This is a genomic window from Paenibacillus sp. E194 (assembly GCF_000935845.1).
Taxonomy (GTDB): domain Bacteria; phylum Bacillota; class Bacilli; order Paenibacillales; family Paenibacillaceae; genus Paenibacillus_B; species Paenibacillus_B alvei_B.
This window is the reverse complement of the sequence record NZ_JMDX01000012.1, coordinates 1-47,441: the sequence shown is the minus strand read 5'-3', so window position 1 is coordinate 47,441 and position 47,441 is coordinate 1. Positions and strand designations below refer to the sequence as shown.

The 47,441-nt window shown below is 46.4% G+C and carries 39 protein-coding genes and 4 pseudogenes; 3 read left to right on the top strand and 40 right to left on the bottom strand.

Annotated elements, in window-relative coordinates; translation table 11 throughout:
• The 8 genes and pseudogenes from AZ66_RS03245 to AZ66_RS03210 form a co-directional block, all read right to left on the bottom strand.
• On the bottom strand, positions 1-627 hold a 627-nt coding region (locus tag AZ66_RS03245), incomplete at its 3' end, for a DUF6518 family protein (protein WP_044353565.1).
• A 259-nt stretch (positions 628-886) separates the two neighbouring features.
• Entirely contained in the window at positions 887-1,408 is a 522-nt protein-coding gene (locus tag AZ66_RS03240) for an LptM family lipoprotein (RefSeq protein ID WP_021258293.1), read from the bottom strand.
• 502 nt (positions 1,409-1,910) lie between these two features.
• Positions 1,911-2,477: an SF0329 family protein gene (locus tag AZ66_RS03235; protein WP_044353564.1), complete on the bottom strand. Its 567-nt coding sequence runs from the start codon at positions 2,475-2,477 to the stop codon at positions 1,911-1,913.
• Between the two features lie 175 nt (positions 2,478-2,652).
• The gene (phnX, locus tag AZ66_RS03230) at positions 2,653-3,471 is read right to left on the bottom strand and encodes a phosphonoacetaldehyde hydrolase (protein ID WP_044353563.1); all 819 of its coding nucleotides are present in this window, start codon (positions 3,469-3,471) and stop codon (positions 2,653-2,655) included.
• Positions 3,464-4,564: a 2-aminoethylphosphonate--pyruvate transaminase gene (phnW, locus tag AZ66_RS03225; protein ID WP_044353576.1), complete on the bottom strand. Its 1,101-nt coding sequence runs from the start codon at positions 4,562-4,564 to the stop codon at positions 3,464-3,466. Before phnW ends, phnX begins: the two co-directional genes overlap by 8 nt.
• Positions 4,565-4,591: 27 nt before the next feature.
• Entirely contained in the window at positions 4,592-5,566 is a 975-nt protein-coding gene (locus tag AZ66_RS03220) for an extracellular solute-binding protein (protein ID WP_442950268.1), read from the bottom strand.
• 84 nt (positions 5,567-5,650) lie between these two features.
• A pseudogene (locus AZ66_RS03215) lies at positions 5,651-7,269 on the bottom strand (ABC transporter permease subunit).
• Positions 7,262-8,014 (bottom strand): ABC transporter ATP-binding protein, encoded by a 753-nt coding sequence (locus tag AZ66_RS03210; protein ID WP_044353562.1) that lies wholly within the window; start codon positions 8,012-8,014, stop codon positions 7,262-7,264. Before AZ66_RS03210 ends, AZ66_RS03215 begins: the two are co-directional and overlap by 8 nt.
• Positions 8,015-8,240: 226 nt before the next feature.
• Between AZ66_RS03210 and AZ66_RS03205 the strand changes: the two genes are divergently transcribed.
• Positions 8,241-9,002, top strand: a complete 762-nt coding sequence (locus AZ66_RS03205; RefSeq protein WP_044353561.1) for a DeoR/GlpR family DNA-binding transcription regulator — start codon at positions 8,241-8,243, stop codon at positions 9,000-9,002.
• A 125-nt stretch (positions 9,003-9,127) separates the two neighbouring features.
• Here the strand turns inward: AZ66_RS03205 and AZ66_RS03200 are convergent, their stop codons facing one another.
• From AZ66_RS03200 to AZ66_RS31770, 3 genes are read right to left on the bottom strand one after another with little or no spacing between them, the layout of a single operon-like run.
• Positions 9,128-9,763, bottom strand: a complete 636-nt coding sequence (locus tag AZ66_RS03200) for a GAP family protein (protein ID WP_044353574.1) — start codon at positions 9,761-9,763, stop codon at positions 9,128-9,130.
• 17 nt (positions 9,764-9,780) lie between these two features.
• Entirely contained in the window at positions 9,781-10,554 is a 774-nt protein-coding gene (locus AZ66_RS03195; RefSeq protein ID WP_044353560.1) for a MerR family transcriptional regulator, read from the bottom strand.
• Between the two features lie 30 nt (positions 10,555-10,584).
• A complete protein-coding gene (locus AZ66_RS31770) occupies positions 10,585-10,734 on the bottom strand; it encodes a hypothetical protein (protein ID WP_021254963.1) in 150 nt (49 codons plus the stop codon).
• 225 nt (positions 10,735-10,959) lie between these two features.
• Between AZ66_RS31770 and AZ66_RS03185 the strand changes: the two genes are divergently transcribed.
• Positions 10,960-11,610 carry a DUF4097 family beta strand repeat-containing protein gene (locus AZ66_RS03185; RefSeq protein ID WP_044353559.1) on the top strand — a complete coding sequence of 217 codons (651 nt, stop codon included), beginning with the start codon at positions 10,960-10,962 and terminating at the stop codon, positions 11,608-11,610.
• Positions 11,611-11,923: 313 nt separating this feature from the next.
• Here AZ66_RS03185 and AZ66_RS03180 read toward each other — a convergent pair whose 3' ends face one another.
• From AZ66_RS03180 to AZ66_RS03145, 9 genes and pseudogenes are all read right to left on the bottom strand, one after another.
• Positions 11,924-13,240 carry a DUF4261 domain-containing protein gene (locus AZ66_RS03180; protein WP_331436882.1) on the bottom strand — a complete coding sequence of 439 codons (1,317 nt, stop codon included), beginning with the start codon at positions 13,238-13,240 and terminating at the stop codon, positions 11,924-11,926.
• A gap of 250 nt (positions 13,241-13,490) precedes the next feature.
• A pseudogene (locus AZ66_RS32360) lies at positions 13,491-13,873 on the bottom strand (transposase); the annotation flags it as partial.
• 614 nt (positions 13,874-14,487) lie between these two features.
• A complete protein-coding gene (locus AZ66_RS03175; RefSeq protein ID WP_197081646.1) occupies positions 14,488-16,704 on the bottom strand; it encodes a DEAD/DEAH box helicase in 2,217 nt (738 codons plus the stop codon).
• Positions 16,701-18,536 carry a site-specific DNA-methyltransferase gene (locus AZ66_RS03170; RefSeq protein WP_044353558.1) on the bottom strand — a complete coding sequence of 612 codons (1,836 nt, stop codon included), beginning with the start codon at positions 18,534-18,536 and terminating at the stop codon, positions 16,701-16,703. Before AZ66_RS03170 ends, AZ66_RS03175 begins: the two co-directional genes overlap by 4 nt.
• 166 nt (positions 18,537-18,702) lie before the next feature.
• Positions 18,703-18,942 (bottom strand): hypothetical protein, encoded by a 240-nt coding sequence (locus tag AZ66_RS03165; RefSeq protein ID WP_044353557.1) that lies wholly within the window; start codon positions 18,940-18,942, stop codon positions 18,703-18,705.
• A 273-nt stretch (positions 18,943-19,215) separates the two neighbouring features.
• Positions 19,216-20,769, bottom strand: coding sequence for a 23S rRNA (uracil(1939)-C(5))-methyltransferase RlmD (rlmD, locus tag AZ66_RS03160; RefSeq protein ID WP_044353556.1), 1,554 nt, complete (start codon positions 20,767-20,769; stop codon positions 19,216-19,218).
• Between the two features lie 611 nt (positions 20,770-21,380).
• A complete protein-coding gene (locus tag AZ66_RS03155; RefSeq protein WP_044353571.1) occupies positions 21,381-22,283 on the bottom strand; it encodes a diacylglycerol kinase in 903 nt (300 codons plus the stop codon).
• Positions 22,284-22,645: 362 nt separating this feature from the next.
• Positions 22,646-23,749, bottom strand: a complete 1,104-nt coding sequence (locus tag AZ66_RS03150; protein WP_044353555.1) for a sirohydrochlorin chelatase — start codon at positions 23,747-23,749, stop codon at positions 22,646-22,648.
• 4 nt (positions 23,750-23,753) lie between these two features.
• Complete coding sequence (locus tag AZ66_RS03145) at positions 23,754-24,044, bottom strand: YerC/YecD family TrpR-related protein (RefSeq protein ID WP_021258326.1); 291 nt, start codon at positions 24,042-24,044, stop codon at positions 23,754-23,756.
• Between the two features lie 281 nt (positions 24,045-24,325).
• Here AZ66_RS03145 and AZ66_RS03140 point away from each other — a divergent pair, with 281 nt between their 5' ends.
• Positions 24,326-24,868 (top strand): hypothetical protein, encoded by a 543-nt coding sequence (locus AZ66_RS03140; RefSeq protein ID WP_052648361.1) that lies wholly within the window; start codon positions 24,326-24,328, stop codon positions 24,866-24,868.
• A 59-nt stretch (positions 24,869-24,927) separates the two neighbouring features.
• Here AZ66_RS03140 and AZ66_RS03135 read toward each other — a convergent pair whose 3' ends face one another.
• From AZ66_RS03135 to purK, 20 genes and pseudogenes are all read right to left on the bottom strand, one after another.
• Positions 24,928-25,926: an inorganic phosphate transporter gene (locus AZ66_RS03135; RefSeq protein WP_021258328.1), complete on the bottom strand. Its 999-nt coding sequence runs from the start codon at positions 25,924-25,926 to the stop codon at positions 24,928-24,930.
• Between the two features lie 104 nt (positions 25,927-26,030).
• Positions 26,031-26,642: a DUF47 domain-containing protein gene (locus AZ66_RS03130; protein ID WP_021254975.1), complete on the bottom strand. Its 612-nt coding sequence runs from the start codon at positions 26,640-26,642 to the stop codon at positions 26,031-26,033.
• Positions 26,643-27,100: 458 nt separating this feature from the next.
• Positions 27,101-27,931 (bottom strand): alpha/beta hydrolase family protein, encoded by an 831-nt coding sequence (locus AZ66_RS03125; RefSeq protein WP_044353554.1) that lies wholly within the window; start codon positions 27,929-27,931, stop codon positions 27,101-27,103.
• Between the two features lie 179 nt (positions 27,932-28,110).
• Positions 28,111-28,356 (bottom strand): hypothetical protein, encoded by a 246-nt coding sequence (locus tag AZ66_RS03120; RefSeq protein WP_021258331.1) that lies wholly within the window; start codon positions 28,354-28,356, stop codon positions 28,111-28,113.
• Positions 28,357-28,424: 68 nt separating this feature from the next.
• Positions 28,425-29,003 (bottom strand): TetR/AcrR family transcriptional regulator, encoded by a 579-nt coding sequence (locus AZ66_RS03115; protein WP_044353553.1) that lies wholly within the window; start codon positions 29,001-29,003, stop codon positions 28,425-28,427.
• 69 nt (positions 29,004-29,072) lie between these two features.
• On the bottom strand, positions 29,073-29,864 hold the full coding sequence (locus tag AZ66_RS03110) for an ABC transporter permease subunit (protein ID WP_044353551.1): 792 nt from the start codon (positions 29,862-29,864) through the stop codon (positions 29,073-29,075).
• Positions 29,864-31,102, bottom strand: coding sequence for an ABC transporter ATP-binding protein (locus AZ66_RS03105; RefSeq protein WP_082061431.1), 1,239 nt, complete (start codon positions 31,100-31,102; stop codon positions 29,864-29,866). Before AZ66_RS03105 ends, AZ66_RS03110 begins: the two co-directional genes overlap by 1 nt.
• A gap of 333 nt (positions 31,103-31,435) precedes the next feature.
• A pseudogene (locus tag AZ66_RS03100) lies at positions 31,436-32,293 on the bottom strand (IS3 family transposase); the annotation flags it as partial.
• 17 nt (positions 32,294-32,310) lie between these two features.
• A complete protein-coding gene (locus AZ66_RS03095; RefSeq protein WP_044353550.1) occupies positions 32,311-33,000 on the bottom strand; it encodes a helix-turn-helix domain-containing protein in 690 nt (229 codons plus the stop codon).
• Positions 33,001-33,083: 83 nt separating this feature from the next.
• Entirely contained in the window at positions 33,084-34,391 is a 1,308-nt protein-coding gene (gene purD, locus AZ66_RS03090) for a phosphoribosylamine--glycine ligase (RefSeq protein ID WP_082061429.1), read from the bottom strand.
• Positions 34,392-34,401: 10 nt separating this feature from the next.
• Positions 34,402-35,949 (bottom strand): bifunctional phosphoribosylaminoimidazolecarboxamide formyltransferase/IMP cyclohydrolase, encoded by a 1,548-nt coding sequence (purH, locus tag AZ66_RS03085; RefSeq protein ID WP_044353549.1) that lies wholly within the window; start codon positions 35,947-35,949, stop codon positions 34,402-34,404.
• A 474-nt stretch (positions 35,950-36,423) separates the two neighbouring features.
• Positions 36,424-37,002 carry a phosphoribosylglycinamide formyltransferase gene (purN, locus tag AZ66_RS03080; protein WP_044353566.1) on the bottom strand — a complete coding sequence of 193 codons (579 nt, stop codon included), beginning with the start codon at positions 37,000-37,002 and terminating at the stop codon, positions 36,424-36,426.
• A gap of 296 nt (positions 37,003-37,298) precedes the next feature.
• Entirely contained in the window at positions 37,299-38,339 is a 1,041-nt protein-coding gene (gene purM / locus AZ66_RS03075; RefSeq protein ID WP_044353548.1) for a phosphoribosylformylglycinamidine cyclo-ligase, read from the bottom strand.
• Positions 38,340-38,599: 260 nt separating this feature from the next.
• Positions 38,600-40,078 carry an amidophosphoribosyltransferase gene (gene purF, locus AZ66_RS03070; RefSeq protein ID WP_044353547.1) on the bottom strand — a complete coding sequence of 493 codons (1,479 nt, stop codon included), beginning with the start codon at positions 40,076-40,078 and terminating at the stop codon, positions 38,600-38,602.
• Positions 40,063-42,304: pseudogene (gene purL, locus AZ66_RS03065) on the bottom strand (phosphoribosylformylglycinamidine synthase subunit PurL). The gene purF and the pseudogene purL overlap by 16 nt, the downstream one beginning before the upstream one ends.
• A 76-nt stretch (positions 42,305-42,380) precedes the next feature.
• A complete protein-coding gene (gene purQ, locus AZ66_RS03060) occupies positions 42,381-43,067 on the bottom strand; it encodes a phosphoribosylformylglycinamidine synthase subunit PurQ (protein WP_044353546.1) in 687 nt (228 codons plus the stop codon).
• A gap of 3 nt (positions 43,068-43,070) precedes the next feature.
• Complete coding sequence (purS, locus tag AZ66_RS03055; RefSeq protein ID WP_044353545.1) at positions 43,071-43,313, bottom strand: phosphoribosylformylglycinamidine synthase subunit PurS; 243 nt, start codon at positions 43,311-43,313, stop codon at positions 43,071-43,073.
• A gap of 181 nt (positions 43,314-43,494) precedes the next feature.
• On the bottom strand, positions 43,495-44,625 hold the full coding sequence (locus AZ66_RS03050) for a phosphoribosylaminoimidazolesuccinocarboxamide synthase (RefSeq protein ID WP_044353544.1): 1,131 nt from the start codon (positions 44,623-44,625) through the stop codon (positions 43,495-43,497).
• Between the two features lie 434 nt (positions 44,626-45,059).
• Positions 45,060-46,358: an adenylosuccinate lyase gene (gene purB, locus AZ66_RS03045; RefSeq protein WP_044353543.1), complete on the bottom strand. Its 1,299-nt coding sequence runs from the start codon at positions 46,356-46,358 to the stop codon at positions 45,060-45,062.
• A partial coding sequence (purK, locus tag AZ66_RS03040) for a 5-(carboxyamino)imidazole ribonucleotide synthase (RefSeq protein WP_044353542.1) occupies positions 46,351-47,441 on the bottom strand: 1,091 nt, incomplete at its 5' end. The genes purK and purB, both read right to left, overlap by 8 nt.

The following is a 47,441-nucleotide window of genomic DNA, read 5'->3' as shown; positions in this document are numbered from 1 at the left end:
CATATGAAAAGAAGAGATAAGCCAATCGTTATTAATAGTGACAAAAACAATTGTTTGCCTTTTTTTTGCAATAGAAAGAAACAAAATGATTATCATGATTAAATAAATTCCCTGCATCCATGGAATCAAATAAAAATGTGTATGTACGGGCAAGTACGCATTACGTAAATTATACCCTTCTGTAAGCAACACCGCCGCTGGGAGGGATAACACCGTATTGGAGAATAATCCGTTCCCACCCGAGTACCACATCACATATGCACAAATAGGTGAGATCACCGCGCATATGCTCCAAAAAATAATGACTTTTTGCGGAAAAAAATGCAATATGAACACTGTATATACATAATAAACGGTAAGTAGCGCCACAAAAAATGTAAATACTTTTACAGCCGCTTGCTTAGGCGAATCGCTAAAGACCGATAAAAGAGTTGCTACAAATACCCACACGCCAAGGCGCGATCCAATGTGGTCAAGTATAGGGTTTGCGCCGGGATCATCCACAAGTTTCGCTACTAACCCCGAAACGGCTCCTAAAATAAATGCAAATATGATTGAGAAAGCGATTTTTTTCGTATGTGATTTTATGGGAGTTCTAATCCTAGTTAACTTGTTGGATATTTCCATAATATGATATTACACCTCCCAATTATATTCTTCTGTGAGGGAATCCGTATGCTTAGGATCTTTTCAGATACAGGCAAAAATGAGCTGATCACTGCTCCAAATAGCACACAATCTATTAATAGTAGCGGACATCCGCCTAACTACTTTCAATAACCCACAAAAAACAAAAAAGCAGATGGAGTTAAAATGTGCGTTTATCTCCATCTGCTTTATCATGTTAATAGGGTATTTCAGAACTTACAAGTCAATAGGTCAGGGATTAATTTGCTTCTTTAAAACTGTTGATCAAATTCGTATATTCGTCTTTATATCCATCCCAATTGCTCTTAAGCGTCCAAACCATCAATTGACCATAATGTGTAGGTGTTTCGATAACGGTAATTAAATAAGCAACATTTACATTGTCCGAAGTACCTTCAAGCGTATATTGTAGCGCCTTATAACCATTAATCGTAACTTCTTTTACATCTCCTTGTTTTGGATTGGTTAATGAAGAAACGAATGGTTCGGTAACTAAATCATAATACTTTTGTAGTGAAGAATCTTTAAAATCCTCTTTTGATTCGAGTAGCGCCATGAAATATTTTTCTTTTTGAGGAGTATAGATCTCAAGGTCACTATCTGGATTTAGCTCGCCGTTCGCATCTTTCCAACTACTAGAGGCACTTACTTGATATTTGTTGTCTTTACTCTTAAACACTGTTAAGTCGTCTTTCCCACCACATGCCGCAAGGATAGCAACCATAGAAATAGCTAATACAAATGTTAATATCTTTTTCATTGTTAATTGAGTCTCTCCCTTTTATGTATTATGAAAATTCCTCCAAAAGAAATAATCTCCTACTATGTTACGGCATTTACAACTAAATTACCAGCTTTTCGGATAAACACTTACAAAAGTCGCCAAAAATCCGCATGCGACAGGGGGGACGATTCTTGATTGTCGCGCAAAATATTACGCCTATATATGTTATCTTTTCTCAAACCGATACCTTTGTATTGCTCAGTCAATATAGATTCCAGCTCTAAAATACACAAAAAGCCCAAACGCTAAAGACGTTTGGGCTTCTACATAGCAGGTAAGTGCAGCTCTAAAAAATACTATTTCCTTTCAAGCGACACACAGCACTCCACATGTGTCGATTGTTCAGTGAGAACAACCTGACACGATGTACCCCCATCAAATGAAAAGCCAACCACCTGACACGAATAGGGTCTTCCGTTTCATAATTACAAGAAAACCAATTTGAGAAGAGTCAAGAAACTTCCTGACCTATTTATCGTCACAACGTACTACGTCGTAGTTCATAAAAATACTGCACAATTGGATGCTTTACCTTCATCTTCTCACTCATGTTTAAAATTCGCTTTTTACCAACTCGTCTGTCTACCAAAGCCAGAATATTCAATAAGATATCATCGCTCTCTATGCTTTCCTCTATAGAGGTAGATAAAAAATGATTCGCCACAACGTTAAAATTCGATTTACTTAATGATACCTGTGCCGACAAAAGCTCTTTTGCATATCCAGACATTTTTCTACTTCTAGCAATTACGATTAGACGATCCTCGGGAGCGCCCTTGGTATCCTTTCTGACCGCTTCAATTTCTTCATTGCTGATCGGAATTTGGATATCTGAATCATTCTTAATTTCCTGCTCCGTCTGATACCATTTGATTAAGCTCGTTTTATCACTCATATTGAATACATTCTTTTTATCTACCGAAATATAACAAATACCGGCTTTATCAGGTAAATAACGATAGCTCGTTGCTCGGTATTCAACCCTTCCATGTAACGCAGGACAGAGAAAGCTCTCCAGTTGTTGCTTCAATTTGCTCCAGGACATGTAATCCCCCTATTTTCTACTAGAATTCCTACCCCCATATTATCACATCTTTATTCGATTTTTAGACCGTGTATATTGCAAATGTTAGAACAGGCTGGACAACATAAAGCCGCCTCCCTTATTGGAGAGGCAGCTCGTTCTATTCCAACCCGTACTAATACCATTCATGATTCCTTTATTTCAAACACCCTGGTCTCTTTCCATCCGAGATCAACTGATTGATCGCCTCGATTAATTGCGGAAGCTCACGCATCGTATCAATCGCAAAATCTGCACCATATTGCATAAAGTTATGCTTCGTCTTTGAGATCATCTCGGCTTTGTCTGCCGTGGACAGACTTTCGAATTGCTCTTGGCTGAGTCCCATCTCGGAGCTGCCGACCGCAACACCAACCGACCACACGCCAGCATGGACTCCCTCTGTCACATCCGATGCCGTATCGCCCACTTTGACCACTTTCCAGCATGCGGAGAGCTTAAGCTCCTCCATATTGCGATGGATCATGTAAGGGTACGGTCTGCCATAAGAATCCGTTTCACTAGGTGTGACCAGATGATCGGGACTGTACCCCTTTTCCTTTGTGATAGGTACGATCACATCCATCATCGTGCGGGTATAGCCCGTTGTAGAGCCGAACTTCAATCCTTGCGCTCGCAAGGTTTCGACGGTTTCCACTACACCTGGAATCGGATCTGTGTATTCAGCTAGCGAAGACATTAACGCAGGCTCAAATGCCGCATAGAGCTGCTCCACATCCTGTTCTGTAAATGGCTTGCCATACTGATCTTCCCATAATGCCGAAACTCTGGGCATCGACAGCATCGCCCGGATATGATCGATTTTCAGCATCCCCATAGGTGCTCTAGCCTCATCCATTGTCACCTCGATACCTGCCTGCTTGAAGATATCGATGAATACATTCACAGGTGCAAAACATCCGAAATCGATGGCCGTCCCCGCCCAATCCAATATGATTCCTTCTACTTTATTCATGGTTGCAATGCTCCTTCATATATTGCTCAATAATATGGCATAGTTGATCAATGTCTTCCTCATAGATTTCCCCAATGTTCCCAATACGGAACGTATCCAAATTCGTCAACTTCCCTGGGTAAATAACATATCCTCTTGCTTTCACATATTGATAGAATTCGGCGAATTGAAATTGTTCGTTTGGAAACAAAAAGGTCGTAATAATTGGCGACTGATAGTCCGCTATAATGTAAGCATTCATGCCAACCTTCGCAAGTCTCTCCCTGAGCAGCAGGTTATTGTGCTGATAGCGAGCTTGTCTTCCTGCGACTCCGCCTTCTTCTTGCAGTTCATCCAACGCCTTGGAGAATGCAGCAACTACATGGGTTGGTGAGGTAAAACGCCATTTTCCGTCCTTATCCATACAATCCCACTGATCATACAAATCAAGAGCCAAGCTGCGCGCAATACCTTGACACCATTTCAATTGATCAAGCTTAGCAATAACAAAACCAAACCCAGGAACACCTTGAATGCATTTGTTCGCACTGCTGATTACATAATCAATATGAAGGCCAGCAACATCGATATCAATACCGCCAAAGCTGCTCATCGCATCCACAATGAACGTTTTCCCATAAGCTTTGGCCAGCTTCGAGACCCTATCAATCGGATTCAGTATCCCTGTCGTTGTCTCGCAGTGAACCATTGCGATATGGGTAATCTCTGGATCAGCTTCAAGCATGCCCTTGAGTTCAGCCATATCCGGATACTTATCATAGTCTACCTTATGCTCGACATACGACAGCCCTATCACTTGTGCCATCTGTATCATGCGTTCCCCATAAGCGCCGTTGGAGATAATCAGAACCTTATGTTCTGGAGCAATCACGGATGTCATCACCGATTCTACGGCAAAGGTTCCGCTGCCCTGCATCAATACAACTGTATACTGTTCCGAATCCACTCCTGCAATCGTCAATAACTGAGATCTTATTTTCTGCGTAATCGATTTATAGTCATCATCCCACGTGCAGCGATCTAGCAACATTTCATGCTTAACGGATCGGGTCGTTGTCAACGGCCCTGGGGTCAATAATTTGTAGTCATTCATCATGATCTCACTCCCCGTTGTTATGAATTATTTAGCTTCTTTAAAAAACTGCTGATGTTCCTTCAATAACTCCACGGTTAATGGCTGATCGAACTTCATCGGTTTCGCTGGCTTATTGACCGCATCTGTGGATTCCCCTTTGTACAAGGCAACAGGATAGTTCGTAATCAAATCTTTTCTCGCATCCTTACTAATCGTCTCCGCCATTTTCATTGCAAGATCCGTCACTTCGTTGTTCTTATTGATTACTGCAATGGACTCTGTCAACGAATAATTCCCTTCGATGGGATCAATATAATCAATCGGAGCTCCTTTTTCGTGTGCGCGTACCGCCTGATGACGAAGTCCAAATCCAGCAGCTACTTCTCCCGCTTCCACTTTCTTAATCGGTCCGGAACCGGATTTTTCTATATGCTGGCCTGCATTGGCAATAAGATCATGGAGTACAATCTTCCCTTCCTCTGGTCCATAAGCACTGATGATAGCCTGTATAAGCAGCCAAGCTGTAGAGGAATCTAATACATTTGGAATCGACACCAAATCCTTATATTCAGGCTTCGTCAAATCTTTGATCGATTGGGGAGCCTGCAGCCCTTTTTGCTTCAACACTTCTGTATTCACAAAGATAGAGCCTGTATTTGCTAAAATCGGCGTATAGTAGGACGGATACGAATCCATAGCTTCTGTCTCAAATGCTAAATCTTTATACATCTTGTATTGACTCTGTGAACTGTCTAGGAAATACGAGCTCATAGTTACAAGATCAGCCTCAATCTTATCCCCTTCAGCCATCAGCTTGCCGCCCAATTCTGACGTCCCCATCGATTGGAATTGATACTGCCCTTCATAGCCTGCGGCTTTCAGTGCAGCCTCCATCGCTGCTACTGCTTCTTCATCTGCGTTGGTGTTGATAATCACTTGCTTCGATTCCTTTGCACTGCCAGCACCACAGCCTGCCATTACCACCACCATGCTTATTGCCAGTAATGCTAAGAGAACCATCCTGAACCTTTTTGACATTCCAACCATCGTTATCCCTCACTTTTACTATTATTTAGGCCTATCATAGAAAAGCATTAAGCCTGTTTAACGATGAATCGCAAATCTCTTTTGTCCATAATCACATAGCAGTTTCACAATCAGATTGGTGAAGAAGATCAGCAACGACAATACGAAGATTTCATTGAATTTGGCAAAATGCTGAAGCTCCTTGATTTTACTAGCAACGACAGCGGTTTGGGTGGATACGAGAAATATGATGCCGCTGATCGTAACCATCGCATTGAGAAAATAATATCCCAGCATCTCGATCACCGTCGCAGCCGAATTAGGCAAGACTACCCGATAGACCGTCTTGAACCAGCTATCTCCGAGTAGTTCTCCCGTCGTTTCCCAGGAAGGATTCATCTTGGAGAGCGAATTCTTCGCCATCAAATACGGTGTTGTAAAGAAATGCACGATATTACAGAGCACGATGATCGTCACGGTCCCTTTCAAGCTGCTTCCATTAAACAAGAGCAAGTAAGAGATACCAAGTACCATACCTGGCACCGTATTCGTGATCATGGAAGCCGTATCGGTGAGTGATCTTGCCCTTAATGAAGTCCGTACATTGAGAAGTGCAGCACAATAAGCAACCAATGTACCCAATACAGAAGTTAATACAGCAATCCAAATCGAGTTCCGATATACCTTGGTTAAATCATTGGATTGAAGCACACTTAGGACATGATTAAAGGTAAACGTGAGATCATAAGGATATCGGTTCAACCACGGCGCGATAAACATGATGGCGAATATCGACAGCATCATAAAAACGATGACAGAGGACACGGTCACAAAGCTAATATCGCGCACCCGATGTGTCGGCAGCTCGATTTCTCCAAGTTGATCATAGTGAAAGTTAAGCTTCTCTAGAGACCGTAACAGCCATATTGCGAATATCGCTGGCACAAGCATGAGCACCGCGATGACAGCCCCCTGATTCAGATCAGGAATCGAGCCCAGCATGACTTGATACAACTGGCTAGCCACCACGGAATAGGTTCCTCCCACCGATGCCGGTATCCCAAAGTCCGTGAAGCTTAGGATAAAGGACAGCACAAATGCCCCACCCAATGCCCCTGCCAACGGTCGAAGAATCGTATTCGCAAAGCTTCTTAACGGTCTGTCGCCCATCAGATGAGACACAATAATAACTTTTTATCCATGTATTTAAATGCGTTATGAATCAATAAAAAGGCTGGCGGAAGTGTATAAATGATGTAACCGATCAGCAATCCATTAAAGCCATAGATATCAAACAAATTTCGTCCTACAAGCTTGGTCAGCAATCCCTGATTGCCAAGTGAATACATCATGGCAAATCCATACGTAATTGTCGGAAGCAGCATGGGAAGAATGATTGTCGTCTTCAGCATGCCTTTGAAGATCCGATGAGCACGTGTACAGTGAATCGTATACACCGGGATGAATGCCAATATCGTTGTTAGGATTGCGGTCACCGTTGATACCTTCATACTGTTCCAGGCAGCTATCATCATCTCATCATTCATCCAAATCGAGCTGTAGTTGGAAAATGAAAAGCCTTGCTCTGTTTCGAATGATCGAATAAATAGGACAAGCAGCGGCAAGAACAAAATAACGGTTAACAAAAGGAGTATGGCGATGAGCAGAATCCGCATTTCTGGCTTTACTCTATGCATATCGCTCACCAAACAGATTGAATATATTCTGCCGCTTAATCTGCAACTGCTTGATAATAAACTGTTTTACAAACTCATTGCTCGGCTGCCCGATAATCTCTCTCGGCGTACCATATTGCGAGATTGTGCCTTGATTGATAATCAAAATTTTATCGGAAAGGGTTAATGCTTCCTCAGGATCATGGGTAACAATGATCGTCGTGAGCTTGAACTCCCTGGCAATCGATTGGATCCGTTGTTTGATCGATTCTTTAATGACTCCATCCAACGCGCTGAGCGGTTCGTCTAACAGCAGGATCTTCGGCTTCGTAACCAAAGTTCTAGCTAAAGCCACTCTCTGCTTCTGCCCGCCTGATAATTCACTGATTCGCTTGTTCAGATGCGGCTTCAGTTCCAAAAAATCAATATAGTCTTGAACCTCCCGCTCACTTACGCTTCCTTTCTTATTGCGCAACCCATAGATGATATTCTCGTAAGCATTCAGATTCGGAAATAACGCATAATCCTGAAATACGATATTAAAGCCGCGCTTTTTCATGGATACATGTGTCATGTCCAGGCCGTTATACATAATGCTGCCATGATCCAGCTTCGTTAGGCCAAGAATAATATTAAGCAGTGTCGTTTTCCCGCTCCCGCTAGGGCCGAGAAGCGATACAATCTCGCCAGAACCTATCTCTAAGCTGATATCTTGGAGCACCATTTTGCCGTCAAATTGTTTGCTGATATGTTGCAGCTTAAGCAAACGGCTCACCTCCCTTAGTCACACCCCCATTATATAAATCAATGATCAACTCAAATGCACTTTTATGTAAATGTTGCGTAAATCATGCATATATACTTCATATATTTTGCATATATTGTGCGCCATATTTCATGTTCAGTTGAAATATATAGTCAAATTTAATTGAATGTGAACGGTGCAGTCGTTACACTATAGGTAACAATATCAATCGATAATAGGTGAACTTATGCTGCCACTTGAAAGACAACAGAAGATTATAGAATTGCTTACCATTAAAAAGGTGCTTAAACTACCAGAGCTAGCAACCGAATTAGCGATCTCCGTAGATACACTACGACGAGATCTGAATCTATTGACTAAGCAAGGGAAGATCGAAAAGATATATGGCGGTATTAAAATCGCGGAGTCGAAGTATGGAGAATCCTCCATGAATGAGCGGATGGTTAGCTTATTTGAGGCAAAAGAAAACATCGGTAAAGTATGCAGCGAGATGATCGACGATGGGGATTGCATCTATATTGACAGCGGCTCCACCACCTATCACATAGCCAAGTTTATTAAAGGCAAGAACAATCTCACGGTGGTCACCAACTCCATCCCCGTGATCAATGAGCTCATGAATACCGATGTTGAACTGATTATTATCGGAGGAAAAATCCGCAAAGAAGAACATTCCGTAGTAGCGTACGATTATATTTTTAATTTTCATGAATTAAATATTCGGAAAGCGTTTATCTGCTGCAGCGGCATTACGATGGAACGAGGGATCTCGGATTACAATTTGGAGGAAGCTGTTACACGCAAGAGGATGATCGAACTGTCCAAAGAGGTGTATATCGTGGCAGACAGCACCAAATTCGGAAAAGACGTTAAAATTTCCATTACACCACTAGATAACGTGAACGCCATTATTACCGATGCGAATATCGATCCCAGTTACCCGCCGCAGTTTACGTCAATACGAACGAAGCTAATCATTGCAGATTAAAGTGAACCAACTGGCTTATTTACCATCAGGAGAAGGATGGGTCATGGAAACTGCATGCGTATGTATTGAATCAGGTAATCATAAAAAAGAGGGGCCATCGCCCCTCATACGGTTTATAAAACTCCCTACAGATAATCCAAACTATAAAAAATCATAATCGCCCCCACGATGCACATGACCCATGAAACAGCCGATCCCGAATGCTTCGAAAGCTTGATTTGAAGCCTTTCTAATGGTCTCCTCATCATTCGCCCTAATAATAAATGCAACGTAAACAGGATTAATGGCGGTAAAACCATTATAAAATTATAACCTACCATAATTGGGAGCCACTGAAAAACTGCTAAATTTGAGGTATTCATAAGCCCAATCGCAGCAAAATACGGAAATGCTGCACCTACCTCAATCAAAGATGTCGTGAAACCGAGTGCAATCATAGATGTCTTACTTTTTGACTTCGGCCTTGGCATTTCTGACTTTTTACTCTTTGGGTAGTAGAAGCTGGCTATAAACAGAATTCCCCCAATGATCAGCATAGCCCAACTTACAATCCGATTTTGGAAGATGGAAGAGAAACTAGCCAGAAACACATCCAGACCGAACATGAAAGCAACGCCTACTGAAAAATAAATGACTGCGACCGTCAATAAATAAATCATTAAGCGTGAACCTAATCGCTCCTTTTCAGTCAACAGCAAATATACGGTTACTCCCAATGTTGCAGGGCTAAGCGTGTCTAATAAGGCTAATCCCCCTATCATAGAAAGGAGTTCAAGAGTCACGATTCTCCTCCTTGCTCCATGGCAGAGTTCTGTATGGAAGAAATGTGAATGTCATAGGCTCGCTCCATAAAATCAAGAACTTCCTTGTCTATAGGATATAGTCCGAGACTCTCAGATTGCTCTGGGGATTTCCTCAGGTCCCATAGTTTATTCACAAACTCGTCTTCTCCTTTGAATTCTTCCAGTTGTTTTTCTATCATACGCCGTATTATGTTTTGCACTCGTGATGAAGCAGGATCACCTTTCGTATATCGTTTTATCTGACCTAGCAAAGCAATCCACTCCAAAGAATCAGGATTTTCTCCACTCATTTTTGGGAGCTTTGTCCAAAGCTCTATTTCCTTATCGTTAAACATGTTCTCCTTGATGGTCGGCAATCTTTTTTTATGTTGATTCGATAACTGAATAAGTTTCTGTATCGCAAGCCGTTCATCCCCGTCTTCAACTGCAATCCCAGTTACCAATTCCCGCAGTGACAACTCTATACTCCTTAATCTTTCTTGCTCTTCAAGGATATAGGCTAACTGGTTTTTCAAACTGTTCGTCCAATTCCATTTAGAGTCGTATAACATGCTTTTAATCTCTTGCAACTTGTAACCAATCCCTTTTAGAAATTGGATGTATTGAAGCTTCTTCAGTTCCTCTTCTGAATACAGACGATGTCCCCCTTCTGTTTTGGACGGTGCCGTCAATAATCCAATCTGATCATAGTACCGAAGTGTTCTGACCGTGATATTCGTTTTTTTTGCAACTTCTTTAATATGTATCAATTACAGACACCTCCGACAATTCAGATAAGATCAATTTTCTTGATCTTTATATAAACCATGTTTGATTAAATATCCTAATCCTAGACCGACTAATACGCCTGGAAATGCTTGATCAATCATAAGTCCAATTCCTGCTCCTATAATTACACATGCATAAATAATGATGTCTCCTTGTTTCATATCTACTCTCCCCTTTTATAATAAATCTCCTCTTCCCCTTAGCGGACTTAACAGACATAAATGATGAAGAGCTTACCCATTGGCTTGATTATACAAAATGACGCAACGTCACTTTCAAGTGTTTAATTAGAAAGTTCTTTGATTACACAAGTTAACTTGATGTTGACGCAACGTAATCTTATATAATCAGTTCACAATAATGAAGAACATTGATGGGGTGAGTAAATGAAAAAATATTGCATTTGTTTACTTTTGGTGGGGATGCTTTTTCTCAGTGCATGTAGTTCTTACCAAGAAAATGGTGCACACGCTGTGTCATTAAAGGGGATAGAAAACATCCATATTGACCACGGCAGCACAACATTAATAGTAGAATCAGCAGATATCGAGTCACTTGAAGCAATTAGTAATGGACCTGAAATTGTTATAGATAAGGAAAAAGACAACATCAAAATTCGGCTTAAGAGTGATATTAGAAACATCGTAAATATCGGAAAAATGCCTCAGCTATCCGTTCGTATTCCAAACAATTATGAGAGAAAAGTAACGTTAGACGGTTCTTCCGGTAATGTAAAGATAATCAATCTGAGCACACAGAAACTCGATATCCAAGGAAGTAGTGGAAATGTATCGCTTGACTATGTAAAAATAAATAGTGACATCCATATTTCTGTCAAAAGCGGCAGCATCCTTTTAAATCTGGAAGACAAGGACTCCAACATAAACTGGCTTTTGCAATCTGGTAGTGGCAGACGATCTATGGGTATTCCTTTAAATAATTCTCAACAAAATAACAGAAAGACACAGGGACAGACGGGGGATGGCTCATTTCATGTGAATCTCCAAACAACTTCCGGAAATATAACGGTTAATTAAATTTCTTATTTCCATTATTAATTTGCATAAACCTTGATCATTACCAGCTTCACCCCACCAATAAAAAACGCCTCAGATGTGATCTCTGAAGCGTGATTATTTGCAAAACATATTTTGTCATCTAAAGCTGAATGAGCAAGCCCTCTAAACAAACTTACTCTCATCATTCCATGCATCATTAATAAGTGGAGTAAAATTAGTTCCTTATGAATGGTTCTGTGTATTATCGCAAGGATTTTCTAATAATTGAGCAATGGTGTATGAATTCTCTTTTAACTTTTCTATCTATGCATCGCGGATAGGTAACTGCTGTCTACGACTGCTCTGCGCCTTGACTGCCGGCATAATAAGGTTCTCCCGGATCTATATCGATAACAACCCGGTGCGGTGCGGCCAGCCCGTATTGGTGCTCGCAGCGCCAGCGCATCTCTTCGGTGAAACCAATTGTTTCCCCGTCGACAATAACGTCCCCGCGGTCGAATAAATAATAGGCGATATTAAGCAAATTTCCGGCTACTTCATCAGGCTCCAGATCGTAATAGTGACACTGAACATCCGGAATGCCAAGCGCGGCGAGTCCCAATGAATCCATCAGACCTTCAGGGCGGCCGCTACCTGTGCCTTCAACATTATAAAAACGAATGTTCAGCGCACCATATAACAGTTCTCCTTCTTCAATCGCCGCCAGATAAGCGCTAGGTTCAACGAGCTTGTCGCTTTCCCGGAAATAGATGGCGTCGCAAGGCGCCGTTTCCATCACTGCCCGCAGCGAGCCGGTGAAGAGCTGCAGCCGCGATTGGGGATCGAGTCCCGATGCCATCATGTCAATCAACAGCAGTGAGTGCTCGCAATCACTCACGACTTCAGCAGCTTCCCGCCAATGCCAGGACTGCTGTATGGCCGACTCGTAGTCCGTAACCGGGCGGCTTTCTGTATCCATCAGGCTGGTTTGCGCCGGCATTTCGCCTTGAGAATATTCAACCATATAATTCAGATGGAAAAAATGCAGCAAATTCTGATCTTCCTGACTGTTCGCTTCCCACACAGCAAGTCCCGCGGCATCCGGATGATGTTCTCCGCGATCAACCTTACCCGTATAAAGTTCCATCTTCTCGTAAAGCATGTTTCGGTCCAGCATCGGCGGCTGCTTGTATTTTAACTCCACAGCGTACACCTGGGTAAAACCAAAGTCCTTTTCCTGTTCAAGCATCTCATTCGCCTCAATATCATTCTTCACCGAAGCAATTGCGTTTGGCTCCATCTCTTGATGGTCTGTTAGGCCAACCTCATGACGGCTCCATGTCAATAACGTCGAAGTATCTTCATCTTCGGGATCAAGTTTATTCGCAATTTCGAATGCCGCTACTGCGTCCTCATATTGCGATAGGTAGTAGTAGGCATACCCTACACGAAAATGCCAAAGAAAGTCATTCTTGCCTTGCGTTTTGATCGTCGAAAGTTGCTGTAATGCTTCATCGTAACGTTTTAGATTGTTTAATGCTCTCGCCAAATAGCCAACTATATCATAGTCTCTGTCCTGTTCGGGAATTTCCGAAATCTTGCCTACTATTTTTTCAAATTCATCCTCTTCATGCCAGAGGTTTAGCTGTTCCAACAAGTCCTTTTCCATCACATTACCTCCTTAGTTTCTAAAAGCCTCTTAGATGTTTTTCTAGTTTTATTTCGGAAAACCTCCTTACTCGCTAATAGGAAACCAACAATAACCGACATTTAACTTTCAAGATAGTTTTTCGAAACATTTCCCCCTCTTTTGGTGAGTGAAGCGCATAGCTCAACGATAATGGGGAGATAAATTTAGGTTCTCTTCATTTCCGTGAACGTCAAAAATAAAAAGGAGCTGTCCCATAAGTAAGTTTTTACTACTTGTGAGGGATCGCTAGATTCGAAAAGGTCGAGTTAGGGGTTATATTTCTACCCGAACTCGACCTTTTTTTCTTCCTTGTTGTCCACTTCAGCAAATTATGGATAAGGGAAAGCCACCCAACCTCAAGGCTTACTTTCGACAGACCTCGAAGCAGGAAACGTCTAAATCCTCTGTTATTTTTCAGTTGCAAAATACACTCTCTGGCTCGATCATTCGTTGAACCGACAGCGCGTATCCTTCTTCGCTTCACAGCTTTCCCTGTACGCAGTGCTTGTAACGAAGATACTGCATGCTTACTCGAATTTCACGATTCCCGGTTGCCTTCGTACAGGATGCTTTGAGTGGGTAACTCACGCAGTCCTGACTCCGGTAGTTCTGCGCTCCTTTACCAACTACAACATAGAGGTCGTTCCTCTCAAAATAATTGATACCCAATAAATCGGAAGCACGACATAAATAGACAATTTTTAAGCACATTCTATCAAAAAATAGGTGCACTGAGAATCCACAAAAAATAACGAACGAATGCGACTGATACAACAAAAAGACGACCCGCCAATCCGAGTCGCCATCATACCAGCTGAATGCTAGTTTAAAAAGTTATAATATAAGCCGACAACTCCGCTAAAATATACCCCTTAATTAAAGCACAGCTCAAAGGAAAGGACATCGTATGGAATGTGCTAGCTCCATGAAAATGCGATAAACTGCCGCAAATACAACAAATTTTCTATTGCACAATGCCACCCGAGATAAAATACACGAACGTAGATAACGTAACTCAAGTTTTTGCAACAAAATTGCAAAGAGTCAGTACTGCTCAACATTTATAGCTGTGCTTTCACTAAGCGTAAATAGAGAAGCCAAGATTCAGCGATATCGAACACTAGTTCTCATTCCAATTAAATGTAGATATATGTAAGTTTCGTGTATGTTTCACTAGTGAGTCTCACTTGTATAAACATAGGCAAACTTACTATTACTTCACTGAACTATAAAACCTCTTTTAGAGCTCTCCAGTGTTCACTCTGCATACTTTCCGTATAGACAGTATTATTGATTCTAAGGATCTCATTTTTATCTCGAACAAACCCCCATTTAATCTTTTTAACCCTAGCGTATTCTTTGAAAGCCTCAAACTTGTTGGCGGCTTGGCGATCAATATTGTTACTCTGATTGCCCGTTTCGCCACCCTTGGTTTCTATAATCCAAACTTCTCCCGTTTTCTTTTTCACGATATAGTCCGGATAAAATAACCATTGTTTACCTACAGCGTCTAAGTACACAATGGAGAAATACTGTTGTCCTGTATCTCCATTTTTATAGACCCAATCTATATCGTCCTTCACTTCACAATACCGCTCAAACAACCTTTCTGATTTTGAACGAATACCATCTACGATCATAGCCGAAGAATACAATTTATAAGCATTTGTGGTGATTTCCTCAACATCTGTTTCTGTCGAGTCATATCGATATAGCTCTTGCTCTGGTATAGAGAAGGTTGCAGTCTTAACGGAAATGTTCATGGAGGTCTGTATGGCTAGCTGAGCAGTTGCCTCCCTAAACTCTTCCTTGAGTTTTTGCACATTGTTTATTACGAATGCATAATACTCTTTTGAGTCAAGTGACAACAACTTATTCTTGCTGCTGTTATTATTCCGAAATAACCGTTCCAGAACAACCTTCGTTTTTTGAGCAGCCATGCCAATTGCCGACTTAATTTCGTCTACCGAATGCAATAGTTCAATACCGTTCTTATGTGTGTTTACAATGCGGGAAGTTGTAGTGTAAGTTCCTACACTCTCATTGAGAATCGACTCATTCGTAACAAACTTGCCTTGTCTAACTCTCCTAATAATTGCATCGCCAAACTTATAACCTACGTTCTCAAGACGAAGTTGATTGTCTTTTTTATTGTTGGACAATCCGTATTTCTTCACAAGATACTTATGGATTTCTTGAAAAGTTTCCCTTTCACCTAGACCATCAAAGTCTTTATCACGATATTGCTTTTCCAATGTAAAGTCAAAACACTTCTCCTTGAGAAATACTCGTTTAGTCTCAAAGGCTTGATTCATGGCTTCCTTGATACTTTCTTTGTACTTCTCATCAAAGGTGTACAGGTAGCAAAAATCGAGAACATCAATTTCATAATGAGTTGCCTCAGGCATACGCCTCAATCTTCCAATGGTCTGTATTTCGAAATCCTCATTCATATTCTCACGAAGTTTAACAAGTATCTTAGCTCTTGGGCAGTCCCATCCGGTTGCAATCGCCTGTTTCATCAAGAGAAAAACAGGTGTTGCCGATCTTTCTTCAATTCCTTCAATGTTTATCTTTTCGTTATTACCGTTCATCCATTTCGCAACCATCTTATTATTGTAAGTGTAGCCCATTTCAGAGAGTTTTTTCTCAACTGCTTCCACAAGTGAAGAAGAGGAGTTTGGAAATTGGATGATTACTAGCGGTCGAATCCTTTTCGACAAATTATCATATGCTTCTGCGATTTCCTTGCGCTTTGCATCTGCAAGATCAATTAAGTAGCCGTGTTCATTATCAAACACACCGTTGTATTCGACATTCTCGTTGATGTAGAGAGCCTTTGTAATTAGCCCTGATCCAATCACATCTAGCTCGTCAATTTCATAGAACTCGATGAGTTTATTTTCCCTAGCTGTAGCTGAAACTCGAATAATGTTTCTAGCTGAGAAACTATCAATTATAGAGTTTGCCTTCTTTGTATCATTAGAATGTTCTTCGTCAATTAGTACAATAAACTCAATACCTTTTCGGTGGGCGTCAGCAATGCGGTCAAATAGGTTTTTCTTCTCACTATCGCTGATAGCCTTATTACCTTTTTTGGTTACTAGCTCCCAATTGATAAAGGTGGTCGATCCTGCTTCGAAACCAGTCAATAGTGCATCGAACATATTCTTCGTTGTTTTGCTCGGAAGAAATTTCATCATCTTCTTACGACTTTGTTCCTCTAGATCGCCTTTACCTGGGCAAAGCCAAACAAAAGCAGTATTCGAATTAACCGTATTTAGATATTTGTCAATGAAGTCAATAAGAATCACAGTTTTCCCTGCACCAGTGGGTGCTTTTACAGTAATAATCTGTTTGCTGTTATTACTGGATACTTTGTCTACAAGAAACAAAGAACACTGTTCTTGAAAATCAAATAGTCCATCTGGAAGCATAATCATCTTTCGCCCACCTCCAACAACTCTGATTCAAAGTAATAGTCGGGGATTGTATATGTGTTGATGCCACTATCAGTTAACTTCCGAGTCTGCTCACTGGTCAGGAGGACAGCAGAGGAAAGAAAAAGTCCTTTACATTTTTTAAGCTTATTATTATCTGAAATAAATGCATCAGCTTCATCATCCGACATGAGTAGAATGTAGTTCGAATCATCTAGGCTAACTGCATATTCAAGTTGAACCATCTCAGCGATGTGTTTCAGAAGCTCATCATTTACACTATAATCCAGATCATTGGAATACTTCTCAATGAAGCCAGTCTTATAGTATTTAAGATTGGCAGGGTTTGATTCAAATACCTTCCCTGAATCTGTGGTATATCCATAAATAACGTTCGATAATCTCTTATAAGTGACTTTCTCACAGATATATCCTTCGTTATTCGTGCAAAGAATAAATTTACGGGTACCATCGTCTTCGGCATTTTGAGAAATTACAGCATGACCTGTCGTGCCGGAACCAGCAAAAAAGTCTAATACAGTAATGTCTTTTGATGGGTACAAACTGATAACACGTTTCACAAGCTCTACTGGCTTTTTACCATTGTTAAACCCAATATTCCCCTCTTTAGTCAGATTCTTCATTTGACCAGTATAGTCCCAATATGTCCCTTGCAAATCTTTTTTGTATAAAACGCCATCAATCTCTTCGCTTGTATCCTTTAACCAAACAAATAGTCGGCATTTATCACCTTTGTAAAATTGCTCATACACTTTCCCTTTGTTCCTACCTGTTTTGGGAACATATTCTATAGACAATAGATCTTCAGATATACCTTGTTCCGAACGATAGCTCATAACTCTCGTTCTTATTGAAGATTGTGCGTTTGTAGTTTGAAAAATTTTGGTTCCATATTTTTTGTAAGCCTCTTGTTCAGAGATCCCCTCGTCTTTTGCTACTTGCTTAATTGATTTAATAATAGGATTTTTTCTAAGGTATACTTTAATATCATTACCATCTCCATCGACAGTAGAGCCTATATATTCCTTGTCTCCCTCGTAGAGTAGAACTGATGTATACTTCCAACTTACACCTTCTTCGATATAAGTTTTTATCAATTCCGACATTTCCGTATATACATATGCCCCATTAAAAATAGGGAGTGCAGGGTAGTTCTTTGCATATATAAGGATGTATTCGCAGTTCTTCTTAAAACGTTTATCCTCTCCGCCTCCAGATGCACCAGCGATATTCTTCATATTTACACTTATAATATTAAGGAAATTGTTCTCCCCAAAGACGTCATCACAAAGAAGCTTCAATTGTGCTAATTCAATATCGCTGATTTGAATGAACAATGCTCCTTCTTCTGTAAGCAGGTCACGAGCTAACCTTAGACGCTCGTCCATAAAACTTAACCATTTGGAATGCCTAAATCCGTCATCCTCATCAACGTAGTCGTCATCATACATAAAGTCCTCATTGCCAGTATTGTATGGAGGGTCAATATATATTAAGTCGATCTTCCCTTTATGAGTCTTTGCTAACAACTTCAAGCTATGCAAGTTGTCGCCTTCAAGTAAAAAGTTATATGGTAAATGTTTATCCGACAGTATCTCTCTGTCAACAACTTCGGAAAACACTGGTACCTTCGTTAGCATCTCAATGTCAACTCGTTCTTCATGCTCTTCCCAAACAAGACCGAACTTCTTATTAAAAAGCTCCGTCTCGATCTCGTTTATAGCAATTAGTGAAGCATCATCGTTGTGCTCTTCTCTGATTTTATTAAGAAATTCAAGCATGCGCTGTCTTTTAATTTGCGACAAATTCGGCATATAAATTACTCCCCTCAATCAACGTTGCACCAAACTTAATAATAACATATAATCACGTATCAAGTATGACCAAAGTACCATAACAAGAAACAGCTCAAGCTTCACATGAGCTTGAGCTTGTCAGTTTATTAAACAGAAAAAGTGGCATTAGTATGAATCAGAAGTATCACTCTAACAACTCACGTATCTTTTCTGTAAGCACTGCTTTTCTTGCCTCATAAAATATTTCAAAGTCTTCTATCTCAAGTGAAACACTCTGCGGAAACATTGCCTGATTACAAAATTCCGCCCTTTGCATATCGTTCAAATCATTGTAATAATCAACGAGGCGCATATCATTTTTGCTACCATTGCTTCTGCCTTCAAGTGGATGTAAATAGGTAATCGATTGCGCATTCCACGCCACCTTTTCCAATCCTCTACAGAAACGGATACTGGCTTACTTTCGCTAAACCTGCTATCAGGGTGAAGATGGTCTTGTTCATACTTAAAGCTCTTATTAGTCCAATCAAGATTCAATCATAATCGACCACAAAGAAAGCTAAAGAAGCTGCCGCCAGTAGAGTACCGACGACAGCTTGCTGTATAGGTGTTTTTTCTATGTCCACTAAATGGGGTCTTGACCAAACACCGTTTAGGCTCTAACAGTCTTAATATAATAGGTAAATGCGGCTCTTAACTAAAGCTTCCTTATGAGCGACACACAGCACTCCACATGTGTCGTCTGCGGGAACATGTCCACCGGCTGCACCTCAACGATGCGGTAGCCACCGCCCGCCAATACTTGTAAATCGCGAGCCAGCGTCGACGGATTGCAGGACACATACACGATGCGCTCTGGATGCATGGCCAGCATCGTGTCGAGCAGCGCAGGGTCACAGCCCTTGCGCGGAGGGTCGACGACGATGACGTCTGGCGTGACACCCTGCTCCTTCCAGCGAGGAATAACGTCTTCTGCTGCGCCAACGGCGAATTCTGCATTTGTCACGCCGTTCAGCTCGGCATTGCGACGTGCGTCTGCGATCGCTTCCTCGACGATCTCGACGCCGAGTACCCGCTTCGCGCGCTGTGCCAGGAACAACGAGATTGTCCCGATGCCACAATAAGCATCAATGACGGTCTCTTCCCCTGTCAGGCCAGCATATTCAACAGCCTTTTCATACAGCACTTCCGTCTGCACCGGATTCACTTGGTAGAAGGAACGTGCCGATATTTTAAATGCAATGTCGCCAATATAATCCGTAATATATTCTGAACCCCACAATACGCGGGTCTTATCTCCCATAATAACGTTCGTGCGCTTCGTATTAATGCTCTGGCAGACGCTCTTCAACTGTGGCAAAGCCTCAGCAAGCTCCGCTGCGATCTTCTCCTGATGCGGCAGCTTGTCCCCGTTCGTCACGAAAGTGATCATCAACTCATTCGCGCGGAAGCCGACACGCATCATCACATGGCGTAGTAAGCCTGTATGCTGCTCCTCATTATACGGTTCAATGCCGTATTTCCGTACAACTTGCTTCACCGCACGCATCGCGTCGTCGTTCATTTCATGTTGGATCAGGCTCATATCCGTATCGATAATCCGATGACTCGCCTTCGCGAAGTAACCGCCGATTAACTCGCCTGTCCGCTCATTTTTGCCGATCGGCATTTGGCTCTTGTTCCGATAGCGCCATGGCTGCTCCATTCCGATCGTTGACCATACCTTGATTGGTTGCTCCTGCGCAGCATTTTCAGTTGCAGTTGCTTCACCATCCGCTTGCTGCTCCACTCGGAACTTCCCGATGCGCTCAAGTACGTCAACGACATGCTGCCGCTTCCATACCAGCTGCTCACTGTACGCCATATGCTGCAGTTGGCAGCCGCCGTACGCATTCGCAGGATGCTCCAGCTCCACGCGATGGGGGCTGTCTACAAGGCGCTCCAGCACCTTCGCATATCCGTACTGTTTCTTCACCTTCAGCACAAGCGCACGCACTTGCTCACCCGGCAATGCCCCTTGTACGAACAGCGTGAAGCCGTCTGCACGACCGACTCCCTCTCCATCATGCGTCAAGCCGATAATATCCAGTACAACCTCATCATTCTTCTGAACCGGAGCATTATGCACGCGTGCATGTGCCGCGCGTCCACTTACTGCTTCCTGTGAACGCGTCGCAGATGCAGACTGTCCTCCATTTCGACGTCCCGGCCGATTGCTTTGCTTGTTCCTTTCACCCTGATGCCCTCCTATTATGTGATAACGAATCCATCTATTTTTGAATGCCTTCGCATTGCTTGTCTACCCTCATGTTCATGCTCTCTCTTCTGTCGGAAGTTCACAGATGCAAATACACAATATTTTCTCAATGATCGAAAGCTGCTCGATAATATACAAATAACTACGTTCGACTCTGCATTCATACGCAGCCTCGAAAACGCCATCCTTATTGTTTCCAGCTGTTCCGCATGTTGAGTATGGCATCATCATACCATAATCGCCCCGCCAACAAGAAGACCTGGCGTCTTCACTAACCCTAGCTACCTTTTCCTAACGAAGAAGAGACCCGTATCCGTTCAAGCCGCATCTCAGCACTCCGCACTCAGCATTCAGCTATTAGCATTTAGTTTTCTGTTTTCTGTTTTCTGTTTTCTGTTTTCTGTTTTCTGTTTTCTGTTTTCTGTTTTCTGTTTTCTACATCCATTTATCGCTATTCCCCTCACCACGGCAACAACAATAAAACGGCTTGACCCGTGCCCTCTACGGCAGCAAGTCAAGCCAAACGTCCACCATCTGATCGTGGAACGATATCATTCTATTCTCCATTGCCATAACAGTTCGGTACATATGCACATCTACCCAGCTTACAAAGCCTCTGGATCATCTGCGAAAATGCTCAAATGAGAAGGCAACACCTTGAACGTCGCTGGCAATAGACCACCAAACTCTCCGTCCAGATTGAGCTGTACCGCATCCGGTGATGTAACCGTGACGCGATTCGTCTGCTTGTGAATGACGAGCGGATCATTAATATGCTCACCCCGAAGAGCCATACTAGCTACCCGAACGAACTCCACAAGATTGCAGCGCTTCAGCATAATGACATCGAACAAGCCATCATCAATTCTCGCCTCTGGAGCCAGCTTTTCAAATCCGCCTACTGAGTTCGTATTCGTAATCAAGAACAGCATGAATTCCTCGTGATATACGCCGTGGCCTTCAAGCTCAATACGCAGCTCCGTCGGGCGCAGACGAGTCATCTTCTCCAGACCCTTCATATAATACGCGAGCTGTCCGATAATCGTCTTCAGCTTGCTTGGCACCTCATACGTCAATTCCGTCAATGAACCGCCGCCTGCAATATTAATGAAGTACTTCTCGTTCGACTGCCCAAGGTCAATCACCCGAGTTGTCTGACGCGTAATAATCGAGCAGGCATCCTCCCAATTGCGAGGAATACCCAACGCCCGTGCGAAGTCATTCGTCGTCCCAAGCGGAATAATGCCAAGCGGAGGCCGTTCCGGCTTGTCCGCCATCCCATTAATAACCTCGTTGAGCGTACCATCGCCACCAGCTGCGATAATCATATCATAGCCGTTATCAATTGCTTCTGCCGCACTAGACGTTGCATCTCCTTCGCCTTCCGTCGCATGCGTCGTCGTCTCGATGCCGGCAGCATCCAGCATATGCAATATATCCGCCAGCCGCTTCCTGCCTTCCTCCCGGCCAGATGTCGGATTATAAATAAGTCTAGCTCTCTTTACCATGAATGTTTCACCCATTTACAATCTATTCACGTTCAACCGATTTCACAACCTTCTTCGCGAAGGCTCAGCCGCCAGCAACATATCATCCGGTTCTAATCATTTTGCTGCGAACAGCACAGCAACGTCTTATGAACCATACTACCATAGTCAGCTTCTTCATATCCACACCATGCCGTTCAGCCTCAATCGATCAACGCAACAGCACTGCTAAAAGGAATAAGAAAACACATCATATATCCTTTTTCTAATCATCATAGCACAACCACACGTCATATGTTCAACCGAAACAACAAGCCATCATAAGAAAGCCAAAATTAGTTATCCTGAGAACAATCCCAATCCAATCCAACATCAACCATCAACTACTGAGACCCATCAGGATTCATCATAGCCAATAAACGAACCGCTTCCTGCTGCAGCCATCTATTCAAGGCGGAGTGCGGCAGCAGAGCTTCGCCATCATACATGGCAGACACATCACCAAGCCGCTGCGGAATCACATGAGAAGTGAAATAACCTCGACTGAGGAACACAGGAACGACGGCAACACGACGTTCAACAATCTGTTCTCCGCACGAGCGGCCTCCACCATCATGACCATCGAAGACGTCCATACCGCCGAACGAGTCTAGAGGAACAGTCAATTGTTCCGCCCTGCCGCTCCAGACGATTTCATCTTGACCGAGCGTCAATACGCTCTGTAAACGGCGCACCGCCTCCGTAATATCTTCACAACAGAGCAAGGCATGTGAGGCTCCTGCACACGCGCCATGCAGCACAAGCTTCCGCTCCAGTCGCCGCAAGCTGGCATGCCAGCGCGAAGCAAATGGCTCGTATCGACTTCCATGCGCAACGAGCAGCACTGCATCCGAGTCTGGTCGCACCCCGAGTCCACGCAGGCGCTCCTCCACCATTTGAAGGAGAACATCCTTCTGACTGTCCACATCCGCAATCGAATAGCTTCGATCAGACTGTGCCGACAATCCCAAGTAAGAGCTACTTTCACTCCCATCTCCACTTTGCTCAACATGAGCAGAAGAGGAAGATACGACAGCGCGCCCGTTCTCTTCAATTCCTTCTCCTAGCATAGATGACGCACATGCTTGCAATGGAACAACATTCCCTCCGTCTAGCGGACGGCCATAATAGACGCGAGCTTGCACTCGGAATGGCTCCAAGTCTGTCTCACACAGCGGAGCAGGCTTAGCGCCCAGCGCATATGCTATCTCATCGGCATGCGTACTACCCGCAGACACGAACAAGGGGATGACCCCAATATGGTTCACCCCTTGTGCTTCCAATGTATTAATGCCGTATTGTATATCTTGTTCCGGTACACATTCCAAGTAAGAGGAGACGACAGCAACCCCTTCAGGCCAATCCGTCTGTGCGATGGCTTCCTCTACCAGTGTAACCCAGGATTCATCTCTTGAACCGTGGCTGATGATAAGCAGTCCCGGCTTCATCTGATTATTTACCTAAGCGTTCTAATGCCATTTTGTAACCATCATTGCCATAGTTCAAACAACGCTTCACACGCGAAATCGTGGCTGTACTTGCTCCGGTCTCCGCTTCAATCTGATTGTACGTACAGCCCTTGCCCAACATACGAGCAACCTCCAACCGCTGGGATAAGGATTGAATCTCATTTACCGTGCACAGATCATCAAAGAAAATATAACACTCTTCCAGTGATTTCAGCGTCATAACCGCCTCAAACAGCTGGTCGACTGACTTATCGTTCAATTTTTTCAATTGCAACCTTATCCACCCCTACATCAATGCTTGTTACCCTCATTGTACTTCCTTTGACCTACCTTTTCAAGCATTACAGTTGTCATGCGTTAGTGAATTACTGTAAAAAATAGAGCGCTTCCATAGAAGATTGGGCGTCCGTCTACGGGCGATCGTCCAATCGAGTTGTTCGCCTATCACATACAGTATATTATCCCATACCAATACAGAAAGCACTAGAGAATGTTAATTGGAGTACGTTAAGACTATGCAAACCTGCCATACTTATACAAAAAGGTCGTGATGAGATGAACAACCCTCGCCAATATGAGAGGGCTCCTTTACCGTCGCAGCTGATGAACGTCCCCAGTCTTCCTAAGCAAAAGGAAAACAAAGCGCAGATCCGCAGCTTCAGCCCTGAACCTGCACCCTTCTTGCCGTCATTCACTCCACCATCACCGTTAGAGACAACAACAGCCATCGTTCCATTCAGTCAAGCAGCCGAATCGCCAATTGCCACGATTGTTGAGGAGACCACTGCCAAGAAAAGCGGCTTCTCGATCGGTGACATCAAGCAAGTCATTGATCGCATGGGCGGAATTGAAGGCATCGTCGAGACGATGGGCAAGGTGCAGAAAGTAATGAACAGCGTATCTCAGATTGCTCCCGTCGCCAAGCTGCTCATGGGCACACTCCTTCCAGGCAAAAAGAAAGACGGAGAAGACGGTGACGAAGATGATCATTGGACGAAGAATCCGCGCAGGCGCCGCCGCAAGCGTACAACAGGCAAAGGGAAATCGCCGATTCCAAGTAAGCAGCGCCGTCGCACCTCCAAGACGCGTCGCCGGTAATTGCACACAGCAAAAGAGCCGACTCCTCCATAGAGAGAGCCGGCTCTGTGTGCTTCTATTTAAAAGAATAGATCGATGAACTTGAAAATAATCATCGCAAGTACCGCGCAAATCGGAATCGTAATGAACCAAGTCACTACAATTCGACCTGCTACGCCCCACTTCACCGCCGAGAAACGCTTGGCGGAGCCTACCCCCAAGATCGCGGAGGTAATAGCATGCGTAGTGCTAATAGGCAAATGCGTCAGCGTTGCCGACATAATAACCGAGGCTGCAGACAAGTCTGCGGCAAAGCCGTTAATCGGTTCGATTTTGAAAATTTTCGTTCCCATCGTTTTAATGATCTTCCAGCCGCCAATCGAAGTTCCCAGTGCCATTGCTGTTGCTGCAGCAATCTTAACCCACAGCTGTACTTCCATTTCGGTCTGCAGTTGTGCAGTGACGAGTGCGAATGTAATAATCCCCATTGCCTTCTGCGCGTCATTCGTACCATGTGTGAATGATTGCAGAGCAGCCGTAATAATTTGACAGGTTCGGAACCCTTTATTAACGGTATGTGGACTATGATTCCCAAATATCCATTTCAAGATAGTCATCACAACATAACCGACAGCGAAAGCAATAATTGGCGAAATAATAAGACCTAGAACGATGTTTTTAAATCCGCCCAAGTTCAAATAATCTGATCCGGCACCGATGAATACTGCCCCTGCCAATGCGCCAATAAGCGCATGCGAGGAAGATGACGGAATCCCGAACCACCAAGTAACCAAGTTCCAGATTATGGCCGAAATCAGCGTCGCCATGACGATTTCAAGACCATTCTCCAGCTTCGCCGGATCAGCAATACTGCCGCCTATCGTCTTGGCAACCCCTGTAAAGGTCAGCGCCCCGGCAAAGTTCATCACTGCGGCCATCAAAATGGCAACACGAGGCGGAAGCGCCCTCGTTGACACCGACGTGGCGATTGCATTCGCCGTATCGTGGAAGCCGTTAATAAAGTCAAAGGCAAGCGCCAAGAAAATAACGACGCCCACGATAATCATCGTAATATCCATATTCATTATCTATGTGATTGCACAGCACTAATTATCATCCGTCCGCGCAATCCCTACCTCCTTCGTACACTAGGGCTGGCTTATCTTATGTGTTACGACAGATATTAGGAATTTCGCATGACGATCGTTTCAAGCTGCTTCGCCACATCCTCACAGCTGTCGGTCGTCTGTTCAAGACGCTCGTATACGTCCTTGCGTTTGATCAATTCGATTGGATCCTTTACTTCTGCGAACAAGGCACGAACCCCACGGCGGTAAATGTCGTCTGCGGAATTTTCCAGCTCATTGACACGTATGTTATGCTCGCGGATAGCAAGCAGTTTTTTCTGTGACAACAGTTTAATTGCCTTCTGTATTTCATATGCACTGCGCTTGATAACATCGGCGAACAATACCACGATTTCATCACGTTCAATCATTTGGTACATGTCGAAACGCGAAGCGCTGGCCTCCATCCCATCAAGAACATCGTCGAGTGCAGTCGTAAGCGCCATAATGTCCTCGCGCTCAATCGGCGTAATGAATGTTTTATTAAGCTCTGTCAAGATCGTATGTACATAGACGTCACATTTGCTTTCCAAATCCTTCATTTCCTTCGTAAACGCCAAGACATCCGTCAAATCTTCTACGCCTTGTGCGAACGTTTCTGCCGCTAGAACGAGCGTATCCGCCATGTTTTGCAGCGTTTCGAAAAACACGTCCCTTTTCTTGAACATTCCCGAGATCTCCTTTGCAACAAAAATTGCATGTGATGTAATCTTCTAAACCTTACATATCTTATCATAGGATACGGTGGTTTTGTAAAGAAATCGTAAACCAAACGTGAGCAAATGTCGAAACTTTAGCCCTATTCATCGCCAGAAATTCTCTCTTATTCGACAATTTTCGCCGTTTTTCATAAAAAGTACGGCAAAATACCGTTCTCACGCCGTTTTTCGCTCACCATCCAATGTTTCCCACGTTGGAATGTTGGATATAGCATAGACATGGGCTAGCAATCATGCTGCGCCCACCATACGGTATAGTTTCCTCCTTTTTCTGCAAAGACATACATAAGTTCGGCATATGTTCGTATTCACCCCAAATCAAAAAAAGACGAAGCTGCTATGCCCTCCGGCTGCCACTTCGTCTCACATTCATAATTGGATTATCTCACTACCACAACATCATCAAGCTATATACTCCAGTTCGCCCATTCTTCCTGCCGCTTCTCCCACCGCTTCAACCATTGAAGCGTGCAGGTGAGCAGCTTCTCCCGATGCGTGCCATCCGAATACGTATGATCGGCTTGGAACACAATTTCCTTATCACATTGACCGTCGCTGCGCAGCCAGAACACCTTCTGGAACAGGAAGCTGTAATCCGCTGGTATGACATCATCACTTGTGCCGTGTACGAGCAGTACATCGCCATTGAACTTGCGTGCCTCTTGCAGCGGCTGATGAACACCCAACGCATTGAAGTAAGCAGGTGTGAAGGAATATCCTAGGTAATCGGCGGATCCTCTTGTCATTGCCGTATCGTACTGCTCTCGCCCAACTATCCGTACAATATCATTGAATGGGTAGGCTACAGGCGACCAGAGGACAAGCCGCTTAATGCGCTGATCGCGCACAGCGGTCAATATTGCAATCGCTCCACCCAAGCTGTGGCCGATCAGCGTTACCCGCTGCGGGTCGACATCACCGCAGCCGAGTGCATAATCGAGTACTGACTGCGTCTGACTTATCATGTCATCTAGACCTGTATGCCCGTAGTCGCCCGTGCTCTCGCCGCATCCGGCGAAGTCGAAGCGCACAACGATGTGCCCTTCCCCTGCCAGTTTGCGCGCTGCATTCACGAACAAGCGGTCAACGCCGATTCGATTGCCGACGAAGCCGTGGCAGATAATCGTTACAGGGGCGCGCCGCTTCACACCACGTTCAAATGGAGCTCGCTCCTCTGGATAATGAATCGTCGCCGCTAACCGTTCTTCTTGCCATCGAATATCAATATGTCGCTCCATCTTACACTCCCCTGCCTTCTGCATCACTCAGGTGCGTGCAGTGCACCCGGTATCATCTATATCATATAATTCCGATTAATATACTATGTTTTAAATTGAGTGTACTCCTCTATCCGATAGCTGTCAAGTGTGTATACAAGAAAAAACCGCAATACCGCTGTGCGGTATTACGGTTTATGTTAGTCATACAGTCCGTACGAACGCTGCAGCATCTGATGCGTTTCCAGCGCTCCCTCCGTCATCCCCGCCTGTAAATGCGAGGCAGCCTGATCATAATCGTCTGTGTCCACAGAGTCATCCGTCAAGGATGACTTGCCAGCTAAATGGGACTCTTCAACCGCGGACGCTTCGCTTGGTCCCCTCGAATGCTCCTGATTGAGATACAGCTGTGTTAGCCCTTGTTCTGAATCGCTCTTCCCTTTCATCCTTGTCACCCTCCTGCCGTATGTCATGATTGGCCTATACGACATTATTATGGTGTGTAAGGAGAATTTTATACGCCGTTAGAGGGACGTTCGGACAGTATGCCATGACAGAGCATCGTCGTGATCTGGTCAGACAATGTGCGTACGTTCATCCGCTCATCCAAATTGCCTGGCTGGAGGAAGAACTGCTTCATCGACACGAGATAACGCACGATCAAATGCGGGGATAGCTCTTTGCGAATCTCACCCCTCTGCTGCCCCCGGAAGATAGCCCCTTCAAACTCCGGGATGACGTGCTCCTCTTGATAGGCCATCATTTTTGCGAACAGATTTGGATAGTACTGCGTTAAATCGGTAACAAACGTTAAAGATATCCGATCAAAGGGCTGGTATTTTAGCAAAAGGTCGAATAGTTCATACATATCCTTCGCTTCTTCCATGACTCGCAGCAAAAATTGATGGCTCTCCTGCACCATCCGATCCGTAATAGCCTCAAGCAGCCCTTCCTTACTTTGAAAATATTTATATATCGTCATTTTCGCAACGGGAACCGCCTCCGCAATCTGCTCCATACTCGTCTCTTGGATGCCCCGTTCGAAAAACAACCGCTGTCCGGCATCCATAATTGCGATCGCTTTACTGTTCAACTGGCATAAGCTCCCCTTTCCGTGCGGACAAGGCTCTGCCGCCTATGCCGTCAAGAGAGAGACTGTATCTTACAGATCCCGCTTCGTCAGCACAAGCCAGCCGAAGAGCAGCCCGCCTACATATATCCCTATCGTAATGAATACACCCTCCCAAGGCAAGCTGCCAGCGTCGAATAAATCTTTGCCATTGAATACCGTGAACAAGCTGATGTCCGACATCCAGGCTAACGACTTCTCCATACCGGAGAGCAGATGAATTAGGAACGATAAGATGACGATTCCAATACTAAGCGACATTCCTGTTCGCTCGGAAGTGACGAAGACCGTCATCACATATCCGATTCCGGCAAATGCCAGCGCCGCCAGTAAGCCCGCGATAGAGTAGGTGAGCAGCAGCCCTGCATCCGCCACGGTACTGAACAGATGCCCGAACCATACCGTCACCCCATAACTGACCGCTGCAATCAAGAAGAAGGCAAGAAGATGCGCGCAGGCTTTACCAAGGAACAGCTGCCCGCGAGATACTGGCAGGGTGAACATGAAATCCACCGTTCCTCGATCTCGCTCCCTCGCCACCGTGGAAGCCGCCCACATCGCAGCGAATATGCCTAGCAGCATCATATAGAACACAAGCGGCTCGCCCGCCATCCAGCCCTCGAAGCTGCCGAACATCTCGACATGCATACCGAACCCTTCCAGCAAGGCAGGAGGGAACTGCTTCAAGGCGTCCAACAGCGATGTATTGCTCGTGTACATGTCACCAAGTCCAGCGAACATCATCTGGAACACAATAATGACGCCTGCCCACATGAAAAAGCTGCGACGATTCGTTCTCCATTCGTAACGAAATACCTGCCACATTACGCTTCTCCCCCTTCGCGCTCATCAGAACGCTCACGTGAATGCCCAGCTTGCTTTGACTGCTCTACTGCACCTTCCCGCGAATATCCAACCTGCATTAGCTGCTCTACTGCACCCTCCCGCGAACGTCCAGCCTGCGTTGGCTTCTCTACTGCATCCTCCCGCGAATGTCCAACCTGCGTTGGCTTCTCTACTGCACCCTCCCGCGAATGTCCAGCCTGTGTCGGCTTCTCAACTACACGCTCTTGCAAGGGCCCAGTTTGCGATGATTGCTCTCCTGTGCGTTCCCTCGATTGCCCAGCTTGCGTTGATTGCCCCGCTTGATCCTGCGAATGATTTCCCCCATTTCCGCTCGCATCGTACTCCGCCATGAACAGATCCTCCAAAGAAGGCTGCTCAATACGGATATCCCTTAGCTCGTGGGCAGCAATACGCTGCAGAGCAAGGTGCAAATCACCTTGCAGCACAAGACGATGCTCCATGCCATCGTATACTGCGTTAGGATCGATATTTCTCAATCGGTAAGCCTCTATGCAATCGCCCGGCTGCTTGAATTGAATATGTGCAATCCGGCGATCCTTGCCTGGAATTCCTTCTACATCACTTACTCGCAGCAGACGACCTTCTCGGATGAACGCGACACGGCTGCACAACTTCTCTACCTCACTTAGAATATGGGTGGAGAAGAAGATAGTCGCTCCCCGTTCATGCTGCTCCATTAATATCTGAAAAAAGGTGTGCTGCATCAACGGATCAAGCCCTGATGTCGGTTCATCCAGTACAATTAAATCCGGCTTATGCAGCAGACACTGTACAATGCCAAGCTTCTTGCGATTGCCAAGTGAGTACGACTTTATTCGCTTACTGACATCTAGCTTTAATTGTTCTGCCAATGCCAATGCAGTTGTATGTTGCAGCGACAGCCCATTCATTCGTGCAGCGAAGTCCAGTACTTCTTTGCCTGTTAGCTCCTCGTTATAATGCACTTCTGACGGTAAGTAACCGATTCTCCTGCGAACATCAGGCCGCTCCTTGTTCATTACTTCTCCGAACAATTCCACCGTCCCCGAGGTAGGTAGAATGAGCTGCATAATCGTACGAAGCGTTGTAGACTTTCCCGCCCCATTCGGTCCAATAAATCCGAAAATCTCACCCTGCTGTACTTCTAAATTGACTTCGTGGATACCGCGCTGTGATCCGTACCTTTTTGTGAGATTGCTCAACTTGATAGCGTTCATGCGGCACACTCCAATCTATACTATAGTTAAATTATGAGTATATCTTATTCCGCATATATTCAAACTCACAAGTCCGTTTTATACTCAATCAAGTATGAAAGTATACCATTCTCCACTCATTAGCTCTTTCCTGCTCATCATTTCGAATCAATGGAAAAATAGGCGATCGAGCTCAGATATCCGAGAATGCTCCCTGCAACTTCCCCCTTCGATAACAAAAAAAAAGAGGAGCATCGCCCCTCTGAAGTGCTCCCTGTCAAGTGGACAGTTTAAAAAACAAAAATGGTTAGTTTAGATACCTCAGCTCATATGAATAGAGCTGAGGTATCTTTATTATGAAGCTCGTCGGTACTCGTTAGGTGACAAGCCATCCAAACGCTCTGTGTAGCGGTGATTGTTGTAGTAGTGAATATATTTGCTAACATCGCTGAAGACATCTTCATAGGTATCAAACTTTGTTAGATAATAGCTTTCTGACTTGTAAGTACCCCAAAATCGTTCAATAGGTTGGTTGTCCAAACATCGGCTCACACGAGACATGCTTTTCCTAAATCCATATTTTTCATGGAGTCGGTTATACTCATGAGACGTGTACTGGAAGCCTCTGTCGCTCTGTAGAAGTGGGGATACGCCAGGATTCTTCGCGTAAGCCTTCTTTAGCGTGTCCATCACGAGTTTATTATTGTTAGAATGGCCTAATACCCATGAGACAATGGAATTATCATATACATCAATAATGGCACTCAAATAGGCCTTGCGCCCATTTCCATACTTCAGTTCTGTCACATCTGTACACCATTTTGAATTAGGGGAATTGGCATCAAAGTTACGGTTCATTACATTTTCAGCTACATGGATCTCCGAGGCCTTCACATAACTTGGTCGCTTTCTGCGAATAACCGCTTTGAGCCCGAGAGCACACATGATTCGGTAATAACGCTTTTTGTTGTATTTCTTTTTGAGCTTTCGGTTTAATTGCGTTCGCATTTGGCGATAGCCAAGTATCCCTTTTCGCTTGTCATAACGAAGCTTTACTTCCTTGGCCAACGCATGGACTTCAATCTCCGTAGCGGATGGCGTCCATTTTAACCACTTGTAATAGGCAGATCGAGCAACCCCAGCTAATGCACACAACTTCGTAATTGCGTAACCTTTTTCCTTGTGCAGTTCTTGAATCGCTTGATACAAGTCTACTTGCCGAACGAGGGTTAGCGTGTATTTCGTCGCTTGATCTCCGTCAACTTTTTTGCGAAGGCATTCTCCATTTCTAGGTACTCATTTCGCGCTTCTAGCTCTTTAATCCGCAGCTTCAGACGTTCATGCTCATCTAGTTCTTCTACAGGCTTTTTGCGACCGCGATTGTCCTGAAGAGCCTCCTCACGGCCAGCTTGATATTTCCGCACCCATGTGTACACTTGCTGATAAGATACACCGTACTTCTCGATCGCTTTCTGATAGTCCAAGCCATTAGCAATGGTATATTGTGCAATTTCAATGCGTTCATCGAAAGTTGTTTTACGCCCTTTGTTCATATGAGATAGTCCTTTTCCTTTATGTGTAGGTTTCAATTCTATCTCATTAGTATACTTGGTAATCCATTTCCCCAAAACACTTCTACTCGAAATATGATGTTTCTTTATCGCTTCTTCTATAGAGGAATGACCAGACAAAACATCATTAACCGCAGCTAGTTTCAATTCATTTGAGTATATTTTCCATGTTCTTGATTCCTGTAACCCATCCAAACCATTTTCTCTATATTTCCTTATCCATTCTTTAACTGTGTGATAGCTAACACCTAGCTGATTCGCTTCATAGTTTGGATTTGACTTGTGCTCAAGGCACCGCTGTACGACATGTAATTTTACTTCTAAAGATACTGGACTTCTTTTAGACATTAGAAAAACTCCCATCATTGTAGCAGTAGAAGTTTTGTTTTTCCTACTGTCTACTATGATGGGAGCATATCACTCTTCCTCGTCTATCTTGTCTGTACTTGTATTCGTTCTGACTTCGCACCGATGTCACTGCGGTATTGCATCCCACTGAATTGGATGCGTTGAACTGCCTCATATGCCTTCGCTTTGGCTGCTGCCACATTGTCGCCTATGCCGACAACTCCTAGCACTCGGCCTCCTGCTGTCCGCCACGTTCCATCCTCATCACGCACCGTGCCCGCATGGAATAAGAGAGCTGATTCCGCTGCCTGCTCCAACCCCGTAATGACGTCTCCTCTGCGAACATCTCCAGGGTAGCCTTCTGCTGCTACAATGACACACATCGCAGCATGATCATGCCATTCAAGCTCAATCTCCTGTAGACTGCCTTCAGCGACTGCCCACAGGACTTCGAACAGGTCTGACTTCAACCGTGGGAGTACAGACTGCGTCTCTGGATCGCCGAAGCGTGCATTGAACTCAATGACCTTCGGTTCCCCATCCGGCGTGATCATAAGTCCAGCGAACAGCAAACCATGGAAGGAGCGGCCCTCGGCAACCATCGCCCTGGCAGCCGGTTCAATGATCGTCCGGCGCGCCTTCTCTAGAATGGACGGTGAGAATTGCGGCAAAGGGCTATATGTCCCCATACCACCTGTATTCGGTCCGCGATCGCTATCGAAGATTGGCTTGTGATCCTGCGCTGGTTCACATACGCGCACCGTTTCTCCATCTACGAAGGCCAGAATGGACATTTCCTCACCTAGCATAAATTCTTCAATGACAACCTTGCTGCCAGATGAGCCGAACTTTCCAACTACCATCACCTCATGCAATACTTCAATTGCCTCTTCATGCGTATGAGCAATAACTACACCCTTGCCCGCCGCCAGACCATCGGCCTTAATGACGACCGGGAGCATATGTTGATGGACGTACGCCGAAGCCTCATTGAAATTATCGAACGCAGCGTAGGCAGCGGTCGGAATTTTATATTTGTGAAGCAGATGCTTCATGAACACCTTGCTTCCCTCAATCTCAGCTGCCTTACGATCAGGGCCAAATACGCGCAGTCCTTGTGCTTTCAGTACGTCAACAATTCCGCCTGCCAGTGGATCATCAGGTCCTACGACAACAAGGTCAACTTCCTGTTCAACTGCGTATCGGGCAATGCCTTCATAATCGTGGACTGGTAGCGGCACACATTCGGCGAGGTTCGCAATCCCTGCATTGCCTGGCGCACACAGCACCTGCCCAACTTGCGGGCTATTGCGAAGCGCCCATACCAGTGCATGCTCGCGTCCGCCGCTGCCGACGACCAATACCTTCTTCCCTACGTGCTCCATATTCATGAACGCCTCCTTAGTGCTTAAAGTGACGTACGCCAGTCATCACCATGGCAATACCATGCTTATTTGCCACTTCAATGGATTCGCTGTCTCGAACTGAGCCTCCTGGCTGAATCACTGCCGTAATTCCAGCTTCTGCTGCCAAGGCCAGCGTATCGCCCATTGGGAAGAACGCATCGGATGCAAGTACAGCGCCGCGCGCCTTCTCACCGGCTTGTTCGATTGCGATGCGAGCTGCACCTACCCGGTTCATCTGTCCGGCACCTACACCAACCGTCATTCCATCCTTCACAAGGACAATCGCATTCGACTTCACATGCTTCACGACATTCCATCCGAACAACAGCTGTTCCATCTCCTCAGAGGATGGTTCACGTTCTGTTGCGACCTGTACACTGTCTGCTTTCAAGGAATGTAAATCAAGATCCTGCACAAGCACGCCACCATCCACTGTCGTCAGCTGCCGTGATGATACCCGCTCGTCTGGGGATGGAATTGTCCCTGTTTTCATCAGACGGATATTCTTCTTCTGTGCAAGCACCTCAAGCGCTTCTTCTGTAAAACTAGGAGCGATGACTATTTCTAAAAATATTTCATGCAGTAAACGGGCTGTATCGCCATCGATTTCTCGGTTAGAGGCAACGATTCCGCCGAATATCGACGTTGGATCAGACTCATATGCCTTCTCATAAGCTTCCAGAACCGTAGCACCGATCCCTACGCCGCATGGATTCATATGCTTCACTGCAGCCACCGCAGGTGTACGGAACTCACTAACGATCGCAAGCGCCGCATTGGCATCGTTAATATTGTTGTAGGACAACTCCTTGCCATGCAATTGCTCAGCTGTTGTAATACTGCCTGCGCCCGCCAATGGTCGGCGATAGAAGGCCGCATCCTGATGCGGATTCTCCCCGTAGCGAAGCGGCTGTGCCAGTTCATACGTCACACTCAATCGTTCCGGCCATTGCTCACCAACCTGCTCAGTCAAATATTCCGCAATGATGGAATCATAAGCTGCCGTATGACGGAACACCTTCGCCGCAAGACGACGGCGTGTTTCGATTGTCGTATCTCCACTGGCGCGAACTTCTGCGAGAACAGTGTCATAGTCCGCTGCATCGACGACAACAGTGACATCTGCATGATTTTTGGCAGCAGAGCGCAGCATTGTCGGGCCACCGATATCTATATTCTCAATCGCGTCCTCATAGGACACGCCTTGCTTTGCGATCGTCTGCTGGAATGGATAGAGATTCACAACGACAAGATCAATCGTAGACAAACCAAGTTCATCCAGCTGCTCCATATGAGCCGCATTGCCGCGCATCGCCAACAGCCCGCTATGAACGGCGGGATGCAGCGTCTTGACCCGACCATCTAAAATTTCCGGGAACCCTGTCACATCCGATATCCCTGTAACCGGCACTTGCTCTTGCTCCAGCAAAGCTTTCGTTCCACCCGTGGAAATAATCTGCACACCCGCTTCCGTCAAGCTGCGCGCAAATGCAACTACGCCTGTCTTATCGGATACACTGATCAATGCTCTTTGAATCGCCATGTTGTCCTCTCCCCTGCTAAACTTTGGCATTTTAATTAAACATCATTGTAATGCGTTACCGTATGGAAGTCTATATCATGGCTCCCTGTTAAAAACGAACCTTATCTACTCGGCAAAAGCTACTACACAAATATCTCAAATATCGATCAGGAATCTATCGTCACAGTCTCGATCTCGCCAAGTACTTTCTCAAAATAGCGACAGAAATATGTCCCTGTCCAGTGGAAAAACTGATAAAATGTCTTTCAAATAGTGGACACAATATTGCAAGGAAGACACCTACCCCTAAACCTTAACGGGCCCAATATATAGTTAAAAAATAACTATAACCTCTACATATAGACACATCTTCATCTGCAGCGATATATCCCCCTGTGTCCACATTTGCGTGGACATTTTCTACATTTGTCCTCGAAGGAGATACAAATATGTTGTGCAGGCATTCTTGTATGATCATCGATATCCTCAAAAAAATTAGCTGGTTGCAAGAAGCTCCGCAGAGAGGAGATTCTGCACCACTTGTGGATACAGTTCGTGCTCAGCTTGCTGGATACGCGCTGACAAAGTGTCCTCCGTATCATTAGGTAGGATAGCAACAACCTGCTGGGCCAATATTGGCCCTGTATCCATTCCTTCATCAACAAGATGTACCGTCACTCCCGTCACCTTCACGCCGTAATCCAATGCTTGGCGTACCGCGTGCATGCCCGGAAATGCTGGCAGAAGCGATGGATGGATGTTGACCATGCGTCCTTCATAAGCTCGCAGCAATACGGGGGTTACAAGGCGCATATACCCTGCCAGTACAACCCAGTCAATGCGTTGCTTGTGCAGCAAGCGGAGAACGTCCTGCTCATAATCCTCACGAGAAGTATATTTCTTCGGTTCGAATATAGCGGTCTGCACGCCGGCTTGCTTCGCACGCTCAATGACGCGTGCTTGAGGCTTGTCGCATACGAGCAGGGCGATGTCGGCCTTCAGACACTGCCCGTAAGCAGCCGCATCGACAATCGCTTGAAAGTTCGAGCCTGATCCAGAAGCAAACACGGCAATGCGTGGGAGATGCTGCTCTTTAGGCTGCTCTTTAGGCTCCGTTTTGGCACTAACTTCAACTCTAGCTTCTACGCTCCTGAGCGAGTTTGCATTTATGCTCGGTTGTGCATCAGCACATGTACTTCCATGAATCTTGCCCAGATCATCAGATGGCATCTCCTTTGTACGCAGCATACCATCACACATACCCTTGTTCGTACCTTTGTTCATAGCTTCATGCATTCCTTCAGGCTTACCTTCATACATACTTTTGTGCATACTTTCTAGTACATCCTCGTTCCATTCCGATTGCCGCATTACAAGCCTACCCCCGGGATGTGAACTTGACGGCTTCCTTCCGTAACTCTTCCAATGCGATATACAGCCTCGCCGCTTTGTTCTAGACTGCGGATTGCTGTATTCGCTTCCTCTTCCCCAACAACGATCACCATGCCGATTCCCATATTGAACGTTGTGAACAATTCAGAAGCGGTAAGCTTGCCAATTTCCTTGCACCAAGTGAACACAGGATGAATCGGCCATGCCCCATACTCAATCTCAACAGATGTGCCTTCAGGAAGCACACGCGGAATATTTTCTAAGAATCCCCCACCTGTAATATGAGCCGCACCCTTCACATTCACTTGCTTCATCAGCTCAAGCATGGAGCGCACATAAATGCGTGTCGGCGTAAGTAGTACCTCTCCAAGTGTACTGCTGCCATCAGGTGCTACATCCGTCAAACTCAGTCCGCCTTGTTCAAGCAACAACTTGCGGACGAGTGAGAAGCCATTGCTGTGGAGTCCACTCGATGCAAGACCTAGCACAACATCGCCAGGGCGAATCGATTCACCGGTAATGATTCGGCTCTTATCTACGACACCTACGCTGAAGCCAGCAATATCGTACTCATCTGGCGCATACATACCTGGCATTTCAGCCGTTTCACCACCGATTAGAGCGCAGCCCGACTGCGTGCAGCCTTCCGCAATACCGCTCACAACCGCTTCAATTTGCCCTGGAACGACCTTCCCGCAGGCCAAGTAATCAAGGAAAAATAACGGTTCTGCACCTTGAACGACAATATCATTCACACACATCGCCACAGCATCAATGCCGATCGTGTCATGCTTATCAAGCGCGAACGCCAGCTTCAGCTTCGTTCCCACTCCGTCCGTACCTGATACAAGAACCGGTTCTTTGTAGCGCTGAATATCCAGTTGGAACAAAGCTCCGAATCCACCCAAATCGGTTAGCACTCCTGGCGTAAATGTGCGGCGCACATGCTTCTTCATTCGTTCGACCGCTTCATTCCCTGCCGCAATATCGACACCCGCTTGTTTGTAGGCTTCTGACATGATCGTGCGTCTCCTCTCTCCCTGTAAGCAGGACAGGAATGCATCCTGCATTCCCGTCCGTCATCGTTAATGTGAAATGAATGAAATCTTGAAATCTCGAATTATTCAAAATGTATATGTTACGAATCTTGGCCCAACATGCGACATCCCACAGCCCGAGCGATCACTTAGCAATCATTTAGAAATCACTTAGAAATCACTTGGCAATCATTTAGATATCACTTTACAATCGCTAGAAATCACTTGGCAGCCTCTCGCACTTAACAGCCGCAGCCTGAGCGTTCATTGCCCGTCCCCGCTGCTGCAGGGTCTGTATATAGATTCGTTGGATAGTCCTTATCGAAGCAGGCTAAGCACAGCCCTCCGTTGGATTCATTCGCAAAAGCCCCTCCAATTGCACCAATCATGCCGTCTTGGCTCAGAAAAGCAAGAGAGTCCGCCCCCACCAGTTCACACATCTCTTCCACCGTATGCGATGAAGCGATCAAATCCTCGCTGTTCGGCGTATCGATACCGTAGAAGCACGGATGCTTGAACGGTGGTGAAGCAATGCGCAGATGCACCTCCAGTGCCCCCGCTTCGCGCAGCATGCGTACAATTCGACGTGATGTCGTGCCCCGCACGACCGAATCGTCGATTAGAACGACTCGTTTGCCCTCTACGACGCTGCGCACCGCACTCAGCTTCATCTTCACACCCTGCTCGCGCAATGCTTGGCTCGGCTGAATGAACGTCCGGCCCGTATATTTACTCTTAATCAAGCCCATCTCATAGGGAATTCCCGTCAGCTCTGCGTATCCAATAGCAGCCGATATACTAGAATCCGGTACACCACTTACGATATCTGCTTCTACGAACGATTCCCTCGCAAGCTGCATGCCCATTTGTTTGCGTGCAGTATGCAAATTGACATCGTGCAACTGGCTATCCGGCCTTGAGAAATAAATGAACTCCATCGCGCATAATGCGCGCCGTTGAAGCGGTGCGAACCGTTCCGAACGATGACCGAGCGCATCAACGATAAGCAATTCCCCCGGCTCCAAGGAACGAACTAATTCCGCACCAACCGCTTCAAGTGCACACGTCTCCGAGGCAAATACATAACTGTCGCCTAGCCTGCCAAGCACAAGCGGCCGGAGGCCATTCGGATCCGATGCGGCAAGCAGCTTGTCGTTCGTCATAATGAGGAAGGCGAAGCCTCCAACCAGCTCACGAAGCGCCTCCTTGGCCGCACGAACGACGTCGTGCTCCGAGCGAGCGATAAGATGCGCAATCACCTCGGTATCACTCGTCGTCTGGAAAATAGAGCCCTTCTTCTCCAACTCGCGGCGAATTGCAGGAGCGTTGACGATATTCCCGTTCGTCGCAACTGCAAGATCCCCATCGCGCGTCTTGAAGACGAGTGGCTGCGCATTTGCCAGGCGGCTGTCGCCGGACGTTGAATAACGTACATGACCGATCGCCCGATCACCACGCATATCCTGCAATCGCTCGGCATCGAATACTTCCTTCACAAGCCCCATTGCGCGGTGATAGTGGAAGGATTGACCGTCGGACGTACACATGCCTGCACTTTCCTCGCCACGATGTTGCAGCGTGTGCAATCCGTAATACACCATCGTAGCCGCCTCTTCATAACCAAACACACCGAATACCCCGCACTCTTCCTTCAAGCGGTCAAATGGACCATCCTTGCCGCTGCCCTCATTGTAGTAAGCCCCTGTTACTTCATGAGACATGGAATCGCATCCTTCCAAACCTGTTCTGCTTGTTTCCAAGGCATATCCAAAGCATCCGTTCCATCTACCCGAACGTGGATCTGTTCACCTCCGACCGTACCGATGCCCTCTACTGGAACTCCTGCTTCCGCGCAGCGAGCCTTTACTTCTTCCAATTGCTCCGCACGTACCGACAGCAGGATGCGGGATTGGCTCTCGCTGAACAGTGCGATATCTGTACGCAGACCTTCTGCGTTTAGATCAAGCGTCGCACCGATATGACCGCTGATGCAGCTCTCCGCAAGCGCAGCCGCGAGACCTCCGTCCGATACATCATGTGCAGACTGCACAAGTCCTGCTTGAATCAGGCTCAAAACGGTCTTCAGCAAGCTAGATTCTGCATCCAAATCGAGCTGCGGAGGACGACCTTCTACCGAGCCGTGTACAATGGCTTGGAATTCACTTCCGCCAAGCTCTGCCTTCGTGCGGCCCAGAAGCAGAACTGCATCTCCCGCCTGCTTGAAGGCTTGTGTCGTAATGTGCTGCGTATCATGAACGAGACCGACCATGCCAACGACTGGCGTTGGATAGATGGCTCCCTTTTCATTTTCGTTATACAAGCTTACATTCCCACCAATAACCGGCGTATTCATCACACGGCATGCTTCAGCCATGCCATCAACAGCCTGCTCCATCTGCCAGAAGTTCTCCGGCTTCTCCGGATTGCCGAAGTTCAAGTTATCCGTAATTGCCAGCGGCTCAGCACCGGAGCATACAATATTGCGCGCTGCCTCACAGACCGCAATGCGGCCACCCATAAATGGATCAAGCATCACATAGCGGCCATTAGCAATCCGTCGTCATCGCGAGCGCTTTGTTCGTCCCACGCACAAGCACAACTGCCGCATCCGAGCCTGGTGCCACTGCTGTGCTCGTGCGAACCATCGTGTCATACTGGCGATATACCCATTCCTTACTTGCCACAGATGGCGAGCCAAGCACCTTCAATAGCGCTCCGTTCAGTGCTTCAACCCCGCTTACTTCTGGGTAAGACGTTGCGTCCACGGAAGCGTTAGCCTCATAATAAGCGGGTACTGCAGAAGGCTTATTATAAATCGGACATTCATCCACAAGTCCGTTAACCGGCATATCGCCAACAACCTCACCGCCATACAGCAGGCGCAGGCGCCCATCATCTGTAACGCGCCCAACCTTGCTGCAGATGACGCCCCAACGTTCGAATATTTCCATCGCAATTGGCTCGTTATGCTCTTCAATAACGAACAGCATGCGCTCCTGTGATTCGGACAGCATCATTTCATAAGGTGTCATGCCAAATTCACGCTGCGGCACCTCGTTCAAATCGAGCTCAAGCCCATTGCCTGCCTTGCTCGCCATCTCTGCGCTCGAACAAGTTAGACCAGCCGCGCCCATATCCTGAATCCCGATCACAATGCCGGAAGCGATCAGTTCCAAGCATGACTCCATAACCAGCTTCTCCATGAACGGGTCGCCAACCTGTACCGCCGGACGCTTCGCTTCCGATTGCTCAGTCAGCTCCTCCGAAGCGAATGTCGCACCATGAATACCATCGCGTCCTGTCGGCGGCCCAACATAATACACAGGATTGCCAATGCCGCTCGCCACGCCCTTCTGGATATCTTTGTGGTCGATCAGCCCCACACACATTGCGTTAACGAGTGGATTGCCTGCATAGCTATCATCGAAGACGACCTCGCCGCCTACCGTCGGAATGCCGATGCAGTTGCCATAGCCAGCGATGCCTGATACAACATGCTCGAATAAATACTTCACCCGCTCATCCTGCAAGCTGCCAAAGCGCAGCGAATTCAGCAAAGCAACCGGACGCGCGCCCATCGAGAAAATATCGCGAATAATGCCGCCTACTCCCGTAGCCGCACCTTGAAATGGTTCGATGGCAGAGGGATGATTATGGCTCTCGATTTTGAATACAACCGCTTGTTCGTCCCCAATATCGACAATGCCCGCTCCTTCGCCCGGACCAACCAGCACACGATCACCTGTAGTTGGGAATCTCTTAAGCAGCGGCTTTGAGTTTTTATAAGCACAATGCTCAGACCACATGACACTGAATACACCGATTTCAGTATAATTCGGCTTCCGTCCGAGCAGCTCACATATGCGTGCATACTCATCTTCCGTTACGCCCATTGTCCGATACAGCTTCTGCTCCTCAATCTGTTCAGCAGTCGGTTCCTGCTTCATATGGCGAAGCCCTTCAGCAAGGGATAGTTCCTTCTGCTTCGCGCTGCGTGCCGCCGCCTGTTCTTGTTCCATCGTATTAGTGAGCGTTGACTGCATGTTGTTCCCTCCAAGCTTGTAAAATGGATGTAAACAAGCGAACGCCATCCGCTGAGCCCAGCAGTTCGCTAACCGCACGCTCAGGATGAGGCATCATGCCAAGCACGTTGCCAGCTTCGTTACAAATACCAGCTATATGTTCAAGTGAACCGTTCGGGTTCTGCTCATACGTAAATACAATTTGATTGCCTTGCTTCAGCTTCGCCAGCGTTGCCTCGTCGCAATAATAGCTGCCCTCGCCATGCGCGATTGGGATGTTCAGAATGTCTCCCTCGACATAATCCCCTGTGAACGGCAAATCTGCACGAGTTACTCGAATTGGAGCAGCGTGACACCGGAACTTCAGCCCTTCGTTTCTCCGCAGTGTCCCTGGAAGCAAGCCCGCTTCCGTCAGAATTTGAAATCCATTGCATATCCCAAGCACATAAGTGCCTGCCTCAGCAGCCTTAGCGACCGCCTTCATAACAGGAGCGAATCTGGCAATCGCTCCACTGCGCAAATAATCACCATACGAGAAGCCACCTGGAATGACGATAAGGTCATATCCGGTTACATCCTGCTCCGTATGCCATACCCGCTCCACTTCGACATTCAGCGTATCTTGTATGGCATGGACACAATCTAGGTCACAATTCGATCCGGGAAATACGAGCACCGCTGCCTTCATCGCCTATTCCTCCAACTCGTACCGATAGTCTTCAACGACTGGATTCGCCAGCAGCTTCTCGCACATTTGCTCCACCTGTACCGACGCCTGCTCGCGATCTTCCGTGTTGATATTGAACTCCATATATTTGCCGATGCGCACGTGCTCCACACCGCTGTATCCCATCGTGTGTACCGCCTGCTCCACTGCAGCCCCTTGCGGATCCAATACGCCTGCCTTAGTCGTTACGAAAACCTTCACCTTCATCCCTTTTTCCTCCCCATCAGTCCATACTGTCATGAAATTTGAACAAGTCTACAAAACTGTAATGAATACGATTCATAAAACAAAGACCAAACCAGTCAACGTTTGACGATCCTCCTTAAACTAGAGCATTCAACAAACTAGAACATTCAACAAAACGTTAAAACATTTATAAAACGAAAGATCATTCAGGCCATGCTTGCTCTGTAATGCGCTCATACAGCTCGATATAGCGGCGGCGCGTTGCTTCTACTACCTGCTCCGGCAGCACTGGCGGCGTCCCACATTTATCCCAACCGCTTGCAGCCAAGTAGCGTCTTACTGGTTCCTTATCCAAGCTATCGATATCCTGATCCAGCACATACTGATCGACCGACCAGAAACGTGATGAATCCGGGGTGAATAACTCATCAATGAGTACAAGTTCTCCGTCAATAGTTCCAAATTCAAATTTGCAATCGGCGAGCAAAATGCCCTTGGATGCGCATATTTCAGCCGCATACATATACAGCTCGATGCTGACCTGGCGCAGCTGCTGTGCAAGATCTGCTCCCAGATCCTCGCACATAACCGCGAATGGCACATCTTCATCATGTCCCTCATCATGCTTGCGGGACGGTGTAAAAATCGGCTCCGGCAGCTTCTCATTCATGCGGAGTCCAGCAGGAAGCCCAATTCCGTTGACGGATTGGTTGGCCAAATACTGCCTCCAACCGCCGCCGGTAATATAGCCTCTTACGACGCATTCAAAGTCAATGCGCTTTGCTCGGCGAGCAATTGTCATTCGATCTTGTAGGGAACTTAATATTGCGGATAAATCCTGGGGTTCGAGATGTTCATCTCGGCGATTCAAGCTTTCTGTATTTCGCTTAACTTGATGCAAAGCCGTGTCATGCCGTTGTATTTCTGGATGTGATTCTGGATGTGTATTCTGGTGTTGGTCTTGGTGTGAATTCTCGCTGTCCTGGTGTGAATCATGACAACAATGCATATCATCAGCTGAATGGATGCTGCTATGGTATTGCTCCAAGCGCTTCTCCTGAGTCTGCTTCAGAAGCTCTGCATCGAATGGAACCACATGATTCGCGATGACATGCTTCGTCTGCTCGAACCAGAATTGGCTCAGCTTGTTCAATACCTCTCCTTTGCCGGGAACCTCCGGCTTCAGTACAGCGTCGAATGCAGAGATTCGATCCGATACGACAATTAGTAAATGGTCTGGGTCCAGTTCATACAGCTCGCGCACTTTCCCACGATGGAGAAGCGGCAGCGGAACGATGTCAGTCTCAGTCGCAAATTGAGTGTTTGTAGACATCTCCTGTGCTCCTTTCGGCATTACGCCCATTTAGTCAAAAGCGCGTGTTCAAATCAACCCGCCACTTCACAAGCGGATAGAATCAAACAACCTTTAAAAGGAACCCTCCCATATATCGCACCCGCTGCAGCAGTCTCTTCCGATCGTGGTTGGAGGGAAGGAAGAGACCGCCTGCATTCGGCTGTCAGGGTGACAGCCTACGGGAGCTGCCTACACGTCATCTTAGGGGGACGCGTAGGAATCAAGCTCATCATTCAATTGTGTACTAGATAATGTTAGTCTCGCTATGGACGCAAGTGCCGGCTGCCAGTCGTACAGGTCACGACTGATAGTTCAAGGTAGCTTGCAAGTTTGCTACTCACCACACTGCAATTTCGCTCTAACCAGCAACCTTGCTGCTAACCGCTACTATCTGCTTCTTCCTGCCCCAAGCCTTAATCAAGCAAGCCCACTTGGCGGAAGATCGTATCTACATTTTTCAAATGCCATGCAGGATTGAACGCATCCGCGATCTCTTCCGCACTAAGAACAGCCGTAATCTCCGGTGTGCTCTCAATAATGTCGCGGAAGCTGCGCTGCTCTTCCCATGCCTGCATCGCACGAGGCTGTACCGTATCATAAGCCTGTTCACGCGCCCAGCCCTTGTCTATCAGCTTCGTCATGACGCGGCCGGAGAACGGAACATCGAAGGTGCGCTGCATGTTGCGCTTCATGTTCTCTGGGAACACCGTCAAGTTCTTCACAATGTTCATGAAGCGGTTCAGCATGTAGTTCAACAGCATCGTCGCATCCGGCAGGATGATACGTTCTACCGAGCTGTGCGAAATATCGCGCTCATGCCAGAGCGGCACATCCTCATAAGCGGTCAGCATGTATCCGCGCATTACGCGGGACAAGCCGGAAATATTCTCGCAACCGATCGGGTTGCGCTTGTGCGGCATTGCCGAAGAACCCTTCTGGCCCTTCGCAAATGCTTCTTCCACTTCGCGGAACTCACTCTTCTGCAAAGCACGAATCTCAGTAGCGAACTTATCAAGCGATGTCGCGATAAGTGCAAGCGATGCCATGTACTCCGCATGACGGTCACGCTGCAGTGTCTGCGTCGAAATCGGCGCTGGCTTCGTACCAAGCTTCGCACATACGAACTTCTCTACAGATGGGTCAATATTCGCATATGTCCCAACTGCACCGGACATTTTGCCGAACTCGACGCCTTCCGCTGCGCGGCGGAAACGCTCTAAGTTACGGAGCATTTCTGCATACCATAGTGCCATTTTCAGTCCGAATGTTGTCGGTTCTGCATGTACACCGTGCGTACGACCCATCATTGGCGTATCTTTATATTCAAGTGCTTTATTTTTCAAAATCTCGATGAAATTCAGCAAGTCGCGATCTATAATCTCATTCGCCTGCTTCATCAAATAGCCAAGCGCCGTATCCACGACGTCCGTTGATGTCAAGCCGTAGTGAACCCATTTCCGCTCTTCGCCCAGCGTCTCAGATACTGCGCGAGTGAAGGCGATCACGTCGTGGCGCGTTTCTGCCTCAATCTCATAGATCCGTTCGATATCGAAGCTTGCATGCTCGCGGAGCTTCTTCACGTCTTCATGCGGGATGACGCCAAGATCAGCCCATGCTTCACACGCACACAACTCCACTTCAAGCCAAGCCTTAAATTTATTCTCTTCCGTCCAAATCGCCCGCATCTCCGGGCGCGAATACCGTTCAATCATCGTTTGCATTCCTCCACAAGTCCGTTAAATTCATCCATTCGAGCGCAGTAGCGATGTCCGGCCCTAGTATGTTAATATGCCCCATCTTGCGCTTCGCCTTCGCTTCCGACTTGCCGTACCAGTGCAGCTTCGGCGTCACGCCAAGGCGGCTGGCTGCCGGATCGTCGACACGGAACCATTGTATCATGTCCAAAGCGTCTTCGCCGAGCAAGTTCACCATAACAACAGGGGTATGAAGCTCCGTACTGCCAAGCGGCAAGTTGCATATCGCCCGAAGATGCTGCTCGAACTGCGAGGTGCGGCAGGCATCCATTGTGTAGTGTCCCGAATTGTGCGGGCGTGGTGCAAGCTCGTTCACAAGCAGGCGGCCGTCAGCGGTCAGAAACATCTCAACAGCAATGAGGCCAACGACGTCGAGCGCTTCGGCAATACGGCGCGCAAGCCGCTCTGCTTCGTCCTGGATGTGCTGCGTAATGCGTGCAGGCACAATGGACATGTGCAGAATGTGATGCCGATGAATGTTTTCCGCTACCGGGAAGACGGCAGTCTCTCCGCGAGGGCTACGCGCCGCAATGACAGACAGCTCCAGCTCGAATGGAATGAACTCCTCCAGCACGAGCTCCGAAGTGAGAGCGGCGAGCGCCTCATAAGCCCCTTCCGCTTCGTCTGGGTGGCGAATGATACGCTGGCCCTTGCCATCGTATCCGCCGATTGCCGTCTTCAGCACACCTGCCCCGCCGAACGCTTCCAGCCTCTGTTGAATCTCAGCAGCGGAAGCTACAGCTGCGTATGGCGCCACCGGTACGTTCGCGGCGGTGAGAGCTTCCTTCTCCCGCAAGCGATGCTGCGTAATGCGCAGCAGATGGCTGCCCTGCGGCGCGTATGCTTCCCGCTCCAATCGCTCCACCACTTCAGCCGATACATTCTCGAACTCGTATGTGACAACATCCGCGCGCTGGCCTAACTCGTGTGCAGCGTCAGCATCGTCATACGCAGCTGTAATCATCTCGGCTGCAGCACCGCATGGCGCGTCCTGCGCTGGATCGAGCGCTGTGAAGCGATAGCCCATGCGCACGCCTTCAA

Coding starts and splice junctions, on each gene's coding strand:
- AZ66_RS03240 (WP_021258293.1), bottom strand. CDS start 1,408: ATGAAAAAGATATTAACATTTGTATTAGCTATTTCTATGGTTGCTATC.
- AZ66_RS03235 (WP_044353564.1), bottom strand. CDS start 2,477: ATGTCCTGGAGCAAATTGAAGCAACAACTGGAGAGCTTTCTCTGTCCT.
- phnX (WP_044353563.1), bottom strand. CDS start 3,471: ATGAATAAAGTAGAAGGAATCATATTGGATTGGGCGGGGACGGCCATC.
- phnW (WP_044353576.1), bottom strand. CDS start 4,564: ATGAATGACTACAAATTATTGACCCCAGGGCCGTTGACAACGACCCGA.
- AZ66_RS03220 (WP_442950268.1), bottom strand. CDS start 5,566: ATGGTTCTCTTAGCATTACTGGCAATAAGCATGGTGGTGGTAATGGCA.
- AZ66_RS03205 (WP_044353561.1), top strand. CDS start 8,241: ATGCTGCCACTTGAAAGACAACAGAAGATTATAGAATTGCTTACCATT.
- AZ66_RS03200 (WP_044353574.1), bottom strand. CDS start 9,763: ATGATAGGGGGATTAGCCTTATTAGACACGCTTAGCCCTGCAACATTG.
- AZ66_RS31770 (WP_021254963.1), bottom strand. CDS start 10,734: ATGAAACAAGGAGACATCATTATTTATGCATGTGTAATTATAGGAGCA.
- AZ66_RS03185 (WP_044353559.1), top strand. CDS start 10,960: ATGAAAAAATATTGCATTTGTTTACTTTTGGTGGGGATGCTTTTTCTC.
- AZ66_RS03180 (WP_331436882.1), bottom strand. CDS start 13,240: ATGGAAAAGGACTTGTTGGAACAGCTAAACCTCTGGCATGAAGAGGAT.
- AZ66_RS03175 (WP_197081646.1), bottom strand. CDS start 16,704: ATGATTATGCTTCCAGATGGACTATTTGATTTTCAAGAACAGTGTTCT.
- AZ66_RS03170 (WP_044353558.1), bottom strand. CDS start 18,536: ATGCCGAATTTGTCGCAAATTAAAAGACAGCGCATGCTTGAATTTCTT.
- AZ66_RS03155 (WP_044353571.1), bottom strand. CDS start 22,283: ATGGTAAAGAGAGCTAGACTTATTTATAATCCGACATCTGGCCGGGAG.
- AZ66_RS03150 (WP_044353555.1), bottom strand. CDS start 23,749: ATGAAGCCGGGACTGCTTATCATCAGCCACGGTTCAAGAGATGAATCC.
- AZ66_RS03140 (WP_052648361.1), top strand. CDS start 24,326: ATGAACAACCCTCGCCAATATGAGAGGGCTCCTTTACCGTCGCAGCTG.
- AZ66_RS03135 (WP_021258328.1), bottom strand. CDS start 25,926: ATGGATATTACGATGATTATCGTGGGCGTCGTTATTTTCTTGGCGCTT.
- AZ66_RS03130 (WP_021254975.1), bottom strand. CDS start 26,642: ATGTTCAAGAAAAGGGACGTGTTTTTCGAAACGCTGCAAAACATGGCG.
- AZ66_RS03125 (WP_044353554.1), bottom strand. CDS start 27,931: ATGGAGCGACATATTGATATTCGATGGCAAGAAGAACGGTTAGCGGCG.
- AZ66_RS03120 (WP_021258331.1), bottom strand. CDS start 28,356: ATGAAAGGGAAGAGCGATTCAGAACAAGGGCTAACACAGCTGTATCTC.
- AZ66_RS03110 (WP_044353551.1), bottom strand. CDS start 29,864: ATGTGGCAGGTATTTCGTTACGAATGGAGAACGAATCGTCGCAGCTTT.
- AZ66_RS03105 (WP_082061431.1), bottom strand. CDS start 31,102: ATGAACGCTATCAAGTTGAGCAATCTCACAAAAAGGTACGGATCACAG.
- AZ66_RS03095 (WP_044353550.1), bottom strand. CDS start 33,000: ATGTCTAAAAGAAGTCCAGTATCTTTAGAAGTAAAATTACATGTCGTA.
- purD (WP_082061429.1), bottom strand. CDS start 34,391: ATGAATATGGAGCACGTAGGGAAGAAGGTATTGGTCGTCGGCAGCGGC.
- purH (WP_044353549.1), bottom strand. CDS start 35,949: ATGGCGATTCAAAGAGCATTGATCAGTGTATCCGATAAGACAGGCGTA.
- purM (WP_044353548.1), bottom strand. CDS start 38,339: ATGTCAGAAGCCTACAAACAAGCGGGTGTCGATATTGCGGCAGGGAAT.
- purF (WP_044353547.1), bottom strand. CDS start 40,078: ATGTCTCATGAAGTAACAGGGGCTTACTACAATGAGGGCAGCGGCAAG.
- purQ (WP_044353546.1), bottom strand. CDS start 43,067: ATGAAGGCAGCGGTGCTCGTATTTCCCGGATCGAATTGTGACCTAGAT.
- purS (WP_044353545.1), bottom strand. CDS start 43,313: ATGAAGGTGAAGGTTTTCGTAACGACTAAGGCAGGCGTATTGGATCCG.
- AZ66_RS03050 (WP_044353544.1), bottom strand. CDS start 44,625: ATGTCTACAAACACTCAATTTGCGACTGAGACTGACATCGTTCCGCTG.
- purB (WP_044353543.1), bottom strand. CDS start 46,358: ATGATTGAACGGTATTCGCGCCCGGAGATGCGGGCGATTTGGACGGAA.